The following is a 53,827-nucleotide window of genomic DNA, read 5'->3' on the forward strand; positions in this document are numbered from 1 at the left end:
TTGCACCCCTTGCAATGCCCGGCAAAGTTCTGCCATTTTGCCCGTCCACTCCTCCGGCCATGGAGCCGGAAAGGCATTTTCTGGCGCGCCTGCGCGCCCGGACAGTCACGGTCGAAAGCGGTAGCATCCCATGCGTATTACTATTGAGCGTTCCAATCTCCTGAAGTCGCTGAACCACGTTCACCGCGTCGTCGAACGCCGGAACACGATCCCGATCCTGTCCAACATCCTGCTGCGTGCCGACGGCCAGAACCTCGACATGAAGGCGACCGACCTTGATCTCGAAGTCACGGAAGCGACGCCCGCCAATGTCGAACAGGCCGGCGCGACCACCGTTCCCGCCCACCTTCTTTACGACATCGTCCGCAAGCTGCCCGACGGCTCGGAAGTTCTGCTTGCGACATCGACGGATGGCGGCTCGATGACCGTGCAGTCCGGCCGCTCGAAATTCTCGCTGCAGTGCCTGCCGCAATCCGACTTCCCGGATCTGACCGCCGGCACCTTCACGCATTCCTTCAAGCTGAAGGCAACGGATCTCAAGATGCTGATCGATCGCACCCAGTTTGCGATCTCGACCGAAGAGACCCGCTATTACCTGAACGGCATCTTCTTCCACACGATCGAGAGCGAAGGCGACCTGAAGCTGCGCGCTGTTGCGACCGACGGTCACCGTCTCGCCCGCGCCGACGTCAAGGCGCCGTCGGGCTCCGAGGGAATGCCGGGCATCATCATTCCGCGCAAGACCGTCGGCGAGTTGCAGAAGCTGGTCGACAATCCCGAGGCGATGGTCACCGTCGAGGTTTCCGACGCCAAGATCCGCCTGAGCATCGGCTCGATCGTCATGACATCGAAGCTGATCGACGGCACGTTCCCCGATTATCAGCGCGTCATCCCGACCGGCAACGATAAGGAAATGCGCGTCGATTGCACGACCTTCGCGCAGGCCGTCGACCGCGTCTCGACCATTTCGTCCGAGCGCGGCCGTGCCGTGAAGCTGGCGCTTTCCGAAGGACAGCTGCTGCTCACCGTCAACAACCCGGACTCCGGCAGCGCGACGGAAGAAGTCGCAGTCGGATACGACACGGACGCGATGGAAATCGGCTTCAACGCCAAATATCTGCTCGACATCACTGCACAGCTTTCCGGCGATCAGGCCGTGTTTCTGCTGGCCGATGCCGGTTCGCCGACGCTCATTCGCGACACGGCCGGCGATGATGCACTCTACGTTCTGATGCCGATGCGCGTGTAAACGCGCGTCGCATTTGGCGGGCAAAGTTTTCAGATTGCGACGTTTGGTCTTGTTTTACTGCTGGATGATTGCAATTAGATAGCCAGCGGTTTGTTGCTTGACGAGGAGGATGGCATGGCGTTGCGGCTGAAAGAACGGCTCGGCAAAAAGTTCGATGAGGAAATTCGCTTCTTCAAGGGCATGATGCAGGGGCCGAAAACCGTCGGCTCCATCGTCCCTACCTCCTCCATCACCGCCAAGAAGATGGCGAGCGTCATCAACCTCAACTCCGGACTGCCGGTGCTTGAGCTTGGACCGGGAACCGGCGCCATCACCAAGGCCATTCTCGGTCGCGGCGTGAAGCCGGAGCGGCTGGTCGCCGTCGAATATTCGACGGACTTCTACAATCACCTCGTTCGCCTCTACCCCGGCGTCCACTTCATCAACGGCGACGCCTTCGATCTCGATACGACGCTTGGCGCACTGAAGGGACAGACCTTCGATTCCGTCGTTTCGGCCGTGCCGCTTCTGAACTTCCCGATGCAGGCGCGCATCGCGCTGCTCGAAAGCCTGCTCGACCGCATGCCGGCCGGCCGGCCGGTGGTGCAGATTTCCTACGGTCCGGTTTCGCCGATCATCGCCCGGCCGGAACGCTACCACATCCAGCATTTCGACTTCATCGTCCGCAACATCCCGCCGGCACAGCTTTGGATCTATCGCCGCGGCTGATGTTCGCGCTCTATATCACCCACCCGCAGGTCAGGATCGATCCGGATGTCCCCGTTCCGCAATGGGGGCTGTCGGAAACCGGTGCGGCGCGCGCCAGACTGGCAGCAGAGCTCTCTTGGGCGCGGCAGCTGCAGCGGATCGTCTCCAGCGACGAGACGAAGGCGATCGAGACCGCGGAGATACTCGCGGCCTCAGCCGGGATCGGTATCGAGATCGTCCACGGCATGCATGAAAACGACAGGTCGGCGACCGGCTTCCTGCCGCCGCCGGAGTTCGAGCAGGCGGCCGACTGGTTTTTCGCCCACCCGGACGAGAGCTTCGAGGGATGGGAACGGGCGCGCGATGCGCAGGCCCGTATCGTTTCGGCCGTCGATCGGATCCTCGCGACCCATGACCAGAGCAAGCCGATCGCCTTTGTCGGCCATGGCGGCGTCGGCACGCTGCTGAAATGCCACCTTGAGGGCCGGCCGATCGGGCGCGACCGGGACCAGCCCGGCGGTGGCGGCAATCTCTATGCTTTCGCTCTTGCGGACCGGCGCCTATCGTGCGACTGGACGCCCATCGAAAGCTGGCAGGGGTGGATGAAATGAACGCACGCGAACGGTTGATCGTCGGGCTCGATGTTCCGACACTTGGCGAAGCGGAAAAGATCGTTTCGACGCTCGGCGATGACGTCCTCTTCTACAAGATCGGCTACCAGCTGGTGTTTGCCGGCGGGCTGGAGTTTGCCCGCGAGCTCGCCCAGAGCGGCAAGAAGATCTTCCTCGACATGAAGCTCCTCGATATCGACAACACCATCGCGTCCGGCGTCGAGAACATCGTCAAGATGGGCATGTCGATGCTGACGCTGCACGCCTATCCGAAGGCGATGAAGGCTGCCGTCGAAGCCGCCAGGGGTTCCGACCTCTGCCTGCTCGGCGTCACGGTGCTGACCTCGATGGACGAGCAGGACCTGATCGCAGCCGGTTATGAATACGACCCGCATACGCTGGTGCTGCGCCGCGCCGAACAGGCGCTCGCCGCCGGCATGGGCGGCATCGTCTGCTCTGCAGAAGAATCCTCCGCCGTCCGCAAGATCGTCGGCCCCAACATGGCGATCGTCACCCCGGGCATCCGTCCGGCTGGCAGCGAAAAGGGCGACCAGAAGCGCGTGATGACACCGGCCGATGCCCTGAAGGCAGGCTCCAGCCACCTCGTCGTCGCCCGCCCGATCGTCAGGGCTGCCGATCCCAAGGAAGCTGCCCGCGCCATCCTCGCGGAAATGGATGCGGCACTCCCCGCCTAACGATTGCCCGAGACCTGATTATCCGCGTCGTTGTCGACGATCAGGGCCGGGCTGCCGCCTGGTAGGCTGTTGCCAGTGACCGAATTGTGCCGCGCGAAGTCCCGCGAGTTCAGGCTGCTGCCAAACGGATAGGCGGGATCGTTGAAACAATAGCGGCTGTTTCCCTGCCTGCTGCCCAGCCAGACTGCAGGCTTGGCGCCGAACGCCTTGTCATAGCGGAAGGTGTTGCCGCTGATCACGTTGCCCTCTGGCGCCTGATGACGGATCGTTCCGCCCTCGCCGCAGTTGCGGTAGAGAAAGATGCCGCCATTAACCGGATCGGTGAATGTATTGCCGGCGATCCGGTTGTTTGCCGCGCCATCGAGCGCAATCTGCTCCCGGCTCCGCGTTCTGATGTCGAAGACGTTGTTCTCGACGAGATTTCCGGCGGACTCGGCATCGAAGTAGACGGCGACGCTGCTCGTACTGCCTTTGAATTGGGATCTGGACAGATCGAGGCCCGTCGTTCCTGGTCCGGCGTAGAGCGGTATCCGGCCATTGGCGATGAAGGTCACGTTGCTGATGGTGATCCGGCCGGGCGCAGCGGCTTGTGCACGAGCGGTATGCCCCTCGGAGACCGAGGACTGCTTGAGCCACGGCCCCTGACCATTCTCAGCCATTCCGATGATGCGAAGGTCGCCTTTGATGGTGCAGTTGCGAATGGTGACGTCATGGGGCGCGTCCCAGCTGCCATCCGGCCGGCGGATCGAGCGGATTGCCAGCGTATGCGCCTTGTAGCCCGTTCCATCCAGCATGCCGCCGCCGCAATCAACGATCGTGCCGGAGGCTGCGGCTCCCGACAGCTGGATCGGCGCGCGGATGACGTCTGCGGCATCGAGCAGCAGGTTGCAGGAAATTTCGACCGGCTTCGCAGCGCCATCGGCAGCTTTCAACGCGGCAACCGTCTTTGGCATGCAGGCCTTCGCGGCTGCCGCGGAGGAAGATGGAGCAAACAGCGCCGCCGCCAGCATGACAGCGTGAAGTGCGATGGCGGCATTGCATTTCATTCGGCTTCCCCAACCTCCGCCAGCGCGCCTTCCGCGCGCTGTTGCCGCCATTGACCCTTGCGCCAATTTGGCTGAAGACAGACGCCAACGTCAATCGGAGGAAAATCATGGCCAAGGGATACTGGATTGCGCGCGTCGATGTTCGCGATGCCGAGCGCTACAAGGATTACGTCGCGGCGGCGAAGCCTGCTTTCGAGAAGTACGGCGCCAATTTCCTGGCGCGCGGCGGGGCGATTACCGAGCTCGAGGGCACGGCGCGGGCCCGCAATGTGGTGATCGAGTTCCCGTCGATGCAGGCTGCCGTCGATTGCTACAACTCGCCGGAATACCAGATCGCCGCCAAGATCCGCCAGGAAGTGGCGGATGCCGAAATGGTGGTTGTCGAAGGCATCTGAAAGCGCTTTCGCAGATGCGAAACTCGGCTGCGATGGGCCTTTCCGTCGCCGCCGGATTCGGCTAATACGGGAGCCAACAAACACTCCTTCCCAAGCCTTTCGAGGAAACTGCCATGACCCTTGCCAACCTGCCGCCGCTCGTTACCGTGTTCGGAGGCTCCGGCTTCGTCGGCAGGCATGTGGTTCGTGCGCTTGCCAAGCGCGGCTATCGCATCCGCGTCGCCGTTCGCCGCCCGGATCTCGCCGGCTTTCTGCAGCCGCTCGGCAATGTCGGCCAGATTTCCTTCGTCCAGGCAAACCTGCGCTACCGCCAGTCGGTCGAGCGCGCCGTCGAGGGTTCCGACTGCGTCGTCAACTGCGTCGGCATCCTGCTGGAAACCGGCCGCAACACTTTCGACGCCGTCCAGGATTTCGGCGCCCGCGCCGTGGCTGAAGCCGCCAAGAATGCCAAGGCCCGCCTGGTCCACGTTTCGGCGATCGGTGCCGACGAGAAGTCGGAATCGCACTATGCCCGCAGCAAGGGCCGCGCCGAAACTGCCGTACTCTCGATCAAGAAGGACGCCGTGATCTTCCGTCCGTCGATCGTTTTCGGACCCGAGGACAGCTTCTTCAACAAGTTCGCCGACATGGCCCGCCTCTCGCCGGTTCTGCCGGTCATCGGTGGCGGCACGACCAAGCTGCAGCCGGTTTACGTCGAAGACGTCGCTGAAGCCGTTGCCCGGGCTGTTGATGGCAAGGCCGTTGCCGGCAAGATCTACGAACTCGGCGGCCCCGAGGTCCTCAGCTTCCGCGAATGTCTGCAGACGATGCTGAAGGTAACGGCGCGCAAAAACCCGCTGGTTTCGATGCCAGCCGGTATTGCTTCGCTGATCGGCAGCATCGCCTCGCTGATCCCCTTCGTTTCGCCGCCGATCACGCCGGACCAGGTTCGCCTGCTGAAATACGACAACGTCGTCTCCGCCAAGGCTGAGAAGGACGAGCGCACGCTGAAGGGCCTCGGCATCACGCCGACGATGGTAACCTCGGTTCTGCCGTCCTACCTCGTGCATTACCGCCCGCACGGCCAGTACACGGGAACCGGCAAAGCCGCCTGATTCGTCCGTTAGCATTAACTGAAGCGCCGCCTGAGGATTTCCACAGGCGGCGCTTCTGTTTTGGGCGAAGTGTCAAATCTGGCGCAAGTTTCGCGTGTTTTTCTGCGCCCCGAACCGGATTGGCGTTGCATAAAAGACGCATGAAAAAATTAGTGAAATTAACGTCACATTTAGCAGGAACATTTATTGCTATTTGCCATTCCACTGACTACACACCCGGCGCGCAGGTAGCGGCTCACGAGGCTCGGCAGGCGCGTTCAATCGATTTGAAAGGCTTTATACCGATGGGCAAGTCAATCGCGCTTCTCTTTGCGTGTGCGGCACTGGTTATCCTGGCTGGCTCCTTCATCGCGCCCGGTTCGGTCGCGGCTGTTAAGGAAGGCTGTGCGCCGGCTTACGGCGTCGATCCCTGCTCGACGGCAAGCATCCCCAACTAAGCGGGATTATTCCCGCGCGGCGCGCATGAGCGCCGCTTTCACGGGATCAGCTTTTTTCCATTTCCAGATTGGTATCCAGCCCTCTGCCCGCAGGCAAAGGGCTGTTTTCGTTCAGGCTCAGGCGATCATGCCGGCATAGGCCATGCCGAGCAGAATTGCGCCGAGGATGATGCGGTAGATCGCAAAGAGGGTGAAGCGGTTGCTCTGGATATAGGAGAGCAGCCATTTGACGGCGATGAAGGCAACGATCGTCGAGACGACGAAGGCGATGCCGAGGGCAGTCCAGTCTTCGTTGGCGGCACCGCCATCCTTGACGGTTTTCAGCAGCTGGTAGGCGCTTGCCGCATACATGGTCGGGATGCCGACGAGGAAGGCGAATTCGGTCGCGGCGGCGCGATTGGCGGTTCCGGCGAGCATGGCAACGAAGATCGTTGCGCCGGAGCGCGAGGTGCCCGGGAAGATGCCGGCCACGACCTGGGCGATGCCAACGAGAATGGCGACCATCCAGGTGATGTCCTTGTAAGGAGGCTTCTTGGCCGCGGCCCATTCGGCAAAGATCATCCAGAAGCCGCCGATAATCAGCGCCCACGCAATCGGCGTCGCATTTTCGGGCAGTTCGAAGCCCAGCTTCTTGACGATCAGGCCGAGGACGGCGGTGATCAGAAAGGCGACGATCAGCCTCGAGGCATAACGGCGGTTCTTCGGTTCGCGCCAGCCGATCACGAGATCGACGAGGCGGCGCCAGTAGATGATCGTGACTGCCAGAATGGCGCCTGCCTGAATGACAATATTAAACGTGTCGGACCGGGCTCCGAGCCACTGCTCGGCAATGATGAGGTGGCCGGTGCTGGAGATCGGCAAAAATTCCGTAATCCCCTCGATAATACCCAGGATGATCGCGTTTATATATTCCATCTATGGTCTCCGGTTAAAACTCCAGGCCGCCGAATCAGGATCCGCGCGGGTTTCGGCAGCGGGCACTCATTCGTCATCAGGATGGCGGAAAAAGGCCGGATCCTCCAAAGGTCATGAAAAATCCATCATTGGCCGCGCTTAGAGGCGCTTCAAACCTGCTTCACGGTTGAAGCCGCCATCCAATCCTATATCTTTCTTAAACTGTAATTGTTAGGAGTTTGAGAAAGACACAATGTCGCCAAAACGCGGGCGGACCGAAAACTCATAATGCCAGTACTTTATCATCACCCCATGTCGACATCCTCCCGGTTCATCCGGCTGGTGCTTGCAGAATACGGCTATCAGGTCGATCTCGTTGAAGAGCAGACCTGGGACAAGCGCCGTGACTTTCTGGCGCTCAATCCCGCCGGGACGCTGCCTGTCTACGTGGACGACAGCATGCGGGCGCTCTGCGGCGCGACTGTCATTTCCGAATATCTCGACGAAACCCATGGCGTGCTGAAGCGCGACCGGCGGCTGCTTGCCGAAGACCCGTTCCAGCGCGCGGAAATCCGCCGTCTCGTCGAATGGTTCATGCAGAAGATGGAAACCGACGTGACGCGGCCGCTGGCCCGCGAGCGCGTCTACAAGCTGCAGATGACCGCCGAACAGGGCGGCGGCGCACCTGACTCCAAGATGCTGCGCACGGCGCGCAACAACATTCGCCAGCATATGAAATATGTGACCTGGCTTGCCGGTTCGCGCCAGTGGCTGGCAGGCGAGCGGATGAGCTATGCGGATCTCGCCGCGGCGGCCTCGATCTCGATCCTTGACTATCTCGGCGAGATCGAATGGACCGAAGCGCCGATCGTCAAGGACTGGTACCAGCGCATCAAGTCGCGCCCGTCTTTCCGGCCGCTGCTCAACGAGCGCGTTCGCGGCCTGACGCCCGTTTCTCATTACGCCGACCTGGATTTCTGACGGGGGCCCTCGATGCCCGTACGATCAGAGGAAGACAAAGAGCGAAAGAAGCGCGAAAGCCTGACGGCTTTCGTGCGTGCCGAAGCGGCTGCCCTCGGCTTTGAGCTCTGTCGCGTCACCCGGCCGGACTCCATTCCCGAAGCGAAGGCTCGGCTCGGTGAATTCGTCGATGCCGGACGTCACGGCACGATGGAGTGGATGGCCGAGACGCTGGAGAGGCGCGGCGATCCGCGCACGCTCTGGAGCGATGTGCGCTCGATCGTGGTTTTCGGGCTGAACTACGGCCCGGAAGAGGATCCGCGCGGCATCCTTGCCAAGTCGGACAAGGCTGCGATCTCCGTCTACGCACACAACCGCGATTATCACGACGTCATCAAGGGCCGTCTCAAGGAGATCGCGACGCGCTTTGCGGCACGGTCAGGTGCCGATGTGAAGGTCTTCGTCGATACCGCGCCGGTGATGGAGAAGCCGCTCGCCGCCGCTGCCGGGCTTGGCTGGCAGGGCAAGCATACGAACCTCGTCAGCCGGACGCATGGATCCTGGCTGTTTCTCGGCTCGATGTTCACCACCGCCGACCTCGATATCGACGCGGCGGAGAGCGATCACTGCGGTTCGTGCCGAGCCTGCCTCGATGCCTGTCCGACTGATGCCTTTCCGGCGCCCTATCAAATCGATGCGCGGCGCTGCATTTCCTATCTGACGATCGAGCACAAGGGACCGATCGCTGCCGAATTCCGGCCGCTGATCGGCAACCGCATCTATGGCTGCGACGATTGTCTGGCCGCCTGTCCGTGGAACAAGTTTGCCGCCTCGGCATCCGAGATGAAGCTCCAGGCGCGCGAAGACCTGAAAGAGCCGTCGATCGCTTTCCTGCTGACGCTGGATGATCCAACTTTCCGCACATTCTTCAGCGGCTCTCCAGTCAAGCGGATCGGGCGGGACCGCTTCATCCGCAATGTGCTGATCGCCGCCGGCAATTCGGGCGATCGGGAATTCATCGGCATATGCCGTGATCTCAGCGCCGATCCCGCACCCGCCGTGCGCGGCATGGCGATATGGGCACTGTCGCGGCTGATGAGCGCTGGCGAATTTTCTTCATTTGCGGCAGAAAGGCCCAATGAGGAGGACGACGAAGTCCTCGACGAATGGCGCATGGCGGGAGCAATGGCATGAAACTGGTGATCTTCGGCTGCGGTTACTCCGGAATGGCGATCGCCAAGGCTTTTGCTGCGGCAGGCGCACATGTCTGCGGAACGACGCGCAGCGCCGAGAAACTCGGCCACCTCACCGCAGCCGGTATCGAAGGCTTCATCTTCGATGGCGAGACGTTGAGCCCCGAGCTTGCAGCGGCCATGCGCGGCACAACCCATCTCGTGCAATCGATCGCCCCCCGCGAGAGCGGCGATCCGCTCATCAATATCGCCGGTTCAGAGCTCGCGACGCTGATGCCGGAGCTGCAATGGATCGGCTATCTCTCGACGGTCGGAGTCTATGGCGATCACAAGGGTGCCTGGGTTGGCGAGGATACGGTCTGCGTTCCGGTTTCCGGGCGCTCGAAGGAACGGCTGGAGGCCGAGCAGGCCTGGGCCGATACCGGCGCGGCACTCGGCATCCCGGCAGCGATCCTTCGTCTCTCCGGCATTTACGGGCCGGGACGTAACGCTTTCGTCAATCTAGAGCGCGCCACGGCGCGGCGGCTGATCAAGAAGGACCAGGTCTTCAACCGGATCCGTGTCGAGGATATCGGCGGTTCCGCCCTATTCCTGTCCAAGGAAAAGCTCGGCGGCATCTATAATGTCACCGACGATCTTCCGGGTCCGCCGCAGGATGTGATCGTCGAGGCGGCCCGCCTGATGGGCGTCGAGCCGCCGCCTGAGCAGGCCTTCGAGACTGCCGAACTGACGCCGATGGCACGCTCTTTCTATGGAGAGAACAAGCGGGTCTCCAACGCCAAACTGAAGACTGCCGGCTTCGCTTTCGCCTTCCCGAACTATCCGATGTCCCTCGCCCAGATGTGGCAGGACGGGCGCTGGAAAACTAACACTTCCGAATTAGCAAAATAACCCTTCAAAGAGCAGAAAATTCCTACTTCCGAATTTTCTCAATCAAAATTTCGCGCCGATTTATGGTTAACGGCCTCTAAATTTGCGCAAATACGGCACCAAATATGGCGTTCCGGCAAAATTATTTTTGTGATCACCGTAACATTCCGTGAGCAGACTCTGGTCGCGGAAAAATTGTTCTAATTTTACCTGATTCTATTATCTTTTTTCCATGATTGCGGCAGCAAGACTTTATTGACCTTAATGCGCACGGAATCACGAATATTACAGACTGTAACATTCCGTGATCGATAGTGGCACTTTTTCGCCACTTTTGGACGGATTCAAGCCCTCACCGCCCCCAAGGCGCAAGTTCAATAGTTGAGGGATACTCCGTTTTGAGGAAAACCAGCCGTTCTCTAATCACTGCCGCGGCAATTGCAGCCTGTTCTTTCATCCTTCCCGCCGAAGGATTTGCTGCAGCTGGATGTGGTGGTGCTTCGTGGTACGCACTGCACTCCAAAACTGCTTCCGGCGAACGTATGAACCCCGCCACCCTGACTGCCGCACACCGCTCTCTGAAATTCGGCACCAAGCTCAAGGTCACCAACCGCAACAATGGCCGTAGCGTCATCGTTCGCGTCAACGATCGCGGTCCGTTCATCCGCGGCCGGGTTCTCGACCTGTCGCGCGCTGCCGCTCAGAACATCGGCATGGTCAGCACCGGCACCGCCAAGGTGTGCTACGAAGTCGTCGCCTCCCGCTAAGGCGTCCATATGCTTGCGCCGTTGAGCGCTTGCTCTTGCCGTCAATCGCGTTTACCACGCGCTTGAGACTTGTGAATTATCCGCTGCATCTGTCTTCCTTCTCGCGGATCGTTCACAAGCCGTTGGCAACAGGAGACTTGTGAATGCGTTTGGGCGGCCGCCTCGAAGGGGCGATTTCGGTTCTTGCTGACATCGAGCAGCGAAAGAGACCTGTCGCCGACGCGCTCAAGGACTGGGGCCTTGCCCATCGCTTTGCCGGATCCGGCGACCGCGCCGCAATCGGCAACATCGTCTACGACGCGCTTCGCATGCGCCTGTCGCACGCTTTCCTGATGGATGACGACAGCCCGCTGACGCTCGCCTATGCCGTCATGCTGCGCCAGTGGGGCTTCACCCTGGAAAGCCTGGCCGCCGAACTTTCCGGTGACAAATTTGCGCCGCCCGAACTGCCGGCCAACGCCGCCGCAGCCTTTGCCGAGCGCGATCTCGCAGACGCACTTCCCTATATTCAGGGCGATATCCCGGAATGGGTACAGCCCTCCTTCGAGACAGCCTTCGGCGACAGCTGGCTTGCCGAGGCGCAGGCACTTGCCACGCGGCCAACACTCGACCTGCGCGCCAACATCCTCAAGGCCAGCCGCGAGAAGGCCGTGAAGGCGCTGGAGCGCTCGGGAGCGCATGAGGCGAAGATCGCGCGATACGGCATGCGCATACCGGCCGGCGAAGGCGCCTCACGACTTCCAAACGTCACGGCCGAGCTTTCGTTCCAAAAAGGCTGGTTCGAAGTTCAGGACGAAGGATCGCAGATCGTTGCCGATCTGGTGCTGCCGAAGGACGGTGAGCAGGTTCTAGACTATTGTGCTGGTGGTGGCGGTAAGACGCTCGCCATGGCGGCCGCGATGCACAACAAGGGCCAGGTTCACGCCTATGACGCCGACCGCAAGCGGCTGGCGCCGATCATCGAGCGCCTCAAGCGTGCGGGAACGCGCAACGTTCAGGTTCACGACGATGCCAAGGCGCTTGCTGCGCTGACGGACCGCTGCGACAAGGTGCTGGTCGATGCGCCCTGCACCGGCACCGGCACATGGCGCCGCCGCCCGGATACCAAGTGGCGGCTGACGGCCAAGAACCTCGACGAGCGCACCAGCCAGCAGCAGGATGCGCTGACGCAGGCAAGCGCCTTTGTGCGTCCCGGCGGCGAGCTGATCTACGTGACCTGCTCGGTCCTGCCGCAGGAGAACGAGGAACAGGTCCGCAAGTTCACGGCCGATCATCCGGAATTTGCGATCGTCAGAGCCCTGCCCGCCTGGAACGGCCTGTTCGGCGCCGGCGCGCCGCAGCCGCGTTCCTCCGACCAGGCAACGATCACGCTGACCCCGGCATCGACCGACACCGACGGCTTCTTTTTCTGCCGGATGCAGCGCAAGGCTTGAGGCTTTTTGCCGCCGATCGCTGGGGTCGATCCGCTTTTTGGAAACGTCAGCGTTTTAGCGTTTCCGGTCCTTAAAACCATTCCAAACTAGAGTGTTTGACACAAGTTTGCTTTTGGGCGATGAGACTCCGGCATTTCAGACGGAGATCCGTCACAGGAGAGGACCATGAAGCTCAACAAGAATGTCTGCGTAGCATTGGCGCTGGCGGTAGCCCCCCTATCCGCCGCACCGGCTTTCGCAGCCGCCCCGAAGGCCGCTGACGTCGTCAAGCATTATGCCGACGTCGGGCATGCGAAATACGAAGACTCGCTGACCACCGCAAAGGCGCTCGACGCCGCCATCGACGCCTTCCTGAAGGCACCGACGGACGAGACGCTGAAGGCCGCCCGCGACGCCTGGATCAAGGCCCGCGTTCCCTACCAGCAGACGGAAGTCTACCGCTTTGGCAACCCGATCGTCGATGACTGGGAAGGCAAGGTCAACGCATGGCCGCTGGACGAAGGCCTGATTGACTATGTCGACGCCTCCTACGGCACCGAGAGCGACGAGAACTCGCTCTACGTCGCCAACGTCATCGCCAACAAGACGATCAAGATCGATGGCAAGGATGTCGACGCTTCCAAGCTGACGCCCGAATTCCTCTCCGGCACGCTGGCTGAAGCAGGCGGCGTCGAAGCCAACGTTGCGACCGGCTACCACGCCATCGAGTTCCTGCTCTGGGGCCAGGACCTGAACGGCACCGGCCCGGGCGCAGGCAATCGCCCGGCAACCGACTACGATCTCAAGAATTGCACGCACGGCAATTGCGACCGCCGCGCCGAATATCTGAAGTCGGCCTCCACGCTGCTCGTTTCCGACCTGCAGGAAATGACCGACAACTGGGCTCCCGGCGGCGCTGCGACCAAGCATGTCGAGGAAAATGCCAAGGCTGGCCTCACCGCCATCCTGACCGGCATGGGTTCGCTCTCCTACGGCGAGCTCGCCGGCGAGCGCATGAAGCTCGGCCTGCTGCTGCACGATCCGGAAGAAGAACACGATTGCTTCTCCGACAACACCTACAACTCGCACCTCAACGATGCGATCGGCATTGCCGCTGCCTACACGGGCGAATACACCCGCGTCGACGGCACCAAGATGACCGGCCCGTCGCTGCACGACCTCGTCGCCGCCAAGGACAAGAAGCTCGACAAGGAAGTTGCAGGCAAGCTGAAGACGACGCTCGACGCCATGCACGCCATGGCCAAGCGCGGCGAGACGGTCGAGAAGTACGACCAGATGATCGGCGAAGGCAACAAGGAAGGCAACGCTGTCGTCCAGGCCGCCATCGACGGCCTCGTCGACCAGACCAAGTCGATCCAGCGCGTTATTGCCGCACTCGACCTCGGCAAGGTTGAGCTTGAAGGTTCGGACAGCCTGGATAATCCTAACGCTGTCTTCAAATAAGCAATAAAGGCGGGCCGTCCTGCAGAAGGGCGGCCCGAACTCCGAAATGCCAGATCAACGGGCTCGCCGTCTCTATTTCAGCGTCGCGCTTCTCGCCACGCTTGCCGGCCTTCCCGTCGCGCTCGCCGCCAATTTCGATCTGCCGCTGAAGCGCACCGATCTTTCCGACGCCGACATGAAGCGGGTCGCCGATGTGACGCGGCCGACGACAGACTTCTCGAAAGCCGAGCCCTACGAGGCGATGCAGGCGGGTGCCGCAACCTCGATCGACCCTGTCACCGAAGACAGTTTCTCGCATATCTCCGCAAATATTCCCTTCGAGGAAGAGCAGAATTTCAGGCTCGGCAACGCGCTGTTCAAGAAGCTCTGGGTGTCTGCGCCCTCCTCCACACAAGCTTCCGATGGCCTAGGCCCGCTGTTCAACGCGCGCTCCTGCATGAGCTGCCACGTCAATGACGGCCGCGGCAAGCCGCCGGAAGGCGGCGTCAGCACCACATCGATGTTCCTGCGGCTGGCCCGCACGCCGAAGACGCCGGACGAGGAAAAGGCGATCGCCGACGCCGAGACCGTCAACTTACCCGACCCCATCTACGGTCACCAACTGCAGGACCTCGCGGTGCCCGGGCTTGCGACCGAGGGACGGATGAAGATCAGCTATACCGAAAAACCAGTTACGCTTTCCGGCGGCGAAGTCGTGTCGCTGCGCGCGCCCAGCTATTCCGTGACCGATCTCGCCTATGGCCCGCTCGATCCGGCGACGACGATCTCTCCGCGCGTCGCGCCTGCGATGATCGGCCTCGGGCTTATCGAGGCGATCGCGGCTGCCGATATCCTGGCGCATGCAGATCCCGACGATCGCGATGGCGACGGCATATCGGGCAAGGCCGCAATCGTGCGCGATCACCTGACCGGGCAGATCGCGCTCGGCCGCTTCGGCTGGAAGGCGCAGAACGCCACGGTTCGTGACCAGAGCGCCGATGCCTTCTCCAACGATATCGGCATCTCCACCCCCGACCGGCCGGACGCCCACGGCGACTGCACCGACGCCGAGACCAAATGCCGCAAGATGCCGACCGGCGTGCAGAAGCGTCTCGGCAACGAAGAGGCGCCGGGCCCGGTTCTCGATCTCGTGACCTTCTACTCCGCCAATCTGGCGGTTCCTGCCCGGCGCAAGGCGAGCTTTGCCGATACGCTGCGCGGCAAGCAGCTCTTCTACCAGTCCGGCTGCGCCTCCTGCCACGTTCCGAAATTCGTGACGCGCCGCGACACGGCTGAAAAAGCTCAATCTTTTCAGCTGATCTGGCCCTATTCCGATTTCCTGCTGCATGACATGGGCGACGGTCTTTCCGACGGGCAGCAGGTCGGCCTTGCAAGCGGACGTGAATGGCGCACGCCGCCGCTATGGGGTATAGGACTGACCCGGACTGTCAGCGGACACAGCTTTTTCCTCCATGACGGCCGCGCCAGGAACCTCACCGAAGCAATCCTCTGGCATGGCGGCGAAGCAGAAAAAGCCCGCGATGCATTCTCCTCTCTGCCGAAAGACGATAGAGAGGCCCTGATCAGATTCCTGGAGTCCCTGTAATGCGCCTTTGGCAACCTCTCGTTCTCTCGCTTGCCCTTGCCGGTCAGGCTGCCGCCCAGACGGCGCCGGCGCCGTCGGGCCTCAACGAAGACGCGGTGCCGCAGGTGATGGCGCGCGCCGTCGACGAGGTGATCCGTCCGGGTTACCGCAACATGCAGCAGTCCGCCGCCCGCCTGACGACGGCGATGAAGGACCTTTGCGCCGACGGCACGCAGCAGACGCTCGACAAGGCGAAATCGACCTTCGACGACACGATCCGCTACTGGTCGAATATCGAGATCGTCCAGACCGGACCGGTCATTCACGACAACCTCTTCGAACACATCCTGTTCTTCCCGGATCGCAAGGGCGTTGGCCTGAAGCAGGTTCAGGCGCTGATCGCCAAGGCCGATCCGCAGGACGCCACGGTCGACGCGATCGCCGGCAAGAGCGTCGCGCTGCAGGGCCTGACGGCGCTGGAATATGTGCTCTACGGCAATGGTTCCGACGACCTGACCAAGCAGAAGAACGGCTTCCGCTGCCAGTATGGCGCGGCTGTTGCCGGAAACATCCAGCGCGAGGCCGGCGAAGTCGTCGCCGCCTGGGAAAAGCCAGATGGCGTCCAGGCGAGCTGGAAACATCCCGGCCCGGACAGCGAAGACTTCATGGACAACAAGGAAGCCGTGACGGCTCTCCTCGGCATCCTCGTTCACGGCGCCGAGACGGTTCGCGACCAGCGGCTCGAGCAGTTCTACAAAGGCAAGGATGCAGCTCCGCGCCCGCGCATGGCGATCTACTGGCGTTCGAAGAACACCTGGAAATCGATGGCCGCCAATATCGAGGGACTGCGCACGCTCTGGCAGAAGGCCGGTATGGCCGAACTGCTGCCCGCCGACAAGAAGCCGATAGCCGATGCGATCGAGGCCAACTTCAAGACGCTGCTCGATACCGTACCGAAGCTCAATCCTGATATCGATGTTGCGACCAGCGATGCCGAAAGGGCCAAGCTTGATGCGTTTCTGGCGACCAGCCGCGACCTGATCACCAAGATCAGCGACGATTACGGCGGCGCGATCGGCCTTTCGGCCGGCTTCTCCTTCTCCGACGGGGACTGAGCCAGATGTGGCGCAGCGCGGCGATCGACCGGCGCAGCTTCGTCAAGGCCGCAGGCGTGACCTTCCTGGCCGCGCTGCAGCCGCGCAGCCTTTTCGCGCTCGAGCGCGCCGACGCCGTCTATGCCTCCGGCATCCGTGCGGCGGATGGTTCCTTTGCCGTTGCGACCGTCACCGAACGCGGCGAGATCATCGATCAAGTCGAGCTGCCCGCCCGTGCCCATGGCATGGCATTCAGCAAGGCGACCGGCAAGACCGTGGCCTTTGCCCGCCGCCCGGGCACCTATGCGATGATCTTCGATCCCTGGAACAAGGGCGAACCCATCGTCATCACCTCGATCGAGGGGCGGCATTTCTACGGACATGGGAGTTTCTCGCCCGATGGCCGCATCCTCTATGCCAGCGAGAACGATTTCGACGGCAATCGCGGCATGATCGGCCTCTACGACGCCACCAATCGCTTCGCTCGGATCGGTGAATACGAGACTTTCGGCGTCGGGCCCCATGACATGACCGTTTCCGATGACGGACGGATGCTGATCGTTGCCAATGGCGGCATCGAGACCCATCCGGATTTCGGCCGTACCAAGCTCAATCTCGATGCGATGCAGCCATCCCTTGCGCTGATCGACGCGGCGACCGGCGCGCTGATCGAGAAGCGGACGCTGCCGCAGCAATGGGCGCAGGTCTCCACCCGCCATGTCGATCTCGATGCAGATGGCCGCGTCTGGTTTGCCTGCCAGTATGAGGGATCGCGGCGCGACCTTCCGCCGCTCGTCGGGCATTTTTCCAAGGGCGAGGATCTGACCCTCATCGACCTACCGGAGGAGACGACGCGCCGCCTCGGCAGCTATGTCGGCGCCATCGCCGTCAATCGCGCCGACCGGCTGATCGGCATCACGTCGCCGAAGGGGCTCTCGGTGACGATCGATGCCCGCACCGGCCGGATGGTCTCCGAGGATTCGTTGCCCGAAGCCGCCGGGATCGCACCGGCCACGCATGGTTTTGCCGTCTCCTCCTATGACGGCGAATTCCTCTCGGCCGATAGCGATGTGGCATGGGATCAACACATCGTGCGAATTGCGCGCCAGCGCATCTAGGGGTGCTGGACCATGGAATATGCCGCCCTAGCTCCGCGGCATGAGCAAAGCCCTCACCTATCTCGTCCTCATTGCCGTCTCGCTCGGAGGCGGGCTGCTGATCGGCACCAACAATCTTCCCGGCGAATGGTACCAGTCGCTGGCCAAGCCGGCCTTCAATCCGCCGAACTGGGTTTTCGGACCGGTCTGGTCGATCCTCTACATCCTGATTGGTATTGCCGGCGCACGAACCTGGATGCGTGGCCATCTTTCGGCGGCGATGCTGATCTGGGCGGCGCAGATGGTCTTCAACTTTCTCTGGTCACCCTTCTTCTTCGGCGCCGAAATGCCGCGTGCAGCCCTCTTTATCATCATCGTCCTGCTGGCATTGGTCATCGCCTTCATCGCTAACCGATGGCAGGCGGACCGTCTCTCGGCCGCGCTTTTCCTGCCTTATGCCGTCTGGGTCGGGTTTGCGACAGTTCTCAACGCCTCGATCGCCTACCTGAACTGAATTGCCTTCCGCCATCCTTGTCGAATCCGGCGCGCCATGCCACTTTCGCCGCTCGAAGGGGACAAGGTATGAGCGTCGGCAATAGCGGAGACTTCCGCGAACGGATCAGGCAGAGCTTCTCGCGCCAGGCGGCAATGGAGACGATCGGGGCGGAATTGACGCGCGTCGAGCACGGGGTCGTCGAGATCGAGCTGCCGTTCGACGTGAAGCTGACGCAGCAGCACGGCATCCTGCATGCGGGCATCATCTCCGCCGCGCTCGACAGCGCCTGCGGTTTTGCCGCCTACACGATGATCGACGCGGATGCCTCGATCCTCACGATCGAATTCAAGGTCAACCTGATGTCTCCCGGCCGGGGCGATCGCTTCCTGTTCCGGGGAGAGATCACCAAGCCCGGCAGCAACATTATTGTCGCGGACGGCCGCGGCTACGCGATCGGCGATGGCCCCGCGAAACTGATTGCATCGATGACGGGCACGATGATGGTCGTGCGAGGAAGAGAGGGAATTACCGGATGAAGTTCGAGCTGAAATCCGTTGCCGGAAAATCGATCCTGTTCGTGATGGCAGCGGAGGCTGAATACGGCCCGTTCCTCAAGTCCCGCTTCGAACCACTGATGACCGGTATCGGCCCGGTCGAGGCCGCGATTGCGATGACGAAGACGCTGGCTAGGCTCGACGCGACCGACGATCTGCCGCAGCTCGTCGTCTCCCTCGGCTCGGCCGGTTCGGCAAAGCTCGAGCAGACCGAAGTCTATCAGGTCTCGTCCGTCTCCTACCGCGATATGGACGCCTCGCCGCTCGGTTTCGAGAAAGGCAAGACGCCTTTCCTCGACCTGCCGGCGACGCTTGACCTGCCGCTGCGCATTCCCGGCATTCCCGAGGCTACGCTTTCCACGGGCGGCAACGTGATCTCAGGTCCCGCCTATGCCGATATCGCCGCCGATATGGTCGACATGGAAACCTTTGCGATCCTGCGCTCCTGCCAGGGATATAATCTGCCGCTGATCGGCCTGCGCGGCATTTCCGACGGCGTCGAGGAGCTGCAGCATATTTCTGGCTGGACCGAGTATCTTCATGTCGTCGACCGCAAGCTTTCCTATGCCGTGGACAGCCTGTTTACGGCGCTGGAAGACGGCGTATTCTGGTTCTGAAAGCCTTGATAGCAGGGACAATCGGGACAATAAAATCCGCCACGCCCCGATTTCCCGCATTGCAAGAACGGGTGCTTTTCATTAAAGGCTCGCCATGACCCAGACAGCACATCCCGACAGCGTTCTCATCGTCGATTTCGGCAGCCAGGTAACCCAGCTGATCGCGCGCCGCGTGCGCGAAGCGGGGGTCTACTGCGAGATCGTTCCCTTCCAATCCGCCGAAGAGGGCTTCAAGCGCCTCCAGCCGAAAGCCGTGATCCTGTCCGGCAGCCCGGCCTCGACGGTCGATGAAGGATCGCCCCGCGCTCCGCAGATCATCTTCGACAGCGGCCTGCCGGTGTTCGGTATCTGCTACGGCCAGCAGACGATGTGCATGCAGCTCGGCGGCAAGGTCGAGAGCGGCCATCACCGCGAATTCGGCCGCGCCTTCCTCGAAGTCGACGAAGACAGCAAGCTCTTCGAAGGCCTCTGGTCGAAGGGTTCGCGCCATCAGGTCTGGATGAGCCACGGCGACCGCGTCACGGCGCTGCCTGCAGGCTTCAAGGTCGTGGCGACCTCGCCGAACGCACCTTACGCCTTCATCGCCGACGAGAAGCGCAAGTATTACGGCGTGCAGTTCCACCCTGAGGTCGTGCACACGCCCGATGGCGCCAAGCTGATCGGCAACTTCATTCACAACATCGCCGGTATCAAGGGCGACTGGTCGATGTCGGCCTACCGCCAGAAGGCGGTCGACGAGATCCGCAAGCAGGTCGGCGACAAGCGCGTCCTCTGCGCGCTCTCCGGCGGCGTCGATAGCTCGGTTGCGGCCCTGCTGATCCACGAGGCCATCGGCGACAAGCTGACCTGCGTGCTCGTCGATCACGGCCTGATGCGCAAGGACGAGGCGGCCAATGTCGTCGCCATGTTCCGCGAACACTACAATCTGCACCTGATCCATGTCGATGCCTCCGACAAGTTCATCGGCGAACTCGAAGGCGTCAGCGATCCTGAAACGAAGCGCAAGATTATCGGCCGCCTCTTCATCGAGACCTTCGAGGAAGAGGCCAAGAAGCTCGGCGGCGCCGACTTCCTCGGCCAGGGCACGCTTTACCCCGATGTCATCGAAAGCGTTTCCTTCACCGGCGGCCCGTCGGTGACGATCAAGTCGCACCATAATGTCGGCGGCCTGCCGGAGCGCATGAACATGCAGCTCGTCGAGCCGCTGCGCGAACTCTTCAAGGACGAAGTACGCGTACTCGGCAAGGAGCTCGGCCTGCCCGATAGCTTCATCGGCCGCCACCCCTTCCCGGGTCCGGGTCTCGCGATCCGCTGCCCGGGCGGCATCACCCGCGAAAAGCTGGAGATCCTGCGCGAAGCTGATGCCATCTATCTCGACGAGATCCGCAAGGCCGGCCTCTACGACGCGATCTGGCAGGCATTCGCCGTGCTGCTGCCGGTCCAGACCGTCGGCGTCATGGGCGACGGCCGCACCTACGAATTCGTCTGCGCGCTGCGCGCCGTGACCTCGGTCGACGGCATGACGGCGGATTTCTATCACTACGATATGGAATTCCTCGGCCGCGCCGCGACCCGCATCATCAACGAAGTCCGCGGCATCAACCGCGTGGTCTACGACGTGACGAGCAAGCCGCCCGGCACGATCGAGTGGGAGTGATCCTCACTCCCACGGCCTAGAAGCCAAGCGACTGCTGGGCCGGCTCGGGCGGGCCCAGGTTGACGCCTTCGAGCTCCAGCATCCTTGCTTTCGAATTCGACCCGCCAGGGGCGGAGAAGCCGCCGAGCTTGCCGCCGGCTGCGAGCACCCGGTGGCAGGGGATGATGAGGGCGACCGGGTTTTTGGCCATGGCCTGACCGACGTCGCGGGCCGCTTCCGGGCCGCGGCCGAGCTCCTTGGCGAGCGTGCCATAGGTCGTCGTCCGGCCCCAGCCGACGCGGCGGGCGGCGGCATAGATTTCCCGGAAGAACTCGTGCTGATTGGACAGATCCACCACCACATCCGAGAAGTCCACGGTCTCTCCGGCGAAGTAGCGTTTGACGGACTCGATCGTCGCTGCGACCGCGGCTGGCGGATCGGCGCTCACGCCTGACGACAGGCGTCTTAGCAAGAGCTGCTCGGTCGAACTTTCAGTCTTTGTCGGCAGCTGGAAGCGGGTGATTCCGGCCGCATTCCAGGCGATGCCGCAATAGCCGCCAGCGGTCTTGAATATGCAGTAGTGATGCGTTGCCTCGCTCATGACGCAACCTCCATGATTGACTGTCCTCAAGATCGTATGCGCACAGCGGAGCTTCAACCCGTTTCTTGCCTGATGCACAGGGGTAGCGTTGGAGTGATTATTTGTTCTCTTTTTGTTCTTGTCAATCACCACCCGCCTTGCTAGCCTTTTGGCCTTCACGAGGAGGCGGCGAAGGCCGATTGACGATGAGAGCACAAAACCAGAGCGAATTCACGTTCGGACCACCGGCCAGTGAAATACCGCCAAGCCGCGCCGGTGGACCGGCGCACAAGCCCTGCAACGTCTATTTCGCTCTGCGCCCAGACGAGCGCGCCGCCGAACAGGCAAGGCGGCTGGCAGGCGAGCTGCGGCGCCGCTTCGGCTTGCGGGAGAGAGCGCGGCCGAAGCGGCTGCTCCATGTCTCGCTCTGCCATCTCGGCGAATGGGACGAGATTCCGCCGAGCATGCTTTTTGACGGGCTCGCGGCGGCAGCGGCCGTGCGGATGCGGCCTTTCAAGCTGACCTTTCGCCGTGCCGTCAGTTTCCGTCAGGGCAAGCCGGCGCTCGTGCTGCGGGCCGACGAAGGACGGCAGGAGATCCTTTCGCTGCATGCGCAGCTGGCGCTGGCGCTGATGAACCGTGGTGTCAGCGTTCGGGTTCAGCCGAAACTCGAGCCGCATATGACGCTGCTTTACGACTATCGCAGCGTGCCGGAAACGATCCTGGCCGAGCCGATCGCCTGGACGGCAAGGTCCTTCGTGCTGATCAACAGCCTCACCGGCGAGGGCCGGCATGTGGACATCGAGGAATGGCCGCTGCTGGGCTAGCCTCCATTGGCGCTTGCGCCGCGCCGGTGGAGTTGCTTAAAGCTCCTGCACAGAGAATTTGGGAGTGCTGAACAGTGGATATTCGAGAGATCATCATTCCCGGCGATACGCCGGGTATCGAGTGGCGCCTGCCGGTGCTGCATTTCAAGGGCAACGATCCGCAGGCACCGAAGATCTATCTGCAGGCAGCGCTTCATTCCAACGAACTGCCGGGAACGGCCGTGCTGCATTTTCTCTGCGGCAAGCTGCGCAAGGCCGAGAGCGAGGGACGGATCGCAAGCGACATCACCGTCGTGCCGCAGGCCAATCCGATCGGCGCCGCGCAGTCGCATTTCGGCGAGATGCAGGGCCGCTTCGACTTGGGCACCCGCACCAATTTCAATCGCGATTTCCCGCTGATTTCGCTGCGGGACCGCGCCGGCCTGATCGAAAACCTTGACCGCTACCGCGCCGCCGACCGCCTGAAGCGCGAGCTGATCCACATGGCGCTCGGCGCCGATCTGGTGCTCGACCTGCATTGCGATGACGAGTCGCTGCAATATGCCTATATCGACGAGGCCTTCTGGCCGGAGGCGAGCGATCTGGCGAGCGCGCTGTCGATGGATGCCGTGCTGCTGTCGGATGGCGAAAGCTCGGCCTTCGAGGAGGCTGTCGGCTTTGCTTGGAAATACGAAGTTCCCGGCGAGAAGCGCAGCCGTCTGCCCGGCAAGCTTTCCACCACGCTCGAGCTGCGCGGCCGCCGCGATGTCTATCCCGGCATGGCAAGCGCCGATGCCGATGGGCTCCACGCATTCCTCGCCGCGCGTGGCGCGGTGACGGGCGAAACAGAGCCGCTCGCCGCCTTTGCCGGTCCAGCTGCACCGCTCGACAATATCGAGATGATCCGCACGCCGGTGGCCGGCACCGTACTCTTCCACCGCAATATCGGCGAGACGGTTTCGACCGGCGACCTGCTGGCGACCATCGTGACGAAGCCCGGCATGGCGGATGGCGAAGTCGAAGTTCGCGCTCCGCAGGCTGGCCTGATCGTGACCCGGATTTCCGACCGCCTGGTGCGCCGCCGCGGCGACCTGATGAAGATTGCCTGCGAAGCTCCGAGCACGGCGCTGCGCAAGGCCGGAACGCTGGAAGACTGATCATGGCAACGACAATTTACGGCATCAAGAACTGCGACACGATGAAGAAGGCCCGCACCTGGCTCGACGAGCACGATGCAGCCTACGACTTCCACGACTACAAGGCCTCCGGCATCGACCGGGCGCATCTGGAAGCCTGGATCGACAAGGCCGGTTGGGAAACGGTGCTCAATCGCGCCGGAACGACCTTCCGCAAGCTGCCGGATGCTGAGCGCGAAAACCTCACGCGCGAGAAGGCCATTGCCCTGATGCTGGCGCAGCCGTCGATGATCAAGCGGCCCGTGCTGGAGCATGGCGGCAAGCTGCTGATCGGCTTCAAGCCTGAGGCCTATGCCGCGGAATTCGGACAGTAATCATGTCGAAGACGACGCGCGCCACGCAGGTTCTGGCAAAGTCCGTCGTGCAATTCACCGTGCATACCTATGACTACGACCCGAATGCCGAGCGCGTCGGCCTGCAGGCCGCAGAGGCGCTCGGCGAAGAGCCGCACCGCGTGCTGAAGACGTTGATGGCCGAAGTCGACGGCAAGCCCGTCTGCGTCGTTGTGCCGTCGGACCGAGAAGTCAGCATGAAGAAGCTTGCTGCCGCATTTGGCGGCAAGACTGCCAACATGATGAAGCCCGCCGATGCCGAGCGCCTGACCGGCTATCACGTCGGCGGCATCAGCCCTTTCGGCCAGAAGAAGCTTGTTCCCACCGCCTTCGAGGAAGCGGCGCTTGCCGAGCCGCTGGTTTACATGAATGGCGGGCAGCGCGGGCTGCAGGTGAGGCTTGCGCCGGCGGATGCCGTTAAGGCGCTCAACGCCAAAGCAGCTTCGCTGATCGCCTAGGCAAACCTCTTCAGAAGCCCCGAGATCGCGCCCGCAGAGGCATCGTCGAGCTTCGAGCCGACATGCCTGTCGATCGCCTTCCCATAGACGGTCCACATCCGTTCCCGAAGGGCGCGGCCGCTGTCCGTCACGGCAACCCATCTGCCGCGGCCATCGTCCGCAAATGTCTCGCGGATCACAAAGCCCTCGCGCTCGAGACGATCGATCAGACGGGAGAGATTATATTGCGCCAACAGCGTCCGCTCTTCGATTTCGAAGGGACGCAAGCGGCCATCCTGCGCACGAACGAGCTCCCACAGAACATCATACCACCCAAGCGGCGGCATCCCCGCCTTCTTCAGGTCGGCCTCGATTGCCTGCAGCAGTTTCTGCTGGGCGCGCATGATGCCGATCCAGGCTTGGGTGACGGCATCTGGTGGGATCGTTTCTCCGGACATGAATGTGATTACATCTATCTTGACGGAGGCGGCAACCCTATTTATATGCATTTGCATCTATTTTGGAGAATCCCATGCAGAAGCTTACCCTGATCTCCCATCATCTCTGCCCCTATGTGCAACGCGCGGCGATCGCGCTCGGCGAGAAAGGCGTGCCCTTCGAGCGGATACTGATCGACCTCGCCAACAAGCCGGACTGGTTCCTGAAGATCTCGCCGCTCGGCAAGGTTCCGCTGCTGGTCATAGAAGAGGACGGAGAAAAAGCGGTGCTCTTCGAGAGCGCGGCGATCTGCGAATATCTGGACGAGACGCAACCGGGTCCAAAGCTGCATCCCGCAGATGCGCTGTCGCGCGCCCGGCATCGTGGCTGGATGGAGTTCGGCTCCTCCATACTCGCCGATCTCTGGACCTATGAGACCACAAGCGATGCGGCGCAGCTTGAGGACAAACGCAAGATCATTGCCGGAAAGTTCCAGACGATCGAGGCAGAGCTTTCGGCGGGGCCATTCTTCACGGGAGAAGACTTCAGCCTCGTCGATGCTGTCTTTGCACCGATCTTCCGCTATTTCGACGTCTTCGACACGCTGGCGGAAAGCCATATCTTCGACGGGTTGCCGAAGGTTCAGGCGTGGCGGCGCGAACTTGCGCAGCGGCCGAGCGTGCGTGCGGCAGCCTCCCCGGATTATGCTCAGCGGCTGATGGCCTTTCTCGAAAAGCACCAATCCGTGCTGCTCCGGCGGGATGCCGCCTGAGCATTTGTTCCGGCGCGGCGAATCCGAAGCGTCGAGCTTCAATTTCGCCGCAAACGGGTCTAAGTCTGCTGCCTGCAATTCTATCAGGAGGTAGCGACCATGAACTTCATGCCACAGGGCCATTCCGTCGATCCGGTGAAGCTGGACAAGCTTGCGGAGGTGGCGGTGAAGGTGGGTCTGCAGCTGCAGAAGGGCCAGGACCTGGTGATCACCGCGCCGGTGGTTGCCATACCGCTCGTCCGCCTGATCACCAAGCACGCCTACCAGGCGGGTGCCGGCCTGGTGAACTCTTTCTATTCCGATGAAGAATCCACGCTGGCGCGCTATCAGTATGGCAGCGACGAGAGCTTCGACCGGGCATCCGGCTGGCTCTACGACGGCATGGCGAAAGCCTATGCCAACAATGCCGCGCGCCTTGCGATCGCCGGCGACAATCCCATGCTGCTGTCGGAGCAGGATCCGGGCAAGGTGAGCCGCGCCAACCGCGCCAATTCGACCGCCTACAAGCCGGCGCTCGAGAAGATTTCGAATTTCGACATCAACTGGAACATCGTTTCCTACCCGAACCCTTCCTGGGCCAAGCTGGTCTTCCCGAACGATCCGGAAGCGATTGCGGTCGCGAAGCTTGCCAAGGCAATCTTCGCCGCCTCGCGCGTCGATCTGGACGATCCGATCGCCGCCTGGGCCGAGCATAATGCCAACCTGCGCAAGCGTTCGGCCTGGCTGAACGGTCAGCGCTTCTCGGCGCTGCATTTCCAGGGACCGGGCACCGACCTGACCGTCGGCCTCGCTGACGGCCACGAATGGCATGGCGGCGCATCAACGGCGAAGAACGGCATCACCTGCAACCCGAATATCCCAACCGAGGAAGTATTCACCACGCCGCATGCGCTGCGCGTCGAGGGCCATGTGTCGAGCACCAAGCCGCTGTCTCACCAGGGCACGCTGATCGACAACATCCAGGTGCATTTCGAAGGCGGCCGCATCGTCGAGGCGAAGGCAACGCGCGGTGCCGAAGTGCTGAACAAGGTGCTCGATACCGACGAAGGCGCACGCCGTCTCGGCGAAGTGGCGCTGGTGCCGCATTCATCGCCGATTTCGGCGAGCGGCATCCTGTTCTATAACACGCTGTTCGACGAAAATGCCTCGTGCCACATCGCGCTCGGCCAGTGCTATTCGAAGTGCTTCCTCGATGGCGCCAACCTGACCCAGGATCAGATCAAGGCGCAGGGCGGCAATTCCAGCCTGATCCATATCGACTGGATGATCGGTTCCGACAAGGTCGATATCGACGGCATCAACCCGGATGGATCGCGCGTGCCTGTCATGCGCAAGGGCGAGTGGGCCTGAGCGGCCCGGCGTCATATCTCCGATAACGCCTTGCGGACGCGCTCCAGGTGAGCGCGCCGCCTTTCGTCCGTCGCGCGATCCATATCGTGCAGGCTCAGCATCCGGAAATCGAGCCGTTTCGAGCAGAAATTGGCGATGCCGCGCTTCAGCAGCCGGCGCACCGGATTGCCCATATAGAAATGCACCAGCCACCAGGGCGACCCTGTCGTCGTCAGCGCCCAGAGCAGCTTGATATTGGTCAGTTGCGGAACGATCCGCCCGCCGGCAGGATCATGCGTGAAGGCGACGCCCGGCACGAAGACGCGATCGAAGAAGCCCTTGAGGACCGCCGGAAAATTGAACCACCATTGCGGAAAGACGAGGATCAGGCCATCTGCCGCTTTCAGCCTTTCGACCAGGCCCGCGACGGCTGATGTATCATAGGGATCGTCGAAATATCCGCCGCGCTCACTACGGCTGAGCCGCGGATCGAAATCCTCCTCATAGAGATCGAGAAGATCTACAGTATGCCCGTCCGTAGCGAGCGTCGCCTGCGCTTCCGCAGCGACCGATGCGGCGAAGCTGTCTCTGAGCGGATGGGCAAGAACGAGCAAGATGCGCATCGAGGCTCCCTAGAACAGGCTGCCCTGTTTCGGCGGCGTTGCCGGCTCGTCCGGCTTAGCCGGGCGTTTCTTCGCTGGCTGCGGCGGGCCTCCATCGGTCGTCACAGCGCCGATACGGCCGTCCGCGAACTCGATCGAAATCCCGGCACCGGCCGACAGCATCGCGGCCTGCGAAACCGGCCGGTTCTCATCGTCCCGGATCACGGCATAGCCGCGCTTCAGAACATTCTTGTAGGACAGCGATTGCAGCACGCGGTCCTGAGCTGCTAGTTCTCCCCTCGCCCGCGTCAGCTGGTGGCGCACGGCGGTATCGCCGTGGCGGGAGAGATTTGCAAGGTGGTCGCGCATGCGGGCCGTCTGAGTGGTCAGGCGCGCAGGGACCGAAGAGAGCGTGACGCCGAAGCGCTCGACGCGGCCTTTCAGAGCATCGAGACGGCGCTCGACGATCCGCTCGGCGCGGGTCATCCGTTCGGCGAGCATCTGCCGCCGCTCGGTAATGCGATTGGAGAGCACATCTGGACGCAGATGCGATGCCGCCCGCTCGAAGCTGCGGCGCTTGTTGATGGTGTTGAGCTCCAGACCACGGCCGAGACCCGATGCCGCTTCATCGAACCGGCGGCGCGGCAGGGCAAGCAGTTGATCCAGCGACGGCAGGGCACGCATGAGCGCACGCACCGACTGGCGGCGATGATCCATCTGGCGACTGACGCAGCCCTGAAGACGGGCCGAGAGACCAGCAAGCTGCGCCTCAAGCTCGGCCCGAACAGGCACGGCCATTTCTGCGGCACCCGTCGGCGTCGGCGCACGCACGTCGGCGGCATAGTCGATCAGCGTCCAGTCGGTTTCGTGGCCGACGGCCGATATCAGCGGGATGGCGCTTTCAGCTGCGGCACGCACGACGATTTCGTCGTTGAAGCTCCAGAGATCCTCAAGGCTGCCGCCACCGCGCGCAACGATCAGCACATCCGGCCGTGGGATTTCGCCGCCGGGTTCGAAGGCATTGAAACCGCGGATGGCATTTGCCACCTCTTCGCCGGAGCCATCGCCCTGCACTTTCACCGGCCAGACGAGAACGTGGACCGGGAAGCGATCGGAAATGCGGTGCAGGATATCGCGGATGACGGCGCCGGTCGGCGAGGTCACGACGCCGATCACCTTCGGCATATAGGGCAGACGCCGCTTGCGGGCCTGATCGAACAGGCCCTCGGCGCCGAGCTTGCGCTTGCGCTCCTCGATCAGCGCCATCAGCGCGCCGGCACCGGCAGGCTCCAGCGTTTCGATGACGATCTGATATTTCGACGAGCCCGGGAAGGTGGTGACCTTGCCGGTGGCGATGACTTCCATACCCTCTTCCGGGCGGAAACGCAGGCGCGAGAACACGCCCTTCCAGATGACCGCATCGATACGCGCCCGGTCATCCTTCAGCGAGAAATAAGCATGCCCCGAGGAATGTGGCCCGCGATAACCGGAAATCTCGCCACGCACCCGCACCTGATCGAAGGCGGTCTCGACCGTGCGTTTGATCGAGCCGGAAAGCTCCGAGACCGAATATTCGGCGAGATTGGTGGGCGAATCGCTGTCGAAGACATTGCTCATGCCTTCGTTCTATCCGAAGTGCCGAAAAAGATCAGCCCGAAGATCGCGCATCGACGCGTTCCCCGGCGTCAATCCACCGGCTTGAAGAGGAAATACTGGACCCCACTCGCGGTCGCATAGGGCTGCAGGTAATTGGGGATGTTACCCTTGGCGAGCTGGGCGTAGAGGCCGTCGGGTTTCAGGCGCTGGAGCTGTTGCGACGAGATATCATCCTTGCAGAAAGCCAGGGTCGCAACGCCAGCGCCTCGCATGAAAGCTTCGGCTTCCTTCGGTTCGGCTAGCCCAATATGCAGTTCTGTCAGCATTCCGCGTGGATTGCGATGGTACGGCGCCGTGAGCACATGCTGGGCGCTGAAGCGCAGGATGGGCACGCCCATTTCATACGAGGCAACAACCATGCCCGGCGGTAGATTGGTCAATGGGGCGATAGCCTCACGCGACTTGCAGGCGGCCTCCGGATCGCTGTCATCGACGACCAGACCTTTTGCTCTGTTCGCCTGCATGGCGATGAGATCGCCGCCCACGGCCCAGGCTGCCGGAACGCTCGCGATGACCACGAGTATGTAGCAGAGCGCAGCAGCAATATTCTCGCGATCGGCGTTGGAGACCTTCCTCACGTCGACGATAAGCAGGGCCAGTGGCAGGATCGAGAGCATGTTGGAATAGGCCGCGCCCCGTACCTGGACCAGAGCGATCGCCAAATTCACCCCAAGCATGAAAAACAAGATCAGATGAATTTCGACCCGGTCGCGCTGAATGATGCGGAAAATGCATGCTGCGAGGCCGAGGAAGCCAGTCGCGTAGAATGCGCCCAGGATATATGCCTCCGATCGCGACATCTCGACGAAGGAGCGCGCCTCGGAAATCGTGTTCAGCCACAATTCGACAAGCATCGGATCAAGCGTGCTCAGTGGGCTGCGCAAGCATTGCGGCGCAATGAGGAGAGCGGAGGCGCCAATGCAGGCACCGACGGCGGCAAGCACAACGAAGCGTGTGCGGCGGGAGGCCTTGCTAAAAAATGCGGCTGAAACGAACAGAAGCCCGCCGCCGATCGCCGAAAGGCTGTAAAAGCCGAGCGAGAGGTTGTCGCATGTTACCGCTGAATATTGGCTTGGCGGCACGGTGCCGAAGAAGAAAATGCTGACAAAGACCGCAATTGATAACCCGAAGGCCCTCGCCGCCCCGGCATAGATTTCGCCGTGCCAGGCCCAAGCGATGGCCACGATGATGCAGACTGACGCGACCGCCGGCGTGGTTTCGGCGCCGATGGCGATAGCCACAGCAGCACAGAAGCCGGCGACAGCCAGGCTTGAGGCTCGATACTTGTCATCAAGGAGCATGGCCAGCATCATCGCAACCAAGCCCATCTGGGCATTGTGATGATCGATGGCGCCCGGAAGGAACCGGCCGCTCGTCATGATCATGAGAAAGCTGAGGGCGAGCGATATATGCATCGCTAGGGCACCGCCAATCCGGCGCCCGGCGATTGCCATCGCAAGCATCAGCGGAAGCACGAGCGAGACTGGCCACACCGCCAATGCCAAGGCTTCCGCACGCTCACCAGCGACAAACAAACCGAAAAACTTGATCAGTGTCGCGATCGGCAGGTCAATTAGCCTGGACCAATGCATGAGCGTACCGCCGACCCCAAGACGATATTGCATGAGATCGAACCAACCTTGCCCCGCCAGAAAGTCGCGGACTTCCACGAGACGCATACCGTCATCGTTGTCAGGACCGACATAGTCCTTGGCGGAAGGGAGCTTGATAAACAGAACCGCAACGATCAGCACCGCACTATAGGCAAGCACCGATGGCCACAGACGCGAAAACAGCGTCTGAAGTTTCGCGAGCTTGCTTTCCGAAGGTGAATTGGCAGTCATCTCTGCGGCGTTCGTCATTGCGGGAATCCGTTGCCAGTTCGCGCGAGTCTATTCGAAGCCGATCAAGAAAGAGTAAAACGTCCCATCCCAGTGCATAGACCTGACTGCGTCATAGCGTCTTATTAACACTGGCTGACTTATACTGCGCCCCGGTCAAACCCGGTGAGAAGATCATGAACAGATCGCAGAACGATACTCCGACCATTGCCGTCCTCCTCCCCTGCTATAACGAGGCAGCGACGATCGGGGCCGTTGTGCGCGGGTTCAAGGCAGCGCTGCCCGAAGCGCAGATCTATGTCTATGACAACAATTCCACCGATGGTACGGCGCTGCATGCGATGCTGGCAGGCGCCAGCGTGGTGCGTGAACGGCGCCAGGGCAAAGGCCATGTTGTGCGCCGGATGTTTGCCGATATCGATGCCGATATCTATCTGATGGCCGATGGCGATGGCACCTATGCGCCCGAAGACGGCGAAGACCTGATCCGCACGCTGCTGACCGAACGCGCCGATATGGTCGTTGGCACACGCCGCAACGTCAAGGCAGATGCCGGGCGACAGGGCCATGCCTTCGGCAACCGCATTTTCAACGTGCTTTACCGGACGATCTTCGGTCCCGATTTCACCGATATCTTCTCCGGCTACCGCGCCTTCTCGCGCCGGTTCGTCAAGAGCTTCCCGGCGGTCTCCGGCGGTTTCGAGATCGAGACTGAAATGTCCGTCCATGCCTCCCGCCTGAAGCTGCCGGTCAGCGAGCTTGAGCTCGATTACGGCCGCCGCCCGGAAGGCTCGCATTCCAAGCTTTCGACCTTCAAGGATGGCGGCAAGATCCTCTGGATGTTTGCGATGCTGATGAAGGAAACCCGGCCGTTCGCCTTCTTCGGCATTATCAGCGCGTTCTTTATGCTGGCGAGCATGGGCTTCATGACGCCGGTGCTTGCCGAATATTTCGCGACCGGCCTCGTCAGCCGCATGCCGACATGGGTGCTTTCGATGGCGCTGATGATGATCTCGTTCATGCTGTTTACGGCAGGAACGATCCTCGATTCCGTTGCCCGCTCGCGTGCGGAACAGTTGCGTATCCATTACATGGCCGCAGGCAAGGTGGCCCGCCAGGTGGAAACGGCCGCCAAGGCCGCCCCCGATGTCATCACAACGCCGCGCAGACCGGCGCAGCGCAAGGCAGGTGTGGCGTGAAGAAGCTGCTGCGCTTCGGCATTGCCGGTGGCATCGGCTTTGTCGTCGATGCCGGGCTGCTGACGCTGCTCCTGCATTTCACGCCGCTCGGCCCCTTCATCGCGCGGCTGATCGCCATCGCCGTCGCGATGGTGGCGACCTGGATTTTCAACCGGACCTTCACCTTCGACCGCTCGCCGCATTCGCTTGCCGTCGAGGGCTTTCGTTACGGCTCGGTCGGCATCACCTCCGCGCTCGTCAACTACGGCCTCTACGCCGCTCTGCTGCTGACCATTCCGGCGTTGCAGCCGCTCGCGGCGCTGGTGCTTGCCACCGCCGCGTCGATGTTCTTCAGCTTTTTCGGCTATTCCCGCTTCGTCTTCCGCAGCGAGTGATTAGACCGGCTCCCAGCCGTCCTTCTCGCTGGCGCGATAGATCGCGTCGATCACCTTCTGGTTCAGCCTGGAATTTTCCAGCGTGACGATCTCTTCCTGCTCGCCCTTGGCGGCGCGGGCGAAGGCTTCGGCCTGCTTGCGGTACTGGCGGCTGTCCTGGAAGCGGAAGATGGTGGACTGGTTGTGGCCGCGATTGCTGAGTTCGATCTCCTCTGGGCCCCAGCGGTCGGCGTTGAAGGGCGACTTGACCTCGATGAAGCCTTCGGTGCCATGGAAAACCATCAGCTGGCGATTGGCCATCTGCGTCGAGATGTAGAAACTCAGTTCGAAGTCACCGAAGTCGGCCTTGACGCTTGAATAGATGTCGGTGCCGAATTCCGGGTCGCGCTCGGTGACGGCCTGGATGCGCAGCGGCTCCTTGCCGGTGGAGAAGCGCGTGCTGATCGTGGGGTAGACGCCAATGTCAGGCAGACCGCCACCGCCGAGCTCGGGGATGTTGCGCATGTTGCCGGGGTCGCGGTTGAAGTAAGTGAAGACGCCCTGAACATGGCGCAGCTTGCCGATCGCGCCTTCGGCGATCAGCGAGCGCACCTTCCGCCAGACGGGAGCGTAGGTGACCATGAAGGCTTCCGAGATGATCACCTTGTTGCGATCGCGCGCGGCAATCAGGCCGTCTATTTCTGCCGCCTTCAGCGCAATCGGCTTTTCGCAGAGCACGTGCTTGCCGGCATCGGCCGCCTTGATGGCCCATTCGATATGCTGCGAAGTCGGCAGCGGAATGTAGACAGCGTCGATCTTGTCGGATGCCAGCATCTCCTCGTAGGAGCCGAAGGCATGCGGTGCCGAAAAGCGGTCCGCCATATCGCGGGCACGCGCCAGATCGCGGCTGGCGACGGCCGCAACGACGCAGTTCTCGGCGTCCTGAATAGCCGGCACGACCGCGTCGCGGCCGATCTTTGCGGTGGAAATGATGCCAAAACGCAGCATGGATGAAGCCTCCCGAATGTTGATTGCGGGCACATTATTCACCCCGGGCCGGGCAGGCAATGGCGCGGCGAAAGATCACGAAAGTTTGGTTTCCTTCAGCCGGAAGCTGCACTAGTTTATCTCACGGCGGCGTTCTGCCGCGTTCGCACTTTCAAATAAATCAGCACTTTAGGAGAGCGCCATGAATATGCGCCGGCTTGGAAAAACAGGTCTTTCCGTCTCCCCGATCGTCTTCGGCGGCAACGTTTTCGGCTGGACCGCAGACGAGAAGACGTCCTTCGACATTCTGGATGCCTTCTTCGATGCGGGTCTCAACACCATCGACACGGCGGATGTCTATTCGGCCTGGGTTCCCGGCAACAAGGGTGGCGATTCCGAAGAGATCATCGGCCGCTGGCTGAAGAAGGGCAAGGTTTCGCGCGACAAGGCTGTCATCATCACCAAGGTCGGCTCGGACATGGGCCGGGGCAAGACGCTGAAGGAGCAGTACATCCTGAAGGCTGTGGAAGACTCCCTGCGCCGCCTGCAGACCGATTACATCGACGTCTATCTCTCGCATTGGCCGGACGCCGATACACCGCACGAGGAAAGCCTCACCGCCTATGCCAAGCTGAAGCAGCAGGGCAAGATCCGCTCCTTCGGTTGCTCCAACTATGATGCCGCGCTGCTGCAGGCATCCTTCGATGCCGCAGAGAAAGCCGGACTGCCGCGTTACGATGTACTGCAGCCGGAATATAACCTCTATGAACGCGCCAGCTTCGAAGGGCCGCTCGCCGAGCTCTGCGTTAAGGAAGATATCGGGGTCATCACCTATTTCAGCCTGGCGGCAGGCTTCCTGACCGGCAAATATCGCAGCAAGGCCGATACCGAGGGCCGGGCGCGCGAAGGCCGAGTGTCGCAATATCTCGATGCCAAGGGCATGAGTATTCTCGATGCGCTGGACAAGGTCTCCGCAGAAACCGGCGCCAAGCCAGCCGAGATCGCGCTTGCCTGGCTTCTGAACAAGAAGGGCGTGACGGCGCCGATCGCCAGTGCTACCAGCCTGTCGCAACTGGAAAGCCTTGCGAAGGCTGCCAAGCTCACGCTGTCAGGCGAAGCGATGGCGCTGCTCGACAAGGCCGGAGCCTGAGGAGAGCACCGATGACCGTGACCATCCGGGACGCAAGACCCGAAGACGAGAACCGCTGGCGGGCACTCTGGAAGGATTATCTCGATTTCTACGACGTCACGGTCGACGAGAGCATCAGCGATTCCACCTGGCGCCGGGTTTTCGATCCGGCGTCGGCGATCTTCATGCGCGTCGCAGAGATCGACGGCAATGTCGTGGGCTTCACGCTGTCGCTAACCCATGAGGGAACGTGGATCCACGGCAAGGATTGCTATCTCGAAGATCTCTTCGTCAATGGCACCATCCGCGGCAAAGGCGTTGGCCGGGCGCTGCTCGACGATCTCGTTGCGCTCTGCAAGGCCAATGGCTGGTCGCGGCTCTACTGGCATACGAGCGAGAGCAATGCCCGGGCACGGTCGCTCTACGACAGCTATGTCGAGAATGACGGGCACATCCGCTATCGCATCAATTTCTGAGCGGCGGGAAATCCGGGTAGAATTCCGAGTGATCGCCATCCCAGTTCGCCATGCCCCGCTTGGTCAGGATGCCGCGCGGGCGGACATAGCTCTGTATGGTACGGCGCGGGCGCTCATGCCACTGGATGTTGAAAGCCCATAGTTTCGGGAAGAAGCAGAGCGCCGCATAAGGCAAATGGTCGTGAATCCACCAGGCGAGGCGCTGCCAATCGCTCTCGCCGCTGTAGCTGTCGACAAGCCAGGGAACGGCGACACAGGCGGTTGCGCCCATGCAGCCGTCGAAATCCCTGAGATCCCATATGTGGTCGGCGGCCGTTGCGGCGTTCGAGGAGCAGTTGAGCTTGTTCCTGTTGCCGAACTCGTTGACCGCGGCGGAGCGGTAGCCGGAGCGGATGTGCAGCCGGCCGAAGGTCGCCTGCAGCGGCTCCAGCAGCTCTTCGCAGAGCCTCTTGCCTGCTTCGATCGCCAAGTCCGGATCGTCAGGGATATTGGGTATGCGGTAGAAGTCGGCGATCTCGGAATGCAGGAAGTCGCGAAAGAAGAAATTCTTGGAGAGCCGGGCGCGGCCCATGTCTTCCAGCGCTTTCATCGATCCCGGTTTTTTCATCGGTTTCCTCCGTTGATATCGGCGAGCATCGGCGGATTCGCAGGAAGGCGCCACCCGATTTCTTGGAACGTTCGGCTGAGCCCGCGCTTCGGAAGTCAGGAATCCCGGCGAAGATCGGCATGGTTCGGGTATAGCTTTGGGCCGAACCGCCCAAAGTAGATCACTCGCAACTTACAATGTAAGTTTCGGTTTCATTTTCGCACAACCCGCCTTCTCATTACTTACATTAGCTCTAGTTAAACTTCCCAGTGAGAAGGGGAGTTGCCCATGCCTTTGGCAAGACGGGACGGGAAGAACAATACTGCGGCAAGCCTGGCCGAGATCGAAGGACGCATGCTGGTACTCGAGGTCGTGGCAATGACGTCTCTGGCGATGGTGCTCGATACATCCGAGCCCGAGAAGGCCGATATCGGCCGGGGCGTGCTTTATCTGATCCGCGAGGCGGTCGAGAACAAATGCGCGGAGATGGACCTCTCCGAGGATGCCACTTCGACGGCGCGCGACTATGTCGATGAACTGTTGAACACGGCGATGCACTCGCTGTTTCCAGAGAGGCATTAAAAAAACCCGCGGCGAGCGCGGGTTTTTCTTTTCCGTTCTGATGGTCTTAGCTGCGAAGCACGCCACCGGTGAACTTTGTCACGCTGGCGATGATCTTCTGCGTCAGCGCCTCGAAATCCTCGTCGGTCAGCGTACGCTCGACCGGCTGGATCTGAACTTCGATCGCCACAGACTTCTTGCCCTCACCCAGCGAGGCGCCTTCGAAGATGTCGAAGACGTTGACGCCGGTGATCAGCTTGCGGTCGACGCCGCTTGCGGCCTTCAGGATCGCGCCGGCTTCCACCGACTTGTCGACGACGAAAGCGAAATCGCGCTTCACCGCCTGGAAGGCCGAAAGCTCCAGCGCCGGCTTGGTGCGCGTCGCCTTCTTCTTCGGCTCGGGCATGGCATCGACATAGACTTCGAAGCCGCAGAGGGCGCCGGAGACATCGAGCGCTTCGAGCGTCGAGGGATGGAACTCGCCGAAATAGCCGAGAACGACCTTCGGACCCATCTTGACCGTGCCGGAACGGCCCGGGTGATACCATTCGGGGCCGCCCTGCTCGATCTGGATATTGCCCATCGGCAGGCCGCAGGCTTCGATCACGGCGAGCGCATCGGCCTTGGCCTCGAAAACGTCGACCGGCTTGCCGCCACCCTTCGAAGCGTTAGACCACATGCGGCCGGCACCGGCCATCGTTGCCGTGCCGCGGCGGATACCGCCGGCAACACGGCGCTGGCCTTCCGGCCGGTCGTTTTCATAGGTGCCGGAGACTTCGAAGATCGCGACGTCGCCATAGCCCTTGTCGGCATTGCGCTGGGCAGCGGTCAGCAGGCCCGGCAGCAGCGAGGGGCGCATGTCGGACATTTCGGCAGCGATCGGATTGGCGAGCTTCAGCGCCGGCAATCCGCCGCCGAAGAGCTTCGCCTGATCTTCGGAAATGAAGGACCAGGTGACTGCTTCCAGCATGCCGCGCGAAGCGAGCGCCCGCTTGGCAACGCGGGTGCGGATCTGCAGCGTCGTCAGGATGCGGCCGTTGACCGCCGCGTGGCTTTCCAGCGGTGCCGGCTTGATCTTGTCGACGCCGTGGATGCGCATGATTTCCTCGACGAGATCGGCCTTGCCATCGACGTCAGGACGCCACGAGGGAACGGCAACCGAAACGCGCTCGCCGGAACCCGAAACCTGGAAGCCAAGGCGGGTCAGTATAGCGTTGCTTTCCTCGGTCGAGACTTCCAGGCCGGTCAGGCGCTTGACCTCCGCATAGGGGAAATCGACCACCTTCGGCTGGTAACCCTTATAGCCCACGACTTCAGCCTTAGCCGGCTTACCACCGCAGAGTTCGAGCACCAGTTCGGTGGTGCGTTCGAGACCCGGGATCATGTATTCCGGGTCGACGCCGCGCTCAAAGCGGTAACGGGCATCTGTGATGATGCCGAGGCCGCGGCCGGACTTCGCGATGTTCATCGGATCCCAGAGCGCGGATTCGATCAGCACGTCGACGGTGTTCTCGTCGCAACCGGAATGTTCGCCACCCATGATGCCGCCAATCGACTCGACGCCGTTTTCATCGGCGATAACGACGTTGTTGCTGCCGAGCTTGTATTCGCGCTGGTCGAGCGCCAGCACCGTCTCGCCATCCTTGGCGCGGCGGACCGTCAGGTTGCCTTTGACCTTGGCGGCGTCGAAGACGTGCATCGGACGGCCCTGGTCGAAGGTCATGTAGTTGGTGATATCGACGAGCGAATTGATCGGACGCAGGCCGATAGCGAGCAGCCGCTGCTGCATCCACTTGGGGCTTGGGCCATTCTTCACGCCACGCACGACGCGCAGGCCGAAGCCCGGGCAGAGCTTCTCGTCATCGAGATCGAGCGTCAGCTTGACCGGCGTCTCACCTTCGACCGCGAAAGACGGCGCGGGGCGGGTCTTCAGCGTGCCGAGGCCTGAGGCGGCCAGATCGCGGGCGATGCCGTAGATCGAGGTGCAGTCCGGACGGTTCGGCGTGAGATTGATCTCGATAACCGGATCATCGAGATGGGCGTAAGCGGCGAAGGAGGTTCCGACCGGCGCATCCGCAGGCAGATCGATGATGCCGTCGTGATCGTCGGACATGTTGAGCTCCTTTTCGGAGCACATCATGCCATGGCTTTCGACGCCACGGATCTTGCCGACGCCGAGCGTCACGTCGATGCCGGGGACATAATCTCCCGGCCGTGCCAGCGCGCCGACGAGACCGGCGCGCGCATTCGGCGCACCGCAGACGATCTGCAGCGGCTTGCCGCCGTTGACGTCAGGGCCGGCATCGACCGACAGCACCTTCAGGCGATCGGCTTCCGGATGCTTTTCAGCCGACAGAACCCTGGCGATGACGAAGGGCTTGTAAGCCGCCTTGTCATCGACATCCTCGACCTCAAGGCCGATTTCCGTCAGGCGGGTGCAGATTTCATCGAGCGTGGCATCCGTTTCCAGATGATCCTTGAGCCAGGAGAGCGTGAATTTCATAGGTCCAATCCTCCCTTACGCGCTCAGACCGCCGAACAGCGTCGGCATGTCGAGCGGGCGGAAGCCATAGTGGTTCATCCAGCGGACATCGGCATTGAAGAAGTCGCGCAGGTCCGGCATGCCGTATTTCAGCATGGCGATGCGATCGAGGCCCATGCCCCAGGCAAAGCCCTGATATTCGTCCGGATCGAGGCCGCCATAGCGCAGCACGTTCGGGTGGACCATACCGCAGCCGAGGATTTCCATCCAGTCGGTGCCTTCGCCGAACTTGACGATCGGGCCAGAGCGGTCGCACTGAATGTCGACTTCGAAGGACGGTTCCGTGAACGGGAAGAAGGACGGGCGGAAACGCATCGTCACGCTGTCGACCTCGAAGAAGGCCTTGCAGAATTCTTCGAGCACCCAGCGGATGTTGGCGACATTCGCCTTCTTGTCGATGACCAGACCCTCGACCTGATGGAACATCGGCGAGTGCGTGGCGTCGGAGTCCTGGCGATAGGTCTTGCCCGGGATGATGATACGGATCGGCGGCTTCTGCGCTTCCATGGTGCGCACCTGCACCGGCGAGGTATGCGTGCGCAGAACCTTGCGCTCGCCCTTCTCATCCGGATTGAAGAAGAAGGTGTCGTGCATCTCGCGGGCCGGATGGCCCTCAGGGAAGTTCAGGGCCGTGAAATTGTAATAGTCGGTTTCGACATCCGGCCCTTCGGCGATCGAGAAGCCCATGTCGCCAAAGATCGCGGTGATTTCATCAACGATCTGGCTGATCGGATGGATGCGGCCGCGCTCGGCGGGCGAGGAACGGACCGGCAGGCTGACGTCGACCGTCTCGGCCTTCAGGCGGGCGTCGATCGCCACGCGCTTCAGGTCCGCCTTGCGGCTGGTGATCGCGTCGGTCACAACGGTCTTCAGCGCGTTGATGGCGGCGCCGCGCGTCTGGCGCTCTTCCGGCGACATGGTGCCGAGCGTCTTCAGGAGCTCGGAGACGGAGCCCTTCTTGCCGAGCGCTGCAACGCGCACCGCTTCGATAGCAGGCTCGTCCGCGGCGGCGGCGACATCGGCCAGGAGTTGCTTTTCCAGAGTTTCGAGTTCGGTCATCTTTTCCTGCCTTGCGGGCGTCAATTGCTTCAGGAAGCGTGTTTCAAATAGCTGGTGGCCATGATGAACTGCCGCAGATCACTACCCATGTGAACGCGGCCAATCAACCGGGCTAACCATAAAAAGGCGCCCAGAAATCCGGTGAGTTTGCGCAACTCGGCAACGGCGGCGGCCGGAGCAGCAGCGGACCATGCCTCGAAGGCGCGATCGTGGGTCTTCTTGCCGAGACGGGCGCGGCTGGCGAGCTGGAGAAAGAGTAGCCAGACGTCACGTGCCTGCGCAACCGCGAGCGGCATGACGGTGTCCGGCTCTTCCTCGAAATCGAGAAAACCGATGCGGCCATCCTTTATGAACATGTCGCGTGGGAATGGGCGGCCGTGACAGAGACCCTTCTGATGCAGGCGGCCAAGCTCCTCAGCACAAAGAACAAGAATCTGGTCGTGGGCTTCGGCCTCCTCGCGACCGAGCTGCCTCAGCTGCTGGCCGACAGTCAGGCCGACATCGCCCAGAACCACAGCCGAACCGGACGCATAGATGAGCGGCGCGGTCGGGACGTCGCTGGCTGCAAACTGCGCGCCGCGGCGCACCTCGCGCTCGGCCATCGCCTCGTCGGGAAGCGCAGGGGACGGGCGCAGGAACGGCGCACCGATCAGGTTGGCGATCATCCGCTGCAGCACGATCCAGCGCGAGGAGCGCTCCGTACCGTAGCGCTTGATCCAGACGGCGCCCTGCGAGAGTGGAACACGCTCGACCCTCGTCGAGCCAGACAGCAGGGCGGCGAGCAGGACCGGGATGTCCTCCTCGCTCAGGCCGCTTCCGGCTTTCAGATTGTCGATCGCATCTGCCACGTTCCCGCGACTCCCGCTGTCATAACCACAAATAAAAACCCGCGCCAGCTAGCCAGCGCGGGTTTGAAAACATCGAAACTGAGGTTCGATAGCGCCGGCTTACTTGACCGTCGCTTCAAACTCGTTCGTGGTACCGGCTTCCTTGAGGTACTCGAGGGCCTTCTTGGAGGCCTTGACGAGCGCGCCGAATGCTTCCGGCTCATGGATTGCTATATCGGAGAGAACCTTACGGTCAACTTCGATGCCAGCCTTGTTCAGGCCGTCGATGAAGCGGCCGTAGGTCAGGCCGAATTCGCGGACAGCAGCGTTGATACGCTGAATCCAGAGCGCACGGAAGTTGCGCTTGTTGACCTTGCGGTCGCGGTAAGCGTACTGCTTGGCGCGATCAACGGCAGCCTTTGCGGTACGGATGGTGTTCTTGCGGCGGCCGTAAAAGCCCTTTGCTGCCTTCAGAACCTTCTTGTGCTTGGCATGGGCGGTAACGCCTCTTTTTACACGTGCCATTTCATGATCTCCTTAAATCTAAAGCGTTCGCGGAATAGTCTTAGAGACCGTTCGGCAGGTAGTTCTTCACGACCTTGCGGCCATCGGGTTCAGCCAGAACCATCGTGCCACGTGCATCGCGAATGAACTTGTTGCTACGCTTGATCATGCCATGGCGCTTGCCAGCAGCGGCAGCCTTGACCTTGCCAGTTGCGGTGATCTTGAACCGCTTCTTGGCAGCAGACTTCGTCTTCATCTTGGGCATTTTGCTACTCCGTTTCTGTCCTCCCTGCGTATTTCAAAGAAACCCTCAAGCGATGCCCGGAAACCGGCCGTCGCAACAAGGTGCGGGAGCGTTTGTTGTTGATCTGCGGCACCGGTGACGAAACCTGTCCGCAAGCATTCGAAACTGCCACGGCATGCCCTGCCGGTCAGTTCGGACGCGCGCTTATACCCGCAGTGTCATGAAAGTGCAACGGGGCGGCCTGCGGAATCTTGCGCTTCGGTTGCCGGGGCCAAATTCTTCGGCGCAGGCAGGGCTAGCGCCACTTCCAAGCCGCCGAGATCAGACCGGGACAGGACGATCTTGCCGCCATAGGCTTCGGCGATATCGCCCGATATGGCAAGCCCGAGGCCCGAGCCGGCATGGGCGTCATCTACGCTGACGCCGCGCTTCAGCATCATCGCATAGTTTTCGGGTGCGGCACCAGGGCCATCGTCGCCGACGCGGAGGATGATGGCTTCGCCCTCCTTTGCCGCGGAAACATCGATGCGCGAGCGGGCGAAGCGGACGGCATTGTCGAGAATATTGCCCATCGCCTCGGCCACATCCGCGGGGTCCGCCTCGATCGTCAGAGTGGGATCGATATCGACTTTCCAGCCGATCCCCTTACCGTCGGTAACCGGTGAAAGAACACTGACAAGCTTTCCTGAAATGCCGAGAAGCGAAGTCGTCGCCATCCGCTCGACACCCATGCGCGCTGCCTGCAGCTGGCGGTCGGCGCGCTGGCGGACGAGCTCGATCTGCTGCAGGGCCGTATCCCTCTTATCCTCGGGCAGGCTTTCCACGAGATGCGAGAGCACCGTCAGCGGCGTCTTCAATCCATGCGCCAAGTCGCTTGCCCGGGAGCGGGCACGTTCGACGGCGGTTTCGCGTTCGGCAAGCAGCAGATTGATTTCGTTGACGAGCGGGCGGACCTCGCTCGGCCCCTCGGAGCCAATGTGAGCGCTGCGGCCGGCACGGATATTTGCGACTTCATTGCGCAGCCGCACCAGCGGCTTCAGGCCGATCAGACCCTGCAGGAAAGCGGCTGCGAGCAGCAGCAGACCGGTCGCGGCCAACATCAGCTGAAGCGGACGGTGATAATTCGAGAGCGAGCTCTCCATCTCGTCTTTCGAGAAGGCGGTGTAGATAGTGAAGCTCTTGCGGGCATCGCCCTCGCCCACCGACATTGCCTTCACCGTCACCAGGATCGTCGCGCCATCCGGTCCCTCGGCTTCGTGGAAGCCGCAATAGAGATCCTTGGAAAGGCTAGCCGTGGTCAGTTCTTCATCCCACAGCGATCGCGATCTCAAGGGCGACGCACCGGGATCATCAGGCGTTATCTGCCAGTAGCGACCACCCGCCGGCGTCTGAAAGCGCGGATCGGAGGGCTCGCTCACCAATGAGAGCGCGCCGTTTTCGATCGCAAGGCGGGCGCCGAGCGCATCGGAAACCGCGGCCATCTCATTGGCATACTGGTCGGCCAGATAATCCTCGAAGAGATGGCCGAGCACGAACCAGACCAGCGCAAGGGCAACCGCAATGGCGACAAGGGCTCCTGCAGCGAGACGGAAGCGCAGCGACTTCGTCATCGCGCTTTTCCCGGCAGGACGTAGCCGAAGCCGCGGCGCGTCTCTATGGCGTTGCTATCGGTCTTCTTGCGCAGCCGCGCCACCATCGCCTCCACGGCATTCTTGGCGGCATCGTCGTCGCGGCCCTGGACCTGGCTGGCGAGCTCGGCAGGGGTGAGCACAGCGCCCGGCCGGTCAATGAACAGCGAGACCATGCGATATTCGAGGGGGCTGAGATCCAGTTCGCGGCCATCAAAGGTGACGCGGCGGGCCTGTTCATCAAGTGTGAAACGGTCCGCGGATTTCACCCGCGGCTGCACGCGGCCGGCACGCCGCAACAGGGCGCGGAGACGTGCAAGCAGCTCCTCGCTGCGGAAAGGCTTGGGCAGATAATCGTCGGCTCCGGCATCGAAACCGTCGACGCGCTCCATCCAGGAGCCGCGAGCCGTCAGCACGAGAACCGGCGTTTCCACGCCATTCGCCCGCCAGCGCTTGAGGATCGACAAACCATCCATGCCGGGCAGACCGAGATCGAGCACGATCGCTGCATAGTCACCGGTTTCGCCCTGCTCCCATATTTCGGGGCCGGAGCTCAGCGTCTCGACGAGGTAACCCTCGCGGCCAAAGGTTTCGGCAAGGTGGACAGCGATATTGGCGTCGTCTTCGGCAAGCAGGATTTTCATCGGTCACTTGTCCCCGATCACTTCGCCGCTGCGGGCATCGACACGCAGCGTTCGGATAGTGCCTCTGCCGTCCCGAAACTTCAGCTGATAGACGTCGCTGAACAGCGAGCGGCTGAGGCTGACATCGATGACGCGGCCATAGCGGCGGGCGTCGATCTTCTGCAGCAGCGACTTGAGGGGCAGGATGCGGCCCTCGCGAACGGCGTCGCGGGCGCGGTCATAATCGGACCGGCCAGAGCCGGAGCTGCCGCCACTACCGCTGCTTCCGCTGCCGCCGTGATCATCTCCGCCGCCGTCGTCATCGCCCCCGCCATGGCCGCTGTGATCATCGCCGCCATCATGACCGGAGCTGCCGGAGCCTGAATTCGAGCCCGAGCCGGAAGAGCCGCTCGATCCGCTGCTGCCAGAGCTGCCGCTGCCCGAACTGTCACTGCCGCCATCTTTCGCGGCTACCTCATAGGCAGGCGCAGAGGCCGCCAGGAGGACGGCGGCCGACAGCAAGAGAGCGGTCAATCTGCGGCGGGTGAAATACATTCTTGGTCCGGACCTCATGTACGGCTGATAAACTGAACGCTTCGCCCCTCCCGCACAAGGGCGCTTGTCGCCATCTGCAAACGGCTGATGCTCCGCCGGCAAGCGGCGGAGCATCGATCTTCCGGGGCGGGCGGAAGAACCAGGCATTTACGGCGTTGCCGCGGGCCTGATGGAGACATCCGTGATCGGACCGGGATTACGGATGGCATCGGAGCGATGCGGTTTCACTTCGACGGTCTGAACGCCGTGTTCGTTTTCGACCTCGACTTCCAGCCGGCGTCCCAGCTGGTCAACGGCGATTAGCGAGCCATTCAGCAGGCCCTGAAGGCTGGTTGCTGAGACGGAAAGGGTGACGCGGGGACGATCGCTGCCATCATTGTCGCGGCCGCGGCGGCCGTTGTCATCGGTGCCGGCGGCAGCCGACCGGCCGCCATGGCGGTCGCCACCATTGTCGTCGGCGCCGGAGTCATCGTTGCCACGGCCATGGCCGCTATTACTGCCGCTGCTGCCGCCATGATCGTCTCCGCCGGAATCGTCGCTGCCGCCGCGGCCGGAACTGCCGCTGCCACCGTCATGGCCGCCGCGGGCATAGGCGGCGGACGAGAGGAGCGAAGATCCGGCAGGCTGCAAGGCAGGCAAAGCAGCGGCCAGTGCCAGCGCCGCGGCTGACACCATCATGATCTCTTTAAGACGAAGGGCCATGATCGTTTCCTTTCCATCCGTGTTTCGATGGAAGGAGAATGGCATTGCGACGCTGACAGCGCGCTGAGCGCTTCTGTCAGCGTTCTGTCAGAAAGCCCCAAAAACACAAAAGCCGCCCTTGCGGACGGCTTCGATGCATCCTGATGGACCGCGCTCACTTGGGCGCGAGCACCATCATCATCTGGCGGCCTTCGAGCTTGGGCTCGGCTTCGACCTTGGCGAATTCGGTCGTGTCGGCCTTTACCTGCTGAAGCAGCTTCATGCCGAGTTCCTGGTGAGCCATTTCGCGGCCACGGAACTTCAGTGTCACCTTGACCTTGTCGCCTTCTTCGAAGAAGCGGCCCATCGCCTTCATCTTCACCTCATAGTCATGGGTGTCGATGTTCGGGCGCATCTTGATTTCTTTGACTTCGACGATCTTCTGCTTCTTGCGCGCCTCGGCGGCCTTCTTCTGGTTCGCGTATTTCAGCTTGCCCAGATCGAGGATCTTGCACACAGGCGGTTCGGCATTGGGGGAAATTTCCACCAGGTCGAGACCGGCTTCTTCAGCCATCTTCAGGGCCTGATCGGTGGGCACGATGCCCAGGTTCTGTCCTTCTGCGTCAATCAGCTGAACACGGGGTATGCGAATTTCCCGGTTCGAGCGCGGCCCTTCCTTAACGGGCGCGTCGGCTTTAAAGGGTCTGCGAATGGTCGTACTCTCCTCGAGTTGTTGAATGTTGCAGCTCGTACTCCCACGGGGGCACAAACGGGGTCTCGTTATCGCTGCAACGGAGTCAGTAGCACGCTTTAGCGGAAAAATCACCTGCTGTCAGCCTGTCAAGAATCTGTTTTATAGGCTCAAACGATAGGAGTTCCGCCATGTCCGAGATGCAAAACGCCCCCGACCCGCAGTTTCTCTCCGTCGGCGACGGCGATGCGAGCCGCCAGATTGCGTTCATCCTGCGTGAAGCAAGCCGCGCCCAAGGTGCTCCGACGCTCGTCTGGCTCTCCGGTTACCGTTCCGACATGAGCGGCACGAAGGCGATCGAACTCGACCGCCTGGCGGCCGAAATGGGCCTGGCCTGCCTGCGTCTCGACTATTCGGGGCACGGGCTTTCCGGCGGCGAATTCCGGGACGGCACGATCTCGCGCTGGCTCGAGGAGGCGCTGGCCGTCGTCCATCATGCCAATCCGAAACGCATCATCGTCGTCGGTTCGTCGATGGGCGGCTGGATCGCCCTGCGGCTGGCGCAGGAACTCGGCAAGCATGCCGATGGACCGAAGCTCGACGGCATGGTGCTGATCGCCCCCGCCCCCGACTTCACCTCCGAGCTGATCGAGCCGCACCTGACAAAGAAGGAACGGGCTTCGCTGGAAGAGCGCGGCTATTTCGAAGAGAAGTCGGAATACAGCCCCGAGCCCAATATCTATACGCGGGCGCTGATCGACGACGGGCGCGCCAACCAGGTGCTGACGGGGATCATCGAAACGGGATGCCCAGTGCATATCCTGCAGGGCATGAAGGACCCGGATGTGCCCTATGCGCATGCGATGAAACTGATCGAGCACCTGCCGTCCGACGATGTGGTGCTGACCTTCGTGCGCGATGGCGATCACCGCCTTTCGCGGCCGCAGGATATCGAGCGGATGCTCGCCGCAGTGACGGCGCTCGTCCGTCAATAGGTCCGTTCGAACGTTCTAATAGTATCTCCGGTTGAGAGAGCGCCACGCAAGCCCGCCTTCTGTGGCATTTTAACCATGTCCGAGAGTTGTAATTCCCTACCAAGAAGTAACGATTGACTCCTGAGCCCCCTCCCCGTTAACTCTTTGTTAATAAATACAAGGGCGATGCAGGGAATACGGGCGTGCGTATCAAGGGTTACCTCGTGGCCATGATGGCCATGCTAGCGATGTCTTCGGCCGCCTTGCCGGCTTCGACTTCCAACCTGTCCATGGTGACGGGTGGAGCGACATCGCAGCCAATCGGTCATTACGATTTCTGTCAGATTCATCGTGACGAATGCGGCCCGAACCGCAATACGGCGACCATGCAGATGACGCCCGACCAGTGGACGCTGGTGCGCTCCGTCAACACGACCGTCAACACCACGATCAAGCCGATGACCGACAAGGAAATCTACGGCAAGGACGAGGTCTGGGCCTATCCGACGACGGCCGGCGACTGCGAAGACTATGCGCTGCTGAAGCGCCGCATCCTGATCCAGCGCGGCTTCTCGCCTGCAAACCTTCTGATGACCGTCGTGCGCAAGCCTGACGGCGAAGGCCATGCCGTGCTGACGCTGCGGACGACCGAAGGCGACTTCATCCTCGACAACCTGGCGACCAATGTGAAGCCGTGGTTCGACACCAACTATTCCTTCATCAAGCGCCAGTCGAGCTACAATGCCGGGCGCTGGGTCACCATCGAGAACGGCCGCGACGTTCTCGTCGGCGCCCTGCAGTAAGCAGACCGATTTCAGCAAAAAGGCCGGCATTTGCCGGCCTTTTTTTCGTTTCAGGGTTTAGTTCGTTCAGCCATTGCCGATCAGGATGCCGGCACCGAGCACGAGGCCGCCACCGACGACGACCTGGAAGGCGGCCCTCAGGAACGGCGTTTCCATATACTTGTTCTGGATGAAGGCGATTGCCCAGAGCTCGAAGAAGACGACGACGGCAGCGGTGATGGTCGCGGTCCAGAAATGCGGGATCAGATAAGGCAGCGCGTGGCCGAGACCGCCGAGCGCCGTCATGATGCCGCAGGCCAGGCCGCGCTTGATCGGCGAGCCGCGGCCGGAAATCTTGCCGTCGTCATGCGCCGCTTCGGTAAAGCCCATCGAGATACCGGCGCCGACGGAGGCCGAGAGACCGACCAGGAAGGTCTGCCAGGTATCCTGCGTCGCGAAGGCGGCTGCGAAGATTGGCGCCAGCGTCGAGACCGAGCCGTCCATCAGGCCGGCAAGACCGGGCTGCACATAGGTCAGCACGAACTGGCGGCGGGCGCCCTCGTTTTCCTCTTCCTTGACGCTGTCGGGCGTGTGCTTGTCGCCGAGCATGCGGGCGATGTCTTCGTGGCCCTGTTCGGCCAGGGCGAGATCGCCGAGAAGCTGGCGCGTCGAGGCATCCGATGTCTGCTTTGCCGCCTCGACGTAGAAGCGGTAGGCCTGCTCTTCCATCGCCTCGGTTTCCTGGCGCATGGCATCAAGTGTCAGGTTCTTGCGCAACCAGTCGGGCTTGCGATCGTAGAAGCCCTGCACGTGCTCGCGGCGGATCAGCGGGATACGCTCGCCGAAACGCTGGCGGTGGATCTCAATCAGCGACTTGCGATGAGTACTCTCGACCTCGGCCATATCCTCGAAAACCTTGGCGCTGGCGGGAAACTGATCCTTCAGCTGGTCGGCATAGGCGAGATAGATGCGGGCATCGTCTTCTTCCGAGGCGATGGCGAGTGCCAGAATTTCCTGTTCCGACAATGATTTAAAAGAACGCTTCTGCGATCTGAAAAGGCGCGCCAACATGGCAATGCTCCATAACTTAGAATTATTCTAAATCTAAAGTGCTACGACCCACCGGTCAAGGCTGGAGGGGCGGGATTTGACAGATTGCCGCAACCGGGCCTTCCCTGCTTTAGTCTCGCGGTTGCAACGCCTATATGAAGGGCGCCGCAGATGCGGCAGAGCCGGGGTGGTTTCTGAGATGAGCAATGAATTGCAGGGCCGCGCTGCACATGTCGCGGCAATCCGCGAGCGCGCGGAAGCGGATATGAAGGCGATCGGTATCGACGAGGCCTTCGTCAGCAAGCTGGTCGATACGTTCTATGGCCGTGTTCTGGAGCATCCGGAACTCGGGCCGGTGTTCGACGCGCGGCTTTCCGGCCGCTGGCCGGAGCATATGGAAAGGATGAAGAGCTTCTGGTCCTCGGTCGCCTTCCGCAGCGGCGCTTACGGCGGAAAGCCTGTACAGGCGCATGTGGGCGTCGCCAACCTGACGCCGGAGCTCTTTCCGAAATGGCTGGCGCTGTTTTCCGCGACGCTCGACGATATCGCTCCGAACCCGGAGGCGAAGGCCTGGTTCATGGCGACGGCCGAGCGCATCGCGCGCAGCTTGACGCTGTCGCTGTTCTACAATCCGGCGATCGACGATCCGAGCCTGAAACGGGCCTGATCAGCTCTTGGCCGACATGAAGGTGGCGCCGGCGCTTGCGGCAACGACGAGCGCCGTTCCCATCATCTGCAGCAGCGTCATCGGCTGCATCAGGATGATAAAGCCTGCCAAGGCGCCAATCGCCGGCTCGAGGCTCATCAGAATGCCGAAGGACGCCGTGGGCATGCGCCGCAGCGCGATCATTTCAAGCGTATAGGGCAGCAGCGGCACGAGGATGGCGAGGCCTGCCATCTCGATCAACCCGAAGCCGTCGAGCTTTGGCACGGCACCCATGAAACCGAACGGCGTTGCGACGACGGCGGCAACAAGGAGAGACATCGACAGTCCCTCCAGCCCCTTAAAGGCGGCGCCGACCTTTTTCGTCAGCAGGATATAGATCGCCCAGCCCGTTCCGGCCCCGGCGGCGAAGAGGACGCCGGGCAGGTTGCCCACCCAGCCCTCGCCGTCATAAGCCAGAAACAGAACGCCCGCGGCCGCAATGACCGGCCAGATCAGGCGGCGCGTCAGCCCGTAGCCGAAGGTTGCCACCGAGAGAGGCCCCAGAAAATCGATCGCCACGGCAAGGCCGAGCGGGATGCGCTGGATCGAGGCGAAAAAGGATATGGTCATCAGCGCCGTCGTCGTGCCGAGGACGAGCGCACTGATCCACTGTTCGCGGCTATATCTGAGAACCGGCGGACGGACGACCAGCGCGAGGATCAACGCCGCAAAGACCAGACGCAGCCAAGACGCACCGGCCGGGCCGTAGGCGGCGATTGCAGGCGCGGAAAGGGCTGCACCGAACTGGATCGACGACATGGAGAGCAGGCACATCAGAGCGCCCGATGCGACGCTTCCCGATGACGGAGCCGCCTCGCCGCCATTCACCACCGTATTGTCAGGCTGTGCGCCCATGATCCCTCTCCCGATTTGCGCCCTGCTTACGGCGATGGGGCGCGCGGGACAAATTCAAACTTCTGATGGAAAGGGTCAGCGGACTTGATGGCTAGGGCCAATCGACTGAATGTCGATCGGTCCTAGAGGTGGCGCCGTTCGTCGAGCGCTTCCTCGGCCTCTTCCCGCTGCATGGCGAAAATCCGCTTGCCGAGCTCGAAACTGAAGCCGGCGCGGGCGAAAGCCGAGAGTTCCTTCGTCTGGCGCTTCTCGTCGAGCTCGCATTTGCGGAATGGCCCGAAGGCGCGTTTGCGGGCGAGAACCAGCGCTGCGTAGAAATCGTCGGCTTCGGCTACGGCCGCCGCCACCGTCGCCTTGGCGACGCCTTTCTGCGACAGCTTCTGGGCGATGGCGCGCTTCGACTTGCCGCTGCGCATGCCGGAGCGCGTTCCGATCTCGGCATAGGCGGTGTCGTCGATCGCCTTGTTGTCATAGGCGAAATTGACGGCGGAATCGGCGAGCGCCTTGACCTGCGCCTCGCTGATATCCTCGAACTTCTCGCGCGCCTTTCGGGCGATCGCGTCGTAAAGCTGCTTTTCCGTATGCATGCGCCGTTCGAGCCGATAGATCGCCGAATTGCGCGCCCATGAAAACATGCGCGGCGTCGGAATATCGGATGCTGGCGTTTCCTCGTCCAAGCCGGCTAAGCCTCCAGGCCCTTCAAGACATTGGCGACGTTGAGGCCGATCTCGGGCACGCCATAGCCCCCCTCCATGCAGGTCAGCACCGGCAGACCGGATGCGGCGATCATCGCGCCCATGCGGGTGAAGTCATCGGAATTCAGCTTGAAGAAGGAAATCGGATCGCGCTCGAACGTATCGACACCGAGCGACACGACGATGGCTTCGGCGCCGAAAGCCTTGATGCGTGTCAGCGAATCCGCAAGAGCCGCCGCCCATTCGCTCCAGGCCGTTCCGCGCGGCAGCGGATAGTTGGCATTGCTGCCCTCTCCGGCACCCTCGCCGGTTTCATCGGCATAGCCCCAGAAATACGGGAAGGCATCGGCCGGTTCACCATGCAGCGAGGCGAAGAATATATCGCCGCGGCGGTAGATGATATCCTGCGTGCCGTTGCCGTGATGGAAATCGACATCGAGGATCGCTACCTTCTTGGCGCCGAGATCAAGCAGGCGCTGCGCCGCGACGGCAGCATTGTTGATGAAGCAATAGCCGCCGAAGAGATCGATACCGGCATGATGGCCGGGCGGGCGGCAGAGCGAAAAGGCAAAACGGTTTCCAGCATTCAGCCAGTCGGCGCCGGTGACCGCACATTGCATCGAGGCGACAGCCGCCTGATAGGTACCGTCGGTAATCGCCGTTTCGGCAGCATTGGCATAATAGCCGAGCAGCGCGTCGATATCGTTGGGAATCCGGAGCGTCGAACGGCGAACCGGAAAGGATGTCGGGATCGCCTCGCCTGCCGCACCCGTCGCCTTCCACATGTCCCAGGCCTTTGACAGGAATTCGAGATAGCCGCGGTCATGGACCTTCATCGCGGTTTCGAGACCATGACGCTCGGGCGCCACGACATCGGCAAAACCCGCAGCCTTCACGGCATCGAGAATCCACTCCGCACGAAACGGCCCTTCGAAGGGCGTGACCAGCTGCCCATTGTGCAGCTCCGTCTTCGCGTCACGCAGCTTGTGATCTTCGGAATAAATGACGCGCATCGTGCGGTATCCCCTGTTCGTTGTCCGGATAAGGCGCGGCGAAGCGCCGATTCGTCAATGGCTTCAGCGCCTCACGCAGCGACCCGTTTGTAAAACAGCGTCGTGGCGCAGTAGCCGCCATCGGGCCAGAGGGCATAATCCGGGATGACGCCGGCGCGTTCCCAGCCGAGGCGGGGGTAGATGGCTTCGGCATCGCTGCCGGTTGCCGTGTCGAGCACCAGCAGATGCTTGCCGTGGCGGGCCGCTTCCTGTTCGATCGCCTCCATCAAGAGCCGCGCGATGCCCTTGCCGCGAGCGGAGCGGTGGACGAGCAGCTTCTTCAGGTCGCCGCGATGCGGTTGGTTGGGCATGGAGGCGAAGCCGACCTGGACGGTGCCGACCACGCGGCCATCGATTTCGGCGATGGCAAGCAGATTGGCTCCGGCCTCGACGGACTCCACGACGCCTTGCCAATAGGGCAGCGCATCGGCCGCGGTGTAGGGCTGCATGAAGCCGACGGAGGCACCGCCTTCGACGCAATCGGCGAGCACCTCGCAGAGATCGGGAATGGCGGCGCGGGCCTCAGTGGCGTTCAAGATGCGGATGGCGGACATGGTATTCTCCTGAGACATCATCGCGTGCTGCGGCTGAGCACGACGCAATAGCGGGCGGGCTTGCTGGTTGGATTGTGGAAGACGTGACCCTCGCCGACAGGCATGAAGAGGCAGTCACCGGCGAAGAGGCGGTGAACCTTCTCGCCCGCCGTCATCTCCATTTCGCCTTCGAACACCCAGATATGCTGGGTCATGCCATGGCTTGCGGCATGGGGCGGGAAGCTGACGCGGGCGCCGGGCGGAAACTCGACATCGACGATATCGACCTCCGAAGCGGTGCCGGGCGGCGAGACGGAGCGTCTGACATAACCGGTCTCCGGATCGCGCCAGACCTGCTGCTCGTGGCGGCGGGCGAGAGGCGAGGCATCTTCGTCCTGCCCGGCGAAGAAGGTCGAGAGCGACAGGCCAAGCGCGGCGCAGACGCGCGCCAGCAGCGATGCAGTCGGGCTCGCCTCGGCGCGCTCGATGCGCGAGATCATCGCCCGGCTGACGCCGGAGCTGGTGGCGAGATCATCCAGCGTCAGCCCCTTTTCCAGCCGGAGCTTGCGGATCCTGGCGCCGATGGCGGCTTCGAGTTCGTCTTCCATTCGATCCCCCAATTTCTACTATAAGAGAAATACAGGATCTAATGATGGAATCAAGAGGCATTCTGCGGCGCAACTTATCCTAAACAAAGTCCTGCTTTTCCCCTATGCGACAAGGGAAGGCGCTGCTATATGGCGCCCATGAGCACCAATTCGACGACTCCGCTTTCCCATATCCGCAATTTCTCGATCGTGGCCCATATCGACCACGGCAAATCGACGCTTGCCGACCGCCTGATCCAGACGACGGGCGGACTTGCCGAGCGCGAGATGTCCGAGCAGGTTCTGGACAACATGGATATCGAGCGCGAGCGCGGCATCACCATCAAGGCCCAGACCGTGCGTCTGCACTACAAGGCCAAGGATGGCGAGACTTATATCCTGAACCTGATCGACACGCCCGGCCACGTCGACTTCGCCTACGAAGTCTCGCGCTCGCTGTCGGCCTGCGAAGGTTCGCTGCTCGTCGTCGACGCGTCGCAGGGCGTCGAGGCGCAGACGCTCGCCAACGTCTATCAGGCGATCGACAACAACCACGAGCTCGTCACCGTCCTCAACAAGATCGACCTGCCGGCGGCCGAGCCCGACCGCATCAAGGAACAGATCGAGGAAGTGATCGGCATCGACGCTTCGGAAGCCGTGCTGATTTCGGCCAAGACCGGCCTCGGCATCCCCGACGTTCTCGAAGCCATCGTCCAAAAGCTGCCGGCGCCGAAGAGCCCGGGCGGCGAGAAGGCACCGCTGAAGGCGCTGCTCGTCGACAGCTGGTACGACACCTATCTCGGCGTCATGGTTCTGGTGCGCGTCATCGACGGCGTCCTGACCAAGGGTCAGACCGTCCGCATGATGGGCACGGATGCCAAATACCAGGTGGAGCGCGTCGGCGTACTGACCCCGAAGATGGTCAATGTCGACAGCCTCGGCCCCGGCGAGATCGGCTTCATCACCGCCTCGATCAAGGAAGTGGCCGATACCCGCGTCGGCGACACGATTACCGAAGACAAGCGCCCAACGGCGCAGGCGCTGCCGGGCTTCAAGCCGGCACAGCCGGTCGTCTTCTGCGGTCTCTTCCCGGTCGATGCGGCCGACTTCGAGGACCTGCGCGCTGC

Annotated in this window: 60 protein-coding genes (1 of these 60 only partly in view); 35 read left to right on the forward strand and 25 right to left on the reverse strand. The window is 61.9% G+C overall.

Features of this window, described 5'->3' with window-relative positions; genetic code table 11:
• Positions 1 to 130: 130 nt before the first annotated feature.
• The 4 genes from dnaN to pyrF all read left to right on the forward strand — a co-directional run bounded on the left by dnaN (position 131) and on the right by pyrF (position 3,242).
• Positions 131 to 1,249 carry a DNA polymerase III subunit beta gene (gene dnaN, locus ACQZ5H_RS17620; protein ID WP_112713866.1) on the forward strand — a complete coding sequence of 373 codons (1,119 nt, stop codon included), beginning with the start codon at positions 131 to 133 and terminating at the stop codon, positions 1,247 to 1,249.
• A 114-nt stretch (positions 1,250 to 1,363) separates the two neighbouring features.
• On the forward strand, positions 1,364 to 1,957 hold the full coding sequence (gene pmtA, locus ACQZ5H_RS17625) for a phospholipid N-methyltransferase PmtA (protein ID WP_112713868.1): 594 nt from the start codon (positions 1,364 to 1,366) through the stop codon (positions 1,955 to 1,957).
• A complete protein-coding gene (locus tag ACQZ5H_RS17630; RefSeq protein ID WP_449098534.1) occupies positions 1,957 to 2,547 on the forward strand; it encodes a histidine phosphatase family protein in 591 nt (196 codons plus the stop codon). Before pmtA ends, ACQZ5H_RS17630 begins: the two co-directional genes overlap by 1 nt.
• Entirely contained in the window at positions 2,544 to 3,242 is a 699-nt protein-coding gene (gene pyrF / locus ACQZ5H_RS17635; RefSeq protein WP_449098535.1) for an orotidine-5'-phosphate decarboxylase, read from the forward strand. The genes ACQZ5H_RS17630 and pyrF overlap by 4 nt, the downstream gene beginning before the upstream one ends.
• Here the strand turns inward: pyrF and ACQZ5H_RS17640 are convergent.
• On the reverse strand, positions 3,239 to 4,252 hold the full coding sequence (locus tag ACQZ5H_RS17640) for a right-handed parallel beta-helix repeat-containing protein (protein WP_449098536.1): 1,014 nt from the start codon (positions 4,250 to 4,252) through the stop codon (positions 3,239 to 3,241). The two genes, pyrF and ACQZ5H_RS17640, sit on opposite strands and share 4 nt — an antisense overlap.
• A gap of 143 nt (positions 4,253 to 4,395) precedes the next feature.
• Here ACQZ5H_RS17640 and ACQZ5H_RS17645 point away from each other — a divergent pair, with 143 nt between their 5' ends.
• The 3 genes from ACQZ5H_RS17645 (at position 4,396) to ACQZ5H_RS17655 (ending at position 6,214) form a co-directional block, all read left to right on the forward strand.
• The gene (locus ACQZ5H_RS17645; protein ID WP_449098537.1) at positions 4,396 to 4,683 is read left to right on the forward strand and encodes a DUF1330 domain-containing protein; all 288 of its coding nucleotides are present in this window, start codon (positions 4,396 to 4,398) and stop codon (positions 4,681 to 4,683) included.
• Between the two features lie 113 nt (positions 4,684 to 4,796).
• A complete protein-coding gene (locus tag ACQZ5H_RS17650; RefSeq protein ID WP_130279266.1) occupies positions 4,797 to 5,777 on the forward strand; it encodes a complex I NDUFA9 subunit family protein in 981 nt (326 codons plus the stop codon).
• 140 nt (positions 5,778 to 5,917) lie between these two features.
• Complete coding sequence (locus ACQZ5H_RS17655) at positions 5,918 to 6,214, forward strand: hypothetical protein (protein WP_449098588.1); 297 nt, start codon at positions 5,918 to 5,920, stop codon at positions 6,212 to 6,214.
• Between the two features lie 117 nt (positions 6,215 to 6,331).
• Here the strand turns inward: ACQZ5H_RS17655 and ACQZ5H_RS17660 are convergent, their stop codons facing one another.
• Positions 6,332 to 7,129, reverse strand: a complete 798-nt coding sequence (locus ACQZ5H_RS17660; protein ID WP_112713881.1) for an undecaprenyl-diphosphate phosphatase — start codon at positions 7,127 to 7,129, stop codon at positions 6,332 to 6,334.
• A gap of 267 nt (positions 7,130 to 7,396) precedes the next feature.
• Here ACQZ5H_RS17660 and ACQZ5H_RS17665 point away from each other — a divergent pair, with 267 nt between their 5' ends.
• The 13 genes from ACQZ5H_RS17665 to guaA all read left to right on the forward strand — a co-directional run bounded on the left by ACQZ5H_RS17665 (position 7,397) and on the right by guaA (position 20,853).
• Positions 7,397 to 8,089: a glutathione S-transferase family protein gene (locus ACQZ5H_RS17665; RefSeq protein WP_130279268.1), complete on the forward strand. Its 693-nt coding sequence runs from the start codon at positions 7,397 to 7,399 to the stop codon at positions 8,087 to 8,089.
• A 12-nt stretch (positions 8,090 to 8,101) separates the two neighbouring features.
• Positions 8,102 to 9,262 carry a tRNA epoxyqueuosine(34) reductase QueG gene (gene queG, locus ACQZ5H_RS17670; RefSeq protein ID WP_449098538.1) on the forward strand — a complete coding sequence of 387 codons (1,161 nt, stop codon included), beginning with the start codon at positions 8,102 to 8,104 and terminating at the stop codon, positions 9,260 to 9,262.
• Positions 9,259 to 10,152 (forward strand): SDR family oxidoreductase, encoded by an 894-nt coding sequence (locus tag ACQZ5H_RS17675; protein WP_449098539.1) that lies wholly within the window; start codon positions 9,259 to 9,261, stop codon positions 10,150 to 10,152. The genes queG and ACQZ5H_RS17675 overlap by 4 nt, the downstream gene beginning before the upstream one ends.
• A 377-nt stretch (positions 10,153 to 10,529) precedes the next feature.
• Positions 10,530 to 10,898 (forward strand): septal ring lytic transglycosylase RlpA family protein, encoded by a 369-nt coding sequence (locus ACQZ5H_RS17680; protein WP_162708644.1) that lies wholly within the window; start codon positions 10,530 to 10,532, stop codon positions 10,896 to 10,898.
• 143 nt (positions 10,899 to 11,041) lie between these two features.
• On the forward strand, positions 11,042 to 12,331 hold the full coding sequence (locus tag ACQZ5H_RS17685) for an RsmB/NOP family class I SAM-dependent RNA methyltransferase (RefSeq protein ID WP_449098540.1): 1,290 nt from the start codon (positions 11,042 to 11,044) through the stop codon (positions 12,329 to 12,331).
• A gap of 165 nt (positions 12,332 to 12,496) precedes the next feature.
• Positions 12,497 to 13,774, forward strand: coding sequence for an imelysin family protein (locus tag ACQZ5H_RS17690; protein ID WP_112713894.1), 1,278 nt, complete (start codon positions 12,497 to 12,499; stop codon positions 13,772 to 13,774).
• A gap of 46 nt (positions 13,775 to 13,820) precedes the next feature.
• Complete coding sequence (locus ACQZ5H_RS17695; protein ID WP_449098541.1) at positions 13,821 to 15,359, forward strand: di-heme oxidoreductase family protein; 1,539 nt, start codon at positions 13,821 to 13,823, stop codon at positions 15,357 to 15,359.
• Positions 15,359 to 16,453, forward strand: coding sequence for an imelysin family protein (locus ACQZ5H_RS17700; protein ID WP_130279273.1), 1,095 nt, complete (start codon positions 15,359 to 15,361; stop codon positions 16,451 to 16,453). The genes ACQZ5H_RS17695 and ACQZ5H_RS17700 overlap by 1 nt, the downstream gene beginning before the upstream one ends.
• Positions 16,454 to 16,458: 5 nt before the next feature.
• Entirely contained in the window at positions 16,459 to 17,550 is a 1,092-nt protein-coding gene (locus tag ACQZ5H_RS17705; protein ID WP_449098542.1) for a DUF1513 domain-containing protein, read from the forward strand.
• 40 nt (positions 17,551 to 17,590) lie between these two features.
• A complete protein-coding gene (locus ACQZ5H_RS17710; protein ID WP_449098543.1) occupies positions 17,591 to 18,043 on the forward strand; it encodes a TspO/MBR family protein in 453 nt (150 codons plus the stop codon).
• Between the two features lie 68 nt (positions 18,044 to 18,111).
• Positions 18,112 to 18,561 carry a PaaI family thioesterase gene (locus tag ACQZ5H_RS17715; RefSeq protein WP_112713905.1) on the forward strand — a complete coding sequence of 150 codons (450 nt, stop codon included), beginning with the start codon at positions 18,112 to 18,114 and terminating at the stop codon, positions 18,559 to 18,561.
• Positions 18,558 to 19,196 (forward strand): 5'-methylthioadenosine/S-adenosylhomocysteine nucleosidase, encoded by a 639-nt coding sequence (locus ACQZ5H_RS17720; protein WP_449098544.1) that lies wholly within the window; start codon positions 18,558 to 18,560, stop codon positions 19,194 to 19,196. The genes ACQZ5H_RS17715 and ACQZ5H_RS17720 overlap by 4 nt, the downstream gene beginning before the upstream one ends.
• A 94-nt stretch (positions 19,197 to 19,290) precedes the next feature.
• Positions 19,291 to 20,853, forward strand: a complete 1,563-nt coding sequence (gene guaA / locus ACQZ5H_RS17725) for a glutamine-hydrolyzing GMP synthase (RefSeq protein ID WP_449098545.1) — start codon at positions 19,291 to 19,293, stop codon at positions 20,851 to 20,853.
• Between the two features lie 16 nt (positions 20,854 to 20,869).
• On the opposite strand, the gene ACQZ5H_RS17730 is transcribed toward guaA, so the two are convergent.
• A complete protein-coding gene (locus tag ACQZ5H_RS17730; protein WP_449098546.1) occupies positions 20,870 to 21,433 on the reverse strand; it encodes a methylated-DNA--[protein]-cysteine S-methyltransferase in 564 nt (187 codons plus the stop codon).
• A 185-nt stretch (positions 21,434 to 21,618) separates the two neighbouring features.
• On the opposite strand from ACQZ5H_RS17730, the gene ACQZ5H_RS17735 reads away from it, so the two are divergent.
• The 4 genes from ACQZ5H_RS17735 to ybaK all read left to right on the forward strand — a co-directional run bounded on the left by ACQZ5H_RS17735 (position 21,619) and on the right by ybaK (position 24,204).
• Complete coding sequence (locus ACQZ5H_RS17735; RefSeq protein WP_449098547.1) at positions 21,619 to 22,239, forward strand: 2'-5' RNA ligase family protein; 621 nt, start codon at positions 21,619 to 21,621, stop codon at positions 22,237 to 22,239.
• A gap of 74 nt (positions 22,240 to 22,313) precedes the next feature.
• Entirely contained in the window at positions 22,314 to 23,375 is a 1,062-nt protein-coding gene (locus ACQZ5H_RS17740; protein WP_449098548.1) for a peptidase M14, read from the forward strand.
• Between the two features lie 2 nt (positions 23,376 to 23,377).
• Complete coding sequence (locus tag ACQZ5H_RS17745) at positions 23,378 to 23,728, forward strand: ArsC family reductase (protein WP_130279281.1); 351 nt, start codon at positions 23,378 to 23,380, stop codon at positions 23,726 to 23,728.
• A gap of 2 nt (positions 23,729 to 23,730) precedes the next feature.
• Positions 23,731 to 24,204 (forward strand): Cys-tRNA(Pro) deacylase, encoded by a 474-nt coding sequence (ybaK, locus tag ACQZ5H_RS17750; protein WP_449098549.1) that lies wholly within the window; start codon positions 23,731 to 23,733, stop codon positions 24,202 to 24,204.
• Here the strand turns inward: ybaK and ACQZ5H_RS17755 are convergent.
• Positions 24,201 to 24,641, reverse strand: a complete 441-nt coding sequence (locus ACQZ5H_RS17755) for a MarR family winged helix-turn-helix transcriptional regulator (RefSeq protein WP_449098550.1) — start codon at positions 24,639 to 24,641, stop codon at positions 24,201 to 24,203. The genes ybaK and ACQZ5H_RS17755 overlap by 4 nt on opposite strands.
• A gap of 74 nt (positions 24,642 to 24,715) precedes the next feature.
• Here ACQZ5H_RS17755 and ACQZ5H_RS17760 point away from each other — a divergent pair, with 74 nt between their 5' ends.
• Complete coding sequence (locus ACQZ5H_RS17760) at positions 24,716 to 25,393, forward strand: glutathione S-transferase family protein (protein ID WP_449098551.1); 678 nt, start codon at positions 24,716 to 24,718, stop codon at positions 25,391 to 25,393.
• Between the two features lie 99 nt (positions 25,394 to 25,492).
• Positions 25,493 to 26,743, forward strand: coding sequence for an aminopeptidase (locus tag ACQZ5H_RS17765; protein ID WP_130279285.1), 1,251 nt, complete (start codon positions 25,493 to 25,495; stop codon positions 26,741 to 26,743).
• A gap of 11 nt (positions 26,744 to 26,754) precedes the next feature.
• On the opposite strand, the gene ACQZ5H_RS17770 is transcribed toward ACQZ5H_RS17765, so the two are convergent.
• The 3 genes from ACQZ5H_RS17770 to ACQZ5H_RS17780 form a co-directional block, all read right to left on the reverse strand.
• Complete coding sequence (locus tag ACQZ5H_RS17770) at positions 26,755 to 27,345, reverse strand: NAD(P)H-dependent oxidoreductase (protein ID WP_449098552.1); 591 nt, start codon at positions 27,343 to 27,345, stop codon at positions 26,755 to 26,757.
• 9 nt (positions 27,346 to 27,354) lie between these two features.
• Positions 27,355 to 28,941 carry an exodeoxyribonuclease VII large subunit gene (xseA, locus tag ACQZ5H_RS17775; protein ID WP_449098553.1) on the reverse strand — a complete coding sequence of 529 codons (1,587 nt, stop codon included), beginning with the start codon at positions 28,939 to 28,941 and terminating at the stop codon, positions 27,355 to 27,357.
• A 68-nt stretch (positions 28,942 to 29,009) separates the two neighbouring features.
• On the reverse strand, positions 29,010 to 30,842 hold the full coding sequence (locus tag ACQZ5H_RS17780; RefSeq protein ID WP_449098554.1) for a hypothetical protein: 1,833 nt from the start codon (positions 30,840 to 30,842) through the stop codon (positions 29,010 to 29,012).
• A 155-nt stretch (positions 30,843 to 30,997) separates the two neighbouring features.
• Here ACQZ5H_RS17780 and ACQZ5H_RS17785 point away from each other — a divergent pair, with 155 nt between their 5' ends.
• Together ACQZ5H_RS17785 and ACQZ5H_RS17790 are read left to right on the forward strand one after the other, a co-directional pair.
• Positions 30,998 to 32,020, forward strand: coding sequence for a glycosyltransferase (locus ACQZ5H_RS17785; protein ID WP_449098555.1), 1,023 nt, complete (start codon positions 30,998 to 31,000; stop codon positions 32,018 to 32,020).
• On the forward strand, positions 32,017 to 32,394 hold the full coding sequence (locus ACQZ5H_RS17790; RefSeq protein WP_112713935.1) for a GtrA family protein: 378 nt from the start codon (positions 32,017 to 32,019) through the stop codon (positions 32,392 to 32,394). Before ACQZ5H_RS17785 ends, ACQZ5H_RS17790 begins: the two co-directional genes overlap by 4 nt.
• On the opposite strand, the gene ACQZ5H_RS17795 is transcribed toward ACQZ5H_RS17790, so the two are convergent.
• Positions 32,395 to 33,381: a Gfo/Idh/MocA family protein gene (locus ACQZ5H_RS17795; RefSeq protein ID WP_449098556.1), complete on the reverse strand. Its 987-nt coding sequence runs from the start codon at positions 33,379 to 33,381 to the stop codon at positions 32,395 to 32,397.
• Between the two features lie 181 nt (positions 33,382 to 33,562).
• Between ACQZ5H_RS17795 and ACQZ5H_RS17800 the strand changes: the two genes are divergently transcribed.
• Together ACQZ5H_RS17800 and ACQZ5H_RS17805 are read left to right on the forward strand one after the other, a co-directional pair.
• Positions 33,563 to 34,510, forward strand: coding sequence for an aldo/keto reductase (locus ACQZ5H_RS17800; RefSeq protein ID WP_449098557.1), 948 nt, complete (start codon positions 33,563 to 33,565; stop codon positions 34,508 to 34,510).
• 11 nt (positions 34,511 to 34,521) lie between these two features.
• Positions 34,522 to 34,965 carry an N-acetyltransferase family protein gene (locus ACQZ5H_RS17805; protein ID WP_449098558.1) on the forward strand — a complete coding sequence of 148 codons (444 nt, stop codon included), beginning with the start codon at positions 34,522 to 34,524 and terminating at the stop codon, positions 34,963 to 34,965.
• Here the strand turns inward: ACQZ5H_RS17805 and ACQZ5H_RS17810 are convergent.
• On the reverse strand, positions 34,955 to 35,572 hold the full coding sequence (locus ACQZ5H_RS17810) for a hypothetical protein (RefSeq protein WP_449098559.1): 618 nt from the start codon (positions 35,570 to 35,572) through the stop codon (positions 34,955 to 34,957). The two genes, ACQZ5H_RS17805 and ACQZ5H_RS17810, sit on opposite strands and share 11 nt — an antisense overlap.
• A 267-nt stretch (positions 35,573 to 35,839) precedes the next feature.
• On the opposite strand from ACQZ5H_RS17810, the gene ACQZ5H_RS17815 reads away from it, so the two are divergent.
• The gene (locus ACQZ5H_RS17815; protein WP_199625971.1) at positions 35,840 to 36,133 is read left to right on the forward strand and encodes a hypothetical protein; all 294 of its coding nucleotides are present in this window, start codon (positions 35,840 to 35,842) and stop codon (positions 36,131 to 36,133) included.
• 46 nt (positions 36,134 to 36,179) lie between these two features.
• Here ACQZ5H_RS17815 and pheT read toward each other — a convergent pair whose 3' ends face one another.
• The 10 genes from pheT to infC all read right to left on the reverse strand — a co-directional run bounded on the left by pheT (position 36,180) and on the right by infC (position 45,487).
• Complete coding sequence (gene pheT, locus ACQZ5H_RS17820) at positions 36,180 to 38,615, reverse strand: phenylalanine--tRNA ligase subunit beta (RefSeq protein WP_449098560.1); 2,436 nt, start codon at positions 38,613 to 38,615, stop codon at positions 36,180 to 36,182.
• A gap of 15 nt (positions 38,616 to 38,630) precedes the next feature.
• Entirely contained in the window at positions 38,631 to 39,713 is a 1,083-nt protein-coding gene (pheS, locus tag ACQZ5H_RS17825; RefSeq protein ID WP_112713949.1) for a phenylalanine--tRNA ligase subunit alpha, read from the reverse strand.
• Positions 39,714 to 39,742: 29 nt separating this feature from the next.
• Positions 39,743 to 40,561: a serine/threonine protein phosphatase gene (locus ACQZ5H_RS17830; protein WP_449098561.1), complete on the reverse strand. Its 819-nt coding sequence runs from the start codon at positions 40,559 to 40,561 to the stop codon at positions 39,743 to 39,745.
• 99 nt (positions 40,562 to 40,660) lie between these two features.
• The gene (rplT, locus tag ACQZ5H_RS17835) at positions 40,661 to 41,065 is read right to left on the reverse strand and encodes a 50S ribosomal protein L20 (RefSeq protein WP_449098562.1); all 405 of its coding nucleotides are present in this window, start codon (positions 41,063 to 41,065) and stop codon (positions 40,661 to 40,663) included.
• A gap of 40 nt (positions 41,066 to 41,105) precedes the next feature.
• Entirely contained in the window at positions 41,106 to 41,309 is a 204-nt protein-coding gene (rpmI, locus tag ACQZ5H_RS17840) for a 50S ribosomal protein L35 (RefSeq protein WP_056816455.1), read from the reverse strand.
• 197 nt (positions 41,310 to 41,506) lie between these two features.
• On the reverse strand, positions 41,507 to 42,898 hold the full coding sequence (locus ACQZ5H_RS17845) for an ATP-binding protein (RefSeq protein WP_449098563.1): 1,392 nt from the start codon (positions 42,896 to 42,898) through the stop codon (positions 41,507 to 41,509).
• Entirely contained in the window at positions 42,895 to 43,560 is a 666-nt protein-coding gene (locus tag ACQZ5H_RS17850) for a response regulator transcription factor (RefSeq protein ID WP_203429767.1), read from the reverse strand. Before ACQZ5H_RS17850 ends, ACQZ5H_RS17845 begins: the two co-directional genes overlap by 4 nt.
• Before the next feature lie 3 nt (positions 43,561 to 43,563).
• Positions 43,564 to 44,094: a PepSY domain-containing protein gene (locus ACQZ5H_RS17855; RefSeq protein ID WP_449098564.1), complete on the reverse strand. Its 531-nt coding sequence runs from the start codon at positions 44,092 to 44,094 to the stop codon at positions 43,564 to 43,566.
• A gap of 147 nt (positions 44,095 to 44,241) precedes the next feature.
• A complete protein-coding gene (locus ACQZ5H_RS17860; RefSeq protein ID WP_449098565.1) occupies positions 44,242 to 44,796 on the reverse strand; it encodes a hypothetical protein in 555 nt (184 codons plus the stop codon).
• Positions 44,797 to 44,950: 154 nt separating this feature from the next.
• Entirely contained in the window at positions 44,951 to 45,487 is a 537-nt protein-coding gene (gene infC, locus ACQZ5H_RS17865) for a translation initiation factor IF-3 (RefSeq protein ID WP_112714396.1), read from the reverse strand.
• 170 nt (positions 45,488 to 45,657) lie between these two features.
• Here infC and ACQZ5H_RS17870 point away from each other — a divergent pair, with 170 nt between their 5' ends.
• Together ACQZ5H_RS17870 and ACQZ5H_RS17875 are read left to right on the forward strand one after the other, a co-directional pair.
• A complete protein-coding gene (locus tag ACQZ5H_RS17870) occupies positions 45,658 to 46,461 on the forward strand; it encodes an alpha/beta hydrolase (protein ID WP_449098566.1) in 804 nt (267 codons plus the stop codon).
• A 182-nt stretch (positions 46,462 to 46,643) separates the two neighbouring features.
• Positions 46,644 to 47,243 carry a transglutaminase-like cysteine peptidase gene (locus ACQZ5H_RS17875; protein ID WP_112713965.1) on the forward strand — a complete coding sequence of 200 codons (600 nt, stop codon included), beginning with the start codon at positions 46,644 to 46,646 and terminating at the stop codon, positions 47,241 to 47,243.
• A gap of 66 nt (positions 47,244 to 47,309) precedes the next feature.
• Here the strand turns inward: ACQZ5H_RS17875 and mbfA are convergent, their stop codons facing one another.
• On the reverse strand, positions 47,310 to 48,293 hold the full coding sequence (gene mbfA, locus ACQZ5H_RS17880) for an iron exporter MbfA (RefSeq protein WP_112713967.1): 984 nt from the start codon (positions 48,291 to 48,293) through the stop codon (positions 47,310 to 47,312).
• 178 nt (positions 48,294 to 48,471) lie between these two features.
• Between mbfA and ACQZ5H_RS17885 the strand changes: the two genes are divergently transcribed.
• Positions 48,472 to 48,939 (forward strand): group III truncated hemoglobin, encoded by a 468-nt coding sequence (locus ACQZ5H_RS17885; RefSeq protein WP_449098567.1) that lies wholly within the window; start codon positions 48,472 to 48,474, stop codon positions 48,937 to 48,939.
• Here the strand turns inward: ACQZ5H_RS17885 and ACQZ5H_RS17890 are convergent, their stop codons facing one another.
• From ACQZ5H_RS17890 to ACQZ5H_RS17910, 5 genes are all read right to left on the reverse strand, one after another.
• Positions 48,940 to 49,833, reverse strand: coding sequence for an EamA family transporter (locus tag ACQZ5H_RS17890; protein WP_130279304.1), 894 nt, complete (start codon positions 49,831 to 49,833; stop codon positions 48,940 to 48,942). It lies immediately after the preceding gene.
• Between the two features lie 122 nt (positions 49,834 to 49,955).
• A complete protein-coding gene (recX, locus tag ACQZ5H_RS17895) occupies positions 49,956 to 50,510 on the reverse strand; it encodes a recombination regulator RecX (protein WP_449098568.1) in 555 nt (184 codons plus the stop codon).
• A gap of 5 nt (positions 50,511 to 50,515) precedes the next feature.
• Positions 50,516 to 51,541, reverse strand: coding sequence for a histone deacetylase family protein (locus tag ACQZ5H_RS17900; RefSeq protein WP_449098569.1), 1,026 nt, complete (start codon positions 51,539 to 51,541; stop codon positions 50,516 to 50,518).
• A gap of 71 nt (positions 51,542 to 51,612) precedes the next feature.
• A complete protein-coding gene (locus ACQZ5H_RS17905) occupies positions 51,613 to 52,134 on the reverse strand; it encodes an N-acetyltransferase family protein (RefSeq protein WP_449098570.1) in 522 nt (173 codons plus the stop codon).
• 17 nt (positions 52,135 to 52,151) lie between these two features.
• Entirely contained in the window at positions 52,152 to 52,721 is a 570-nt protein-coding gene (locus tag ACQZ5H_RS17910; RefSeq protein ID WP_449098571.1) for a helix-turn-helix domain-containing protein, read from the reverse strand.
• Between the two features lie 129 nt (positions 52,722 to 52,850).
• Between ACQZ5H_RS17910 and lepA the strand changes: the two genes are divergently transcribed.
• Positions 52,851 to 53,827 carry the 5' portion of a translation elongation factor 4 gene (gene lepA, locus ACQZ5H_RS17915; RefSeq protein ID WP_449098572.1) on the forward strand. It continues 856 nt past the right edge of the window, so 977 of the gene's 1,833 nt are visible here — the first part of the coding sequence; the start codon lies at positions 52,851 to 52,853; the stop codon falls past the right edge of the window.

Source organism: Rhizobium sp. 21-4511-3d (assembly GCF_053522545.1).

Bases quoted from the DNA above. Each gene is read 5' to 3' on its own strand.
- dnaN (WP_112713866.1), top strand. From the start codon at position 131: ATGCGTATTACTATTGAGCGTTCCAATCTCCTGAAGTCGCTGAACCAC.
- pmtA (WP_112713868.1), top strand. From the start codon at position 1,364: ATGGCGTTGCGGCTGAAAGAACGGCTCGGCAAAAAGTTCGATGAGGAA.
- ACQZ5H_RS17630 (WP_449098534.1), top strand. From the start codon at position 1,957: ATGTTCGCGCTCTATATCACCCACCCGCAGGTCAGGATCGATCCGGAT.
- pyrF (WP_449098535.1), top strand. From the start codon at position 2,544: ATGAACGCACGCGAACGGTTGATCGTCGGGCTCGATGTTCCGACACTT.
- ACQZ5H_RS17640 (WP_449098536.1), bottom strand. From the start codon at position 4,252: ATGCTGGCGGCGGCGCTGTTTGCTCCATCTTCCTCCGCGGCAGCCGCG.
- ACQZ5H_RS17645 (WP_449098537.1), top strand. From the start codon at position 4,396: ATGGCCAAGGGATACTGGATTGCGCGCGTCGATGTTCGCGATGCCGAG.
- ACQZ5H_RS17650 (WP_130279266.1), top strand. From the start codon at position 4,797: ATGACCCTTGCCAACCTGCCGCCGCTCGTTACCGTGTTCGGAGGCTCC.
- ACQZ5H_RS17655 (WP_449098588.1), top strand. From the start codon at position 5,918: ATGAAAAAATTAGTGAAATTAACGTCACATTTAGCAGGAACATTTATT.
- ACQZ5H_RS17660 (WP_112713881.1), bottom strand. From the start codon at position 7,129: ATGGAATATATAAACGCGATCATCCTGGGTATTATCGAGGGGATTACG.
- ACQZ5H_RS17665 (WP_130279268.1), top strand. From the start codon at position 7,397: ATGCCAGTACTTTATCATCACCCCATGTCGACATCCTCCCGGTTCATC.
- queG (WP_449098538.1), top strand. From the start codon at position 8,102: ATGCCCGTACGATCAGAGGAAGACAAAGAGCGAAAGAAGCGCGAAAGC.
- ACQZ5H_RS17675 (WP_449098539.1), top strand. From the start codon at position 9,259: ATGAAACTGGTGATCTTCGGCTGCGGTTACTCCGGAATGGCGATCGCC.
- ACQZ5H_RS17685 (WP_449098540.1), top strand. From the start codon at position 11,042: ATGCGTTTGGGCGGCCGCCTCGAAGGGGCGATTTCGGTTCTTGCTGAC.
- ACQZ5H_RS17690 (WP_112713894.1), top strand. From the start codon at position 12,497: ATGAAGCTCAACAAGAATGTCTGCGTAGCATTGGCGCTGGCGGTAGCC.
- ACQZ5H_RS17695 (WP_449098541.1), top strand. From the start codon at position 13,821: ATGCCAGATCAACGGGCTCGCCGTCTCTATTTCAGCGTCGCGCTTCTC.
- ACQZ5H_RS17700 (WP_130279273.1), top strand. From the start codon at position 15,359: ATGCGCCTTTGGCAACCTCTCGTTCTCTCGCTTGCCCTTGCCGGTCAG.
- ACQZ5H_RS17705 (WP_449098542.1), top strand. From the start codon at position 16,459: ATGTGGCGCAGCGCGGCGATCGACCGGCGCAGCTTCGTCAAGGCCGCA.
- ACQZ5H_RS17710 (WP_449098543.1), top strand. From the start codon at position 17,591: ATGAGCAAAGCCCTCACCTATCTCGTCCTCATTGCCGTCTCGCTCGGA.
- ACQZ5H_RS17715 (WP_112713905.1), top strand. From the start codon at position 18,112: ATGAGCGTCGGCAATAGCGGAGACTTCCGCGAACGGATCAGGCAGAGC.
- ACQZ5H_RS17720 (WP_449098544.1), top strand. From the start codon at position 18,558: ATGAAGTTCGAGCTGAAATCCGTTGCCGGAAAATCGATCCTGTTCGTG.
- guaA (WP_449098545.1), top strand. From the start codon at position 19,291: ATGACCCAGACAGCACATCCCGACAGCGTTCTCATCGTCGATTTCGGC.
- ACQZ5H_RS17730 (WP_449098546.1), bottom strand. From the start codon at position 21,433: ATGAGCGAGGCAACGCATCACTACTGCATATTCAAGACCGCTGGCGGC.
- ACQZ5H_RS17735 (WP_449098547.1), top strand. From the start codon at position 21,619: ATGAGAGCACAAAACCAGAGCGAATTCACGTTCGGACCACCGGCCAGT.
- ACQZ5H_RS17745 (WP_130279281.1), top strand. From the start codon at position 23,378: ATGGCAACGACAATTTACGGCATCAAGAACTGCGACACGATGAAGAAG.
- ybaK (WP_449098549.1), top strand. From the start codon at position 23,731: ATGTCGAAGACGACGCGCGCCACGCAGGTTCTGGCAAAGTCCGTCGTG.
- ACQZ5H_RS17755 (WP_449098550.1), bottom strand. From the start codon at position 24,641: ATGTCCGGAGAAACGATCCCACCAGATGCCGTCACCCAAGCCTGGATC.
- ACQZ5H_RS17760 (WP_449098551.1), top strand. From the start codon at position 24,716: ATGCAGAAGCTTACCCTGATCTCCCATCATCTCTGCCCCTATGTGCAA.
- ACQZ5H_RS17765 (WP_130279285.1), top strand. From the start codon at position 25,493: ATGAACTTCATGCCACAGGGCCATTCCGTCGATCCGGTGAAGCTGGAC.
- ACQZ5H_RS17770 (WP_449098552.1), bottom strand. From the start codon at position 27,345: ATGCGCATCTTGCTCGTTCTTGCCCATCCGCTCAGAGACAGCTTCGCC.
- xseA (WP_449098553.1), bottom strand. From the start codon at position 28,941: ATGAGCAATGTCTTCGACAGCGATTCGCCCACCAATCTCGCCGAATAT.
- ACQZ5H_RS17780 (WP_449098554.1), bottom strand. From the start codon at position 30,842: ATGACGAACGCCGCAGAGATGACTGCCAATTCACCTTCGGAAAGCAAG.
- ACQZ5H_RS17785 (WP_449098555.1), top strand. From the start codon at position 30,998: ATGAACAGATCGCAGAACGATACTCCGACCATTGCCGTCCTCCTCCCC.
- ACQZ5H_RS17795 (WP_449098556.1), bottom strand. From the start codon at position 33,381: ATGCTGCGTTTTGGCATCATTTCCACCGCAAAGATCGGCCGCGACGCG.
- ACQZ5H_RS17800 (WP_449098557.1), top strand. From the start codon at position 33,563: ATGAATATGCGCCGGCTTGGAAAAACAGGTCTTTCCGTCTCCCCGATC.
- ACQZ5H_RS17805 (WP_449098558.1), top strand. From the start codon at position 34,522: ATGACCGTGACCATCCGGGACGCAAGACCCGAAGACGAGAACCGCTGG.
- ACQZ5H_RS17810 (WP_449098559.1), bottom strand. From the start codon at position 35,572: ATGAAAAAACCGGGATCGATGAAAGCGCTGGAAGACATGGGCCGCGCC.
- ACQZ5H_RS17815 (WP_199625971.1), top strand. From the start codon at position 35,840: ATGCCTTTGGCAAGACGGGACGGGAAGAACAATACTGCGGCAAGCCTG.
- pheT (WP_449098560.1), bottom strand. From the start codon at position 38,615: ATGAAATTCACGCTCTCCTGGCTCAAGGATCATCTGGAAACGGATGCC.
- pheS (WP_112713949.1), bottom strand. From the start codon at position 39,713: ATGACCGAACTCGAAACTCTGGAAAAGCAACTCCTGGCCGATGTCGCC.
- rplT (WP_449098562.1), bottom strand. From the start codon at position 41,065: ATGGCACGTGTAAAAAGAGGCGTTACCGCCCATGCCAAGCACAAGAAG.
- rpmI (WP_056816455.1), bottom strand. From the start codon at position 41,309: ATGCCCAAGATGAAGACGAAGTCTGCTGCCAAGAAGCGGTTCAAGATC.
- ACQZ5H_RS17845 (WP_449098563.1), bottom strand. From the start codon at position 42,898: ATGACGAAGTCGCTGCGCTTCCGTCTCGCTGCAGGAGCCCTTGTCGCC.
- ACQZ5H_RS17850 (WP_203429767.1), bottom strand. From the start codon at position 43,560: ATGAAAATCCTGCTTGCCGAAGACGACGCCAATATCGCTGTCCACCTT.
- ACQZ5H_RS17855 (WP_449098564.1), bottom strand. From the start codon at position 44,094: ATGTATTTCACCCGCCGCAGATTGACCGCTCTCTTGCTGTCGGCCGCC.
- ACQZ5H_RS17860 (WP_449098565.1), bottom strand. From the start codon at position 44,796: ATGGCCCTTCGTCTTAAAGAGATCATGATGGTGTCAGCCGCGGCGCTG.
- ACQZ5H_RS17870 (WP_449098566.1), top strand. From the start codon at position 45,658: ATGTCCGAGATGCAAAACGCCCCCGACCCGCAGTTTCTCTCCGTCGGC.
- mbfA (WP_112713967.1), bottom strand. From the start codon at position 48,293: ATGTTGGCGCGCCTTTTCAGATCGCAGAAGCGTTCTTTTAAATCATTG.
- ACQZ5H_RS17885 (WP_449098567.1), top strand. From the start codon at position 48,472: ATGAGCAATGAATTGCAGGGCCGCGCTGCACATGTCGCGGCAATCCGC.
- ACQZ5H_RS17890 (WP_130279304.1), bottom strand. From the start codon at position 49,833: ATGGGCGCACAGCCTGACAATACGGTGGTGAATGGCGGCGAGGCGGCT.
- ACQZ5H_RS17900 (WP_449098569.1), bottom strand. From the start codon at position 51,541: ATGCGCGTCATTTATTCCGAAGATCACAAGCTGCGTGACGCGAAGACG.
- ACQZ5H_RS17905 (WP_449098570.1), bottom strand. From the start codon at position 52,134: ATGTCCGCCATCCGCATCTTGAACGCCACTGAGGCCCGCGCCGCCATT.
- ACQZ5H_RS17910 (WP_449098571.1), bottom strand. From the start codon at position 52,721: ATGGAAGACGAACTCGAAGCCGCCATCGGCGCCAGGATCCGCAAGCTC.